This window comes from Methylobacterium currus (assembly GCF_003058325.1).
GTDB classification, from domain to species: Bacteria; Pseudomonadota; Alphaproteobacteria; order Rhizobiales; family Beijerinckiaceae; genus Methylobacterium; species Methylobacterium currus.
The window spans coordinates 4,031,220-4,088,890 of the sequence record NZ_CP028843.1 but is presented as its reverse complement, the minus strand read 5'-3'; the positions used below and the strand labels follow the sequence as shown (position 1 = coordinate 4,088,890).

Sequence of the window (57,671 nt, the reverse complement as noted above, 5' to 3'; positions counted from 1 at the left end):
CTCCTACGACGGGCGCAGGCCGATGAGGGGCGACCGGCTCAAGGCGGCGGAGTCCGAGAAGGCGGAAGCCTATGCGAGCTTCCTGGCCTATGCGGGGACGTTCCGCGTCGAGGGCGACAAGGTCATCCACCACGTCGAGGCCTCGGCCTACCAGAACGACGTCGGGTCGGAGCAGGTCCGCTTCTTCCGGCGCGACGGGGACACGCTCCACCTCGAGAGCGTCCCGCTGATGCGGGACGGCAAGCCGCAGGTCTACAAGCTGATCTGGGACCGCCTGCCCGACCGCTGAGCCGACGCGCACTCAGGCAAACCTTCACCCGACAGAGCCAGAACGGACACGAGACCATGACGAGAACGGTGGCGATCGCGGCGGGCGTCCGTACGGCGATCGGAGGCTTCGGCGGCTCCCTGGCGGGGCACACGCCGGGCGAACTCGGCGCTCTGGTCGTCGCAGAGGCACTGAAGCGGTCCGGGATCGGCGGTGAGGCCGTCGGGCACGTCGTCTTCGGCAACGTCGTCCTGACGGAGTCGAAGGATGCCTACCTCGCCCGCGTCGCGGCCCTGAACGGCGGCATCCCGCAGGAGGTGCCGTGCATGACGCTGAACCGCCTCTGCGGCAGCGGCGTCCAGGCCATCGTGTCGGCCGCGCAGTCGATCATGCTGGGCGACACGGATGTGGCCGTCGCGGGCGGGGCCGAGAGCATGAGCCGCGCTCCCCACCTGATCCAGGCCGCGCGCTTCGGCCAGAAGATGGGCGACGTCGCGGCGACCGACCACCTGACCGGCATCCTGACCGACCCCTTCGGCCACGGCATCATGGGGATCACCGCCGAGAACGTGGCGGAACGCTACGGCGTGAGCCGGACCGACCAGGACGCGCTCGCCCTCGAGAGCCAGCGCCGCGCCCAGGCCGCCATCGCGGCGGGACGCTTCGACGAGCAGATCCTGCCCATCGAGGTCCGCAAGGGCCGCGAGACCATCGCGTTCCGGACCGACGAGCATCCCAAGCGCGACGCGACGGCGGAAGGCCTGGCGGCCCTGCGTCCGACATTCAAGCGGGACGGCACAGTCACGGCCGGCAATTCCTCCGGCATCAACGACGGGGCGGCAGCGCTCGTTCTGGTCGAGGAGGCGAGAGCCGAGGCCGACGGCCTGCCGATCCTCGCGCGGATCGTCGGCTACGCGCATGCCGGCGTCGATCCGTCCGAGATGGGAATGGGGCCGGTTCCGGCCGTGCAGCGCCTCCTCGACCGGACGGGCCTCTCGATGGCCGATTTCGACGTCATCGAGTCCAATGAAGCCTTCGCCGCCCAGGCCTGCGCGGTGTCGCGGGCGCTCGGCTTCGACGCGGCGAAGCTGAACCCGAACGGGGGCGCCGTCGCGCTCGGCCACCCGGTCGGGGCGACAGGAGCGATCCTCGCCGTGAAAGCAGCCTACGAGCTCAAGCGTCTCGGCGGCGGCTTGGCGCTCGTGACCATGTGCATCGGTGGCGGTCAGGGCATTGCGCTCGCCATTCGGCGGTGAGCCACCTCGAAGTCGGCCTGTCGCGATGGACCGTCGATTCGTGCCCGAGAAGGCTGACCATCCGGTCGTTGCTCGCTCATCGCGCATCGAGCGTGAAATCGAGTGTTCCACGCTATAGTCGATCGTCGTGGCTCTTGACGTCCACGAACAGGTCCGCTGGGCCCGCGCGCCAGCATCGCGCGGTCGTGACCCCCGGCGCGAGGCGCTGGCGAGGGGGTCGGTGATAGCGCCCGTGGTCCGGCGCATCGGCCGTTGCTGCCGCCTCAATTCGGCGGCACTTGATTCCCGGAGCGTGACGGCAATCCTGAAGGCGCGCTGCGCCCGGGCTGGGCTCGAGCCGGTGCTGGTCTCCGCCACACGACCTGCAATCCGGGTTCATGACCGAGGCTGGCCGGCAGGGCGTGCGGCTGACCGAAGCGATATCGCTGTCACAGCACCGCTCAGTGCAGAAGGCCGCTCGTCGGCGAACCATACGCTCGACAAGCGGAGTTATGCTAGAGTTGCGAGTCTCTGCTTTGCGCCGCTTCCGGACGTTCGACGAGCGCTGGCGGAGTGACCGCTTCTCATTCAGCATCCGACCTCATGATAGCAGACGCGTCGCGGCTCCAGCCCTCGAACAGCGACCGTGATGCGGAGCCTGCGGTCGAGTGCGAGCTGACCACACGGATCGATGCGGGGCGGCTTTCAAGGATCCAAGAACAAGCCGAGCGGCAGGCGACGGAGGCTGCAGCGTGGCGTTAACACGACGACGTTCAATGTGCTGCCGACTCGCAGGCGCAGGTCGACACCGAGAGCTCAGCTCTCCTCAGGCGAGAGGACGAAGCGCCTCTGACGCACGCCTCGTTCAACCCATTCGATGCACCACAGCAATCGATGATGGAGACAATTCGATTAAAATCGCGCCAATGAATTGTTACAATCTGATTTATTTGAATTTTCGGGGCACAAATCTTTATAAACGGATTTTGATAAGTGTTTTTATCTGATAATAGGTGAGATTGAACCATTATCTCTTATTAATTAATGCAGTACAGTATAAAAAATGCTTAAGGTGCGGCCGTGTGGTGGACTGGGTTGAGGTAGCGCCATCGAACGGGTCCGTTCGATGGCGCTGTGGATTCGATCAAGCCGCAAGCTCGCTTCATGACCGACTGCCTGATCGAATTAGAGACTGCTAGGCGCTGGGCGAGCGGCCTTTATTTTGAAGGACGACTGAGATTTCAGTCGGTACCTAAATACCCTGATTGATCTCGCTCAATCGGCGCTCCTGACGTGAGATCAGCGCATCGATCTCGGCGATGTCGGCATTCGACAGCGCGGAAGCTGGCTTCCGGGCGGCAGCAGACGCGATGGCGCCCCGCTTGGCCAAGATATGCTTCCTGATTGCCAGACCGTGCCCCGGTTGCTGCTCGTACCTGGCAAGAGGGAGATACGCATCGAAGATGTCTCGTGCCCTTTCCGCATCACCCGCCGCGAAATTCCTGCAGACCTCGATCATCATCTCCGGATAACCGAAGCCCGTCATCGCGCCGTCGGCGCCTCGCGCGAGTTCTTCCGTGAGGAAGAGGCCGCCGTTCCCGACGAGGATCGAGATGCGGCGGGATCCGGCTGCGCTCGCCTTGCGCAAGGCCGTGATCTTCGCGAGCCCCGGCCAATCCTCGTGCTTCAGCATCACACAGGTGGGGTGATTCTCGACGATCCTCAGAATGACGTCGGGCGAGATCTGCACCGTGGTTGAGAGAGGAAAGTCCTGGAGAACGAACGGTGTGTCGGGTCCGAGCGTGTCCGCGACCATGCCGTAATAGGAGACGATCTGATCGTCCGTCCGCACCGTCGACGGGGGGGCCACCATCACGCCGGACGCGCCGTCGCCCATGACGCTCGCACTCAGCTCCCTCATCGCGGCAAATCCCGGGGCGGAGACACCGACGACGACCGGCACGCGGCCGTCGACGCGGGCCAGCACCCTGCGGACGAAGGTGCGCGATTCCTCCGCCGTCAACTTCGGCGCCTCACCCATCATCCCGAGGATGGTCAGCCCCGACGCCCCCTTCTCGAGATAGAAGTCCACCATCCGATCGGTGCTGGACAAGTCGAGTTCGCCGTTGTCCTTGAACGGGGTCACCGCGATGACATAGACGCCCTTGGCGGCTTCGGTCAGAAGCGACATCAGTTTGCTCCTCTTGCAAGATCGTTGGTCGTGCGGCTGCCTGGCAGCAATTTGCCGGGATTCAATCGTCCGCGCGGGTCGAGCAGGGCCTTGATCGACGTCATGAGGTCGAGCTCGACCGGGGATTTGCAGCGCTCCATCTCGGAGACGCGAAGCTGACCGATGCCGTGCTCCGCGCTGATCGAGCCGCGCTGGCGGCGTGTCTCGTCATGGACTAGGGCCTGTTGTCGCTTGAACTCTCTGCGAGGATGAGCGTTTCCCCGCTTTGAGCGAGGAGACACGATGCTGACGGACGCTCAGTGGGCCGAACTGGAACCGCTGGTGGAAGCCTGCCGGCCCAAAGGCAAGACGCCGCCCCAAGAGCTGCGCCGCACGATCTCAGCCATCCTCTGGCGGCATCACAACGGCGCCTCTTGGAGGGCCATTCCAGCCGAGTTGGGTCCCTGGTGGCAGGCCGCCCAGATCTTCATCCGCTGGGCGCGCGCCGGCGTCTGGGAGCGGCTGCTCGACCTCGTGCAGAGCCGCGGCGTCGCGCTGGGCATGGTGTTTCTCGACGGCACGAACATTCGAGCCCACCAGAAGGCGGCGGGCGCGGCCAAAAGGGGGGATCTGGAGCCGAGCGAGACCATCGTGAAGCTCTTGGCCGCTCGCGTGGCGGCTATGGCACCAAGGCCTGCGTGATCGCCGATGGACGGGGCCGCCCCGTCGGTTTCCGCCTCGCGCCCGGTCAGGCGCATGAACTGCCCCACGCCCTTCCGCTGCTCGATCAACTGCCCGGGGTGCCGAAGTGGGTGGTGGCCGACCGTGGCTTCTCCAGCCACGGCTTTCGCGAGGCGATCTGGACCGCCGGGGCCCGGCCCGCGATCCCGACCAAGAGCAACGAGGCCCCGCTCGCCTGTCCTGACTGGATCTACACCAATCGCAACATCGTCGAGCGACTGTGGGCGCGCCTCAAGGAATGGCGGGCCGTTGCCACACGCTACGAGAAGACTGCCGTCAGCTTCATGGGCGTCCTCTGCCTCGCCGCTACGCTCCTCTGGATCAAGTGACGACAGGCCCTAGCCGGGTGAGGGCCGGCATCTCGGCCGTCCACCGTCCCTGATCGAGGCCGACGGGGGGCAGCAGATTGTAGTGAAGGTTGCCGTCGCCGAGATGCCCGAACACGATCGGGCGCACCCCGGGCAGCGCGGCCTTCACCCCAGCATCGGCGAGCGCCACGAACGCGCCCAAGGCCGCGGTCGGCACCGACACATCGTGTTTCGCGGCCATCCCCTCCCGGACGAGGGCCTCGGACACGCCTTCGCGGATCCGCCAGAAAGCTTTGGACTGCGTGCCGTCCTGCGCGAGGGCGCCATCCAGTACGAGGCCCGACTCGATCGTACTCGCGAGAACCTCTTCCAGGCGCCCGATCAAGGCCACCTCGTCGTCGGTGTCGGACAGTTCCATCAGGACGGCTGCGGGTGGCAGGGTTTCGAGCGGAAGGCGTGTGCCCGACACGTGCTTGAGGATCAGGGCGATCGTGTCCCCGGTCATGAACTCGAACGCCGTTAGGCGGTCGCCGCCTCTGGCTCTCACGATGGAGAGAAGGGCGAGAGCGGCATTGACGTCCTGCACCGCGACGAAGGCGGTCGCGCGCGCGCGCGGCACCGGAAACAGCTTCAGCACGGCGCCCGTGATGACGCCGAGGGTGCCTTCCGACCCGATAAAAAGGTCGCGCAACGCGTAGCCCGTGTTGTCCTTGCGCAGAGCCGTCAATCCGTCCCAAACTCGTCCGTCGGACAGCACTACCTCCAGCCCCAGCGTCAGCTCGCGCATGGTCCCGTAGCGCAGGACGGCGACGCCACCGGCATTGGCAGCCAGGTTGCCGCCGATCGTGCAGCTCCCCTCGGCGCCGAGGCTGAGGGGAAAGAAGCGGTCTGCGGTGCTCGCGGCGGTGTGAACGTTGGCAAGGACGACGCCTGCATCGACAGTGATGGTGTTTCCGACGGGATCGACCGCCCTCACGCGGTTCATCCGGGCCAGGGACAGCAGCACGGCCTCGCCCGTCCGGTCCGGGGTCGCGCCTCCCGAGAGGCTGGTGTTGCCCCCCTGGGGTACGACCGGGACATTCCATTCGGCGCACAGTGCCATGACGGCCGACACCTCGTCGACGGATCCCGGCCGCACGACGGCGAGGGCGCGCCCCCGATACTTGCCGAGCCAATCGGTCAGGAAAGGTGTCTGCTCCTCCCCGAGTATGACGTTGTGCTCGCCGACGATGGCAGCGAGTTGTGCGATCACATCGCTCACGGATTGTCTCCCTTGAACTATGTTTCGCGACAGCAGACACAGGAAGACGAAGGCAATTCTGCCGTCAGCCGTCCCTGCGTGCAATGTCGCTCCGTCAGACGAATTTTATCTCGAGCCGGGCATCGACTCAGGTGCAGTACGAGATCGGTCTCGACCAAGGCGCAAACTCGCCGAACATCCCGGGCGAGCCGCTCGGTGGATTTGCGTTGGCGGACCAACAATGATTTCGCCGAAATTCTGACTGTACCGAAGATTTTTTAACGCGGATCCGGCATTAATTTTAGCGATACTTCTTAAGTCTCACGATGTACGAGGGCTGTCACAGCAGCTCGGCACCGAAATTTCGACGAGGGTCCATGTCGGCGACGAGCCTGCCGGTCGGCTCGGCCGCCCAGCCGCCCTGGCGACCGAGCCATCGTCCGGATCCGGGGATGGCCTTGCATGCGCCGTCGGCGATGATCTCCTCGCCACGGCGCAGGACCCGCTCCGGCCAGCCGCGAACGACCGTGCCGGCGAAGGGGGTGAACCCCGTGCGGTCGTGCATGAGGTCATCGCTGATCGTGACGGTCCGCTCCGGATCCCAGATGGCGATATCCGCATCGTAGCCCGGGAGCAGGGCGCCCTTTCCCGGCAGGTTGTAGATGGCCGCCGGCGCGGTGGCGGTCAGCCGGACGAAGCTTTCGAGCCCCCTCCCCTCGAATTCGGGCCGGCCGCGGGACACGAGTGCATCGAAGAGCAGCGGCAGGCGCGTCTCGAGCCCGGGCATCCCGTTCGCGATCTGCTTGAAGGTCGGATTGGGGCCTGCCGCGAGCTTTCCGGTCTCGTCGAGGCGGTAGGGCGCATGGTCGGAGGTGACGGTCTGAAGGTCGCCAAGCGCCAGCGCCTGCCAGAGCGCGGTCTGGTCGGCCACCTCGCGCGTCGGCGGCGAGCACATCCACTTCGCCCCCTCGACGCCGGGCCGGTCGAGATCGTCCTTTGTCATGAACAGGTATTGCGGGCAGGTCTCGGCGAAGACCTTCAACCCGCGCCCGCGGGCCTGGCGTATGACGGCGGCTCCTTCCGCCGTCGAGACGTGGAAGACCATGATCGGCTGATCGAGCAGCTCGGCCGCGGTAATGAGCCGGTTGATGGCCTCCGCCTCCGATCCGCGAGGATGGCTGATCGCATGGTACTTCGGTGCGGAATAACCCTTCTCGACCAGCCGTTTCCCCATCCAGGCGATCATCCCGTGGTTCTCGGCGTGGACGCAGACCAGGGCACGGTTCTGCCGCGCGGTGAGAAGTAGGTCGAGCAACGGCTCGTCGTCGACCTTGATGAGATCGTAGGTCATGAAAACCTTGATCGACGCATGCCCCTCCCGGATCAGGGCCGGCAGGTCGGTCTCGATGGTCTTGCGGTCGGGATTGGCGACGATCAGGTGGAATGCGTAGTCGATCAGGGCGCCGCGCCGTCCCAACGCCGCGTAGTCGTCGACGACCTTGCGCAGGTCGAGGCCCCGGTGCTGCGCGGCGAACGCGATCAGCGTCGTGTTGCCGCCGAAGGCGGCCGAGGTCGTGGCGCTCTCGAAGGTGTCCGCATTCATCAAGCCGTTGGCGGAGACCTGCTCGACATGGGCATGGGTATCGATGCCGCCGGGCAGGACGAACTTGCCGGTGGCGTCGATCTCGCGCGCTCCGGCCGGCAACCCGAGGCCGACCGCCGCGATCCTGCCGTCCTTGACGGCGACGTCGGCCGGGAAGGAGGCGGTCGCGGTACCGACGGTCCCGCCGCGAATGACAAGGTCGTAATCGGACATCGTTGTTCCCCCCTCGTCAGGAGACCGACACGGTACCGACGGCCATGGCGACGGCGGCCTGGGTCGGGTCGATCACCGGCACGCCGAGCGCGTCCTCCAGCGGACGGCGGTGGCGGGCCATTCCGGCGCACCCCATGACGATGACGCCAGCGCCATCGAGCGCCTTCAGCTGGGCGCCGACCTCGATCATCCGAGCCAGCGTCCCCTCGCCGGACGCGCTCTCCGCGACCGACATCTCGAGCGGACGTTCTCCGGCCAGGCGTTCGAGCAGACCCATCTGGCGCAAGTAGCGGATGTGGCGCGGGATCGAGGCCGACTTGATCGCGATCACGCCGAACCGATCGGCGCGGGTCAAGGCGGTCAGCACGCCGCATTCGGCGATGCCGAAGACGGGCTTGGCCGTTCCCTCGCGCGCCACATGCAATCCGGGATCGGAGTAGCACGCGATCACGAAGGCATCGGCGTCGGTGGCGGCCTCGATCCGGCGGCGTAACGGCAGTGCGACGCCGTCGACATGCGCTTGCGTCTCGATTCCGGGCGGGCCCTCCGGGAGGCTCTCGCACACGATCTCCGGTCCTTCCGCGAAGGACAGCGGCAGCAGGGCCTGACGGAGCCCCTCGGTCACGACCTCGTTGGAATTCGGGTTGATCACCAGGATCCTGCGACGGCTGGACATCGTCACTCCCTTGAGTGAAATGCGTTCAGGGATGGAGGAAGCGGGCAATCAGCCGATCTCGCGGGACACCCAGTCCGCGAGGATCGTGCAGGCCGCGAGGAAGTCGTCGGTCTCCATGGCCTCGTTCGGATTGTGGCTGCCGTGCTCGTTGCGCACGAACAGCATTGCGATCGGGACGCCGGCCGCCGCGAAGGCCGCGGCATCGTGCGATGCCGGGCTGCCGAGGGGTATCGTGCGGATCCCGAGGCGCTCGGCACCGGCCGCGAGGGCCGAGGAGATGGCGGGATCGACCGCTCCGACGGCCGCGCTCGCCCGCGTCCCCAGTTCGAAGCGCACGGTCCGACGCGCCTCGATCTCGCCGATCCGGGCCAGCATGGCCGCCTCGAGCCGCGCGAGGATTCCGGGATCGTATGCGCGCATGTCGAGGCTGAAGCAGAAGCTGCCGGGCACGGTGGTGAGCCCGTGCATGGTCGGGTCGGTGTGAAAGCGACCGAAGGTGATCGCCATCGGGATGCCGGCTGCCTCCTCGCGCGCCCAAAGGTCGTCGAGCGCCGCGGCGAGGTCGACGGCCGCCATGGACGCATCGCGCCTGAAGCGGCGGGGCGTACCGACGTGATCGTGGCGGCCCACGACGCGCGCGTCGGGGTAGCGGACGTTGCCCGGCACGCCGGTGCAGACGGCGACCGGAACACCGGATTCGACCAGGGTGGCGGCCTGCTCGATATGGACCTCGAGGAAGGCCCGGAGGGTTGCGGGATCGAGATGGCGTGCACCGGCTCGGATCGCCTCCGGATCGCCTCCCGCCTCCGCGATGTGAGCGGCGAGGGTCCGGTCGCCGTCGATGCGCCGCGCCTCGAGCGCTGCGGCCGGAAGCGTGCCGAGGGCCGAGCGGCTGCCGATGTAGGAGACCTGGAACCAGACGCTCTCTTCCGCCCGGATGCCCATCACGGTGACGTCGCAGCGCGGCGTGACGCCCAGCCGGCACAAGGCTTCGATGGCGACGAGACCCGCCACGACCCCGGCAGCCCCGTCGTAGTTCCCGCCGTGCGGGACGCTGTCGAGATGGGAGCCGATCACCAGGCGCGGTGCCGTTCGGTCGCGACCCGGCAGCGTGACGTAGGTGTTCGCGGCGGCGTCCCGCTCCACCAGGAGGCCACGGGCACGACCATGCTCGGCCAGCAGGCGATGGGCGAAGTCCTCGCCGGGACCGTACGTGTCGCGCGTGATCCCGGGATTGCCGTTGGTGGCCAAGGCGAGGGCCTTGAAGAAATCTCCGACGAGCCCTCTCTGCGCCTGGACCGCAGCGATGAGGTCCGATTCGGCAGGGGCAGCCCGGGGAATCGATGATCGGGTGGGTAGCATCACGAATTCCAGGTTGCGGCCGGAGCGCTCCGACCCATCGTTGCGAACGGCGCGAAGTCGACGTCTCGGCCGTGACCGCGCCGACGAAGGATGGCTGCGCGGACAGGGCGTGTTCGCGGCCGATGACGCCGCCTCCCGGCCTTCCTTCACCGGCGCCGCTCGCCTGCGCCTCTCGAAACCGGCAGGCCGCGCGTGGATTGCGACGGTCATCTTGCCGACGCATTCTCCAGACGGCTCACGATCCGCACGACCGGCCACAGCATGACGAAGTAAATGATGGCGGCCAGGACGAGGGGAGAATTGTTGAACGTCAGGGATCTCGCCATGTCGGCCGAGTAGAGCGTTTCCTGCAAGGAAACAACGCTCGCGAGCGATGTCAACTTCACGACCTCGACCGTGTTGGAGATCAAGTCCGGCAGGACGTTTCTCAACGCCTGCGGAAGAACGACCCAAGCGAACGTCTGATCGGCGCGAAGCCCGGTCGATCTCGCCGCCTCCCACTGCGCGTTGGGGACGCTCTCGATCCCGGCCCTGATGACCTCGCCGTAATACGCGGCATTGTTGAGGAAGAACGCGATCGAGACGGCAACCAGGGGTGACAACCGGAGCCCGAGGAACGGCAAGCCGGAGTAGATCAGGATCAGCAGAACGAGGGGCGGAAGCGCACGCATGAGGTCGACGAGGAGCGCTAGCCCACGGCGCAGGATGGCGCTCCTGGCCATGCTGCCGGCCGCGACCAGGATCCCGCCCAGGATCCCGAGCGGGATGACCAGCACGCAGATCAGCAGCGTAGTCTTCAAGCCCTCCAGGATCAGGGGCAGGGCCTTCGACATGATGTCGAGGTTGAAGAATTGCTGCGAGAGGATGTCCATCAGTGACGCCTCCAGGCGAACCGCCCCTCGACCCACCGGCCGAAGCCGATGATCGGGATGAAGAGGACAAGATAAGCGAAGGCGCCCATCATAAGCGGCGTCGCGTTCCCCGAGAACGAGACGGCCGTCGTGGCCTGATTGATGATCTCGGGTACGCCGATGACGGTTCCGAGTGCGGTGTTCTTGGTGATCGATATGGTTCTGTTGGTCAGCGGCGGAATGGCGAGGCGCAAGGCCTGGGGCAGGACCACGTAGACCAGAGCCTGGATTTCAGTCAGCCCGGTTGATCGGGCGGCCTCGCGTTGTCCCTTCTTGACGGAGATGAGGCCGGCCCAGACGATCTCCTCGACGAAGGCTGCCAGCACCGCGGACAGCACGAGCCAAATGACGGCGAAGCCCGGTATGTCGATGCCGACACTCGGCAGGCCGAAATAGACCAGCAGGACGAGGACGAGGGGCGGCACGGCCCGGGCGATGTCAACGAAGAACAGCAGCGGCCATTTCAGCCACCGGCCGAAGATCCAGCGGAGGACCGCGAGCCCGATCCCCGCGGTGATCCCCGTGAGGACGACGAGCGCCGCGATCTCCAGCGTGACCACCGCGCCCATGAGAACCGCAGGCCACGTCGCCAGGATCTGCTGGGGGTTGAAGAAGGTGTCGATGAAATGATCCATCGGCGATCTTTCAGCGATCTTCGTTCGAGACGAACGCGCGCGTCCGCGGCTGGGCGTCCGGCCCGAAGATCTGCGCCGGAGGACCCTGCTCGACGACGACCCCGCCCTCCATGAAGACCACCCGATCGGCCGCCTCCCGGGCGAACCGCATCTCGTGGCTCACGACCAGCATGGTCATTCCCGCTTCCCGCATGCTGCGCATCGTCGCCAGCACGCTGCCCACCAGCTCCGGATCGAGCGCGGAGGTCGGCTCGTCGAAGAGCATCATCTTCGGCTCCAGCGCCAACCCCCGCGCGATCGCGACGCGCTGCTGCTGCCCGCCGGAGAGCTCGGCGGGATAGGCGTCAGCCTTGTGCGCCAGACCCACCCGCTCGAGCGCCGCCATCGCGATCGCCTTCGATTCCAGCCGCGACTTTCCCAGCACCTTGCGCAGGGCGAGCGTCACGTTCGAAAGCGCGGTCATGTGGGGGTAGAGATTGAAGGACTGGAACACCATCCCGATGCGCCGCCTCAGGGCGTTCACGTCGAGCGTGCGGTCCAGCACCTCCGCCCCGTCGAACCGGATCGAGCCGCTCGTCGCCTCCTCGAGGCGATTGCAGCAGCGCAGCAGCGTGCTCTTGCCGGAGCCGGACGGGCCGATCAAGAAAACGAGCTCGCCCGGAGACACGTCGACATTGATGCTCCTGAGAACCTCGAGGCTCCCGAACTTCTTCGACACGTCGCGAATCTGCAGGAGAGGCTCGACGCGCGAAAGCTCGGCTGCAGTACCGGGATCGCGGATCGGACGGAACAGCTCGACGCTCGGCATGTCAGCCTCGGCACGCCGCAGCGTGGGGAGTCGGATCGTAGTTCGGCATGCCCGGAACGCCGTAGCCCGTGTCGACCGTGACGGACACCGCGCCCGCCGCAGGCTTGACGCCGAACCACTTCTCGTGAAGCGCCGCGATGGTGCCGTCCGCCTTCAGGCACTCGATGGCCTGGTCGAGATCCTTGCGAAGTGCGACTGCGTCCTTCCGCAAGGCGATCGCCCAGACGAAACCGGTCGAATGAAGCAACGAGAGCTGGATCTGAGGGTTGTTCTTCGCGGCCCATTGCAGGACGGTGCTGCCGGCGACGTTGGCGAATGCCCGGTTCGCCAGCACGGCCTGGACGGCATCCGTCTGGGTTCCGTACGATTCGACCTTCCAGCCGATCTTGTCGGCCATCTCGCGGGCCCAGCTATCGTACGACGATCCCTTGTTCACCGCGACGACCTTGCCGCGAAGGTCCTCGAGCTTCGTGATCAGGGGCGCGCCCTTCTTCGTCACGAACTGGAAATCGCTGTTCAGGTAGCCTTCGGTGAACAGGAGATTCTCGGCACGTTCCTTGTTCACCGTGACGGGGGCGACGAGAAAGTCGTAGGTCCCGGCCTGGAGCGCCGGGATGAGACCGGAAAACTGGGCGGTGTCGACCGTGACCGGCCGTCCCAGCTTCTTGCCCAGGGCCTCCGCCAGATCGACGTTGAAGCCCTCGATCCCGCCCGACAGCTTCGGCATCGCATGCGGCGCGAACGTCCCGTCGACGGCCGTTCTCAGAGGGGTCTGGGCCACCGCAGCCTGAGCGGCCAGCATCGCGAAACCGGCGGCCGCCAGCATGCTTCTCATCGCAACTCTCCGTGCTGTCTCTCACGATGATTGAGCCGCGACCCGAGTTCGTGCAACCGCCTCACTATAAAGAAACTTGCGTTTCTATAGCCCTTGGCTATAGTCGGATAAATTTGAGGCACGTGCCAATAAAATGCTCAATCTGCGACAGCTCCAAATTTTTCGTGAGTTGATACAGTGTCAGACGACTGTATCCGTTGCGCAAAGTCTTGGATTATCCCAGCCAACGGTCAGCAATGCGATCAAGCACATGGAGAGCCAGCTCGGATTCACGCTTTTCGAGCGGAGCGGCAACCGGCTGGCTCCGACGCAGGAGGCGATGGATATCTACAGGGACAGCGAGCCGATATTCAAGATGATGCTGTCGTTCTCCAAAAGACTTGCCGATGTCCGCGATACTCGTGTCGGATCCTTGCGCCTGCTGGCGACGCCTCCGATCGCGAACGCCGTCGTTCCTTCGGCGCTGAGAAGCTTCAAGAGCACGCGCCCGGATGTCAGCGTGACGTTCGACGTCCATCGCACCGAGGGGGTGATCGACGGCGTCGAGAGCGGTCGTGCCGATCTCGGGGTTTCACTCGAGCCCTATGTGCGGCCCGGCCTGGAATTCGAGCTGATCGGGACCGGGCAGATGGTCTGCGCCTTCCAGCCCGGGCATCCCATCGGAGCAAATCACGAAATATCCGAGGACCTGATCAGGGCGTACCCGCTCATCTGCTACGAGACGGACACCCGATTTGGCTCTCTTCTTCGGAGAGAGTTTTTCAACAAGCCTCCTTCAGAGGGCTCGATCGAGGTTCAATACTCGTATACGGCTTGCCTGCTCGCGGAGGCCGGGCTTGGAGTCGCGTTGGTCGACTCGTTCACGAGCATCCATGGCAGCCGGTACAAGATCGAAGTCCGGCCGCTGCGACCCAGCGTCAGTGTCGATGCCTATGCAATCTATCAGAAGTCGCGTGCTCCGAAGCGGCTGGTCCGCGCCTTCATCGATCAACTCAAACTGGCCATCGCCGAACAGTCGTGAGGTGGTGAGCGAGATGTGCGGCGGCGAGCACGCATCCGGATCGCTTACGACGACGATCACGCACCGACGCGATCGGCGCAAGCCGGGCCTGGCTGCCATCGCCGATCGGTCCCGGGCGTCGTCCCGCCAGGCCGGACACCCTGAATGCCGTGGCGCGCACGACGAACGGCCCAACGGAACCGCGGGCCCAGCTCGTGCGTGAGGCGCGCTGCGCCTCCCGGAAGGCGGACGCAGCCTCTCCGGCTGCCCCACGGAGGACCGGCTGAGGGAGCGTTGAGCCAAACTTGGATGGCGGTTCGCTTCTGCGAAAGCCGGCATGAGGGTCGCGGAGGCTGATCCGGTGCCTCAGACCCGATGGCGCGCCGATGAAGGCGGCTGCACTCTCGCCGCCTTCAACCGACAGCCCAGGCCCCTCCCCTTCCGCACTGGAGGTAGGCCCGCAATCAAATGGAACAGCATGACGGTGTCTCCGCGGACCAGAATCATGCACCGCTTGCGGACATGTGGACGGCAATGACCGAAATCTTGACAGTTCTATCAGCCTACATGCCGCCTATTCAGTAGTGCGCCACTTTCGGACCTTCAGCCATAGCCGCTGGAATGACCGCTTTCCTGCCGCAAGCTACCACTGCAGGAAATGGTCAAGCCGGGAGGCCACAAGATCCTCAACAACGAACGGCCGTCAGAGGTACTCGTGGACAGACGCTCCGTCGCGACCGGCTGCGATCACGTCCGCAACTGGCTGGCTGCCGCCGGTGCCGCAAACATCCTGCCCTGCGCGAGGAATGCGGCGGTCATGATCGCGAGACCAAGAACGAGGCCGTTCGCGGCGACGAACAACGCCGGGGCGAGGACGGCGAGCGCGCCGGCATCGCCGTGGGCGACCAGGCGAACCGGGGCCGTGGCTATGGCCGTCGCCCCGAAGCTGAACGCCCACAGTCCCGGCACGGCGCCCGCCTTCGTGATCCAGGATGAGAGCCGGACCAGGACCAGAACCTGGAGCAGGCCGTAGCCGATCAGGGCGTGCACGAGGAGGTCCGGCGCCCCACTGCCGACCGAGAGGTCCGCCATTGCCCCGACCGGCGCGGGGGCCAACTGGATGCCCAGGGTTGGCCGCAGCGCGACGGGCGTCTCGGCCCCCGTCAGCAGGCGGTGAAGCAATACCGATTCCATGGCGAGCCAGGAGAACAGGCCGGCGCCGAACGCGAGCTGACCCCAGTCCTGGTAGCCCAGTGTCGCTGCACCGGCCGCCGAGACGAAGCTTCCCGCGACGGTCGGGAGGTATAGAACCGCCGTCGTCGCGGCAGGGCTCCGCACTCCCTGCCACAGCCCACCCGTCCGCCAGTAAGCGGCTGGCGTGTTTGCCGCGACCTCTCTCAGTCGGTGAACGAAAGGGTGGCTTGAACCGGCGGCGAGCGAGATCGTGCTCATGATCCACCTCCTGCGAAGTCGGGATGTCGTCGCGCGGATGCGCCACCGACCACGTCTCGGCCAGGATGATAATGGACGGGGATCCCGCCTTTTATTCCGCTTTCGACAATGGAGAGCTTCGTCCCGTGACGCTTGAGGGCGGTCGTTCGGCCATCGATCTCGGCCTCGTCGAGGCATGACCAAGCGGTGGTGGAGATGGATAGGACCTGGTTCGTCACGGGCTCGTCACGCCGGGTGAGCGGCTCTGCGCAACGGCGCGCGACCCTGCCGCGCTCGCCGACCTCGTCGAGACCGGCGGTGAGCGCGTGCTCGCGTTGCCCCTCGACACCGGGCGATGCGCAACGGAACATGAGGCGGGAGTAATCTGGATCGGGATCATCGGGCGGCCCATCCGTGCGGCGAGGTGACCTGCACCATCTCGCCGAGGCGATCGTGGGTCCGCCACGCCGGCCAGCGCTTCCCGACGATAGATGGTCGTCGACACCGACTGTCTGGCGCAAGCACAAATTGACAGGCTATGCCTTTGCGGTCGTTCAAGAGCGACACGTTAGCCGGACGTCGCTTGGGAATGCGTGCATCATTCGCGATCGACGTCGGCTCTCCCGCGGACGAATCGTCCTCGCTCTGCCTCCAGCATTCGCGAAAATCTGCCGGAACACCGATGCCGGCAGGCACGCTGCGGAATCGACGGCGTCGGGCCGGTCGCGCGGGCTCCGCGGGGGTCGCTCGACACGGTTCCGTGCATTCCGATTCACCGATCCGGAGGGTTTGCCTGGCTAACGTCCCGGCACGATCGCGTCCCAGGTGCTCCCATGATCCTCGGTTTCTGGCTCGACCTGCCAGTCTGGCTGGTGTTCTCCCTGCTCGCGGCCTACGTCTTCGGGGTCTGCGCGGTCATCAGCCTCGTGACGAACCTGCCCTGGACCCGGCCCTGGATCGGCAGGATCGGCATCGGGATCGCGCCGACCTATATCGGCGTCCTCGCGGTGCTGCTCGCGCTCCTGACCGGGTTCGTCGCCAACGACGCCTGGGAGCGCCAGCGGGCGGCCTCGCGCGTGGTCCAGGCCGAGCGTGCGCACGCGCTGGCCGTCTACGATCTCAGCCATGCCGCGGCTCCGGACATGAGCGACCTGCGCAAGGCGCTCACCGGCTACCTGGACGCGGTGATCGACGCCGAATGGCCGGCCATGGCCGAGACCGGCCGCGGCGTTCCGCAGGCCGGCGAGGCGCTGGCCCGCCTTCTCCAGGCAGCGGCCGACCCGCGGACCGGCGCGGAAGCGGGCCAGCCCGCGCAGTCGGCGCTCCTGGCCGCGGTGATGGGGCTGCGCTCGGCGCGCGGAGAGCGGCTCGCGCTGGTCGCGTCGGAGCAAGACGAGACGAAGTGGCTGACACTGATGGTGCTGGCGGGCTTGACGATGGTCTCGATCGGCCTGGTGCACTGGGAGCGGCCGATCGCCCAGGCCGTCACCCTGCTGCTCTTCGCCGCCGCGATGGTCACCACCTTGGGCGTGATCGCCCTGCACGAGAGGCCCTTCGACGGACCGATGGCCCTGAAACCGGAACCCTTGCGGCTGGCGCGCAGCGTGGTGGCGGCGGGCGCCCTCTGATCGCGCCGACGGTCCGTCCCTCGTCCGCGAGCTGCCCCCGGGGTCGCGCTGACGAAGGTGCGGGGGGGGTGTTGCCCCCCCGCACCTCCTCAGAACCGCACCTGCATCCGGGCGGTGCCGGTTTGCGACAGGTAGCGGTCGCCGACATTGGCCTGGTACTCGCCGGTCAGCTCGATGCCGTTGCCGAGACCGATCTGGAACCCCAGTCCGGCCTCGCCGAGCCGGTCGGGGATGCGGGAGGTCGTCGCGAAGGCGCCGAGGCCGCCGTCGCCCCGGAAGCTGGCGACCCCGGTGAAGTGGTCGTCCGACAACAGCATCACCCCGAGCGTGGCGTAGGGCCGGATCCAGCGGCCGGCATCGAGGTCGATGCGCCCGCCGATCTCGACGGTCGGGCTGAACGCGATCAGCGTCTTGTCGAGCTTGCGGACGTCGAGGTCGAAGGCCGGGGCGCCGGTCTCGGAATAGGCCGGGCTGTGGGTGTAGAGCACGTCGAGGTCGGCGTAGGGTTTGACGTACCAGCCGTCGAAGAGGAACTGGTAGCTCGCCCGCAGGCGGCCGCCGGCGGTCAGGACCTCGGACTTGCTGCGGGTCAGCCAGGTGTCGCCGCCGATGCCGATCGCCCGCACGTTGCTCTGCCAGGAATATCCGAGGTTGGCCGAGGCCGCGAGGAGCCAGGGTCCGACCTGATGCTTGAGCGCCAGCGAGAGGTCGCCGGCATCGCTCACATTGCCGGTGATGCGGTCCGACCCGCTCTGGCCGGCGCGGGTATAGGCACCCGAGAGGCCGAAGAACCAGTCCGGGCTGAACTCGGTCTGGAGGCCGCCCTGGTAGCTCAGGGCGGTCTGGCGGTAGCCGCTCTCCTCGGCGGACGAGAACAGGCTGGTGCGGGTGCCGGTGATCCGGCCCCACACGCACTCGCCCTCGCGCAGCAGCGTGCCGGTGCCGACGAAGGCCGGGCAGCTCATCGCCCGCTTCAGCCCGGCGCGCGTGTCGAGCGTGCGGTCGGTCAGCACGTACTGGTTCGCTTCCGGGGTGATCTCGTCGAGCGCGTCGGCGTAGCTCGCCGTGCTGCCGACCTTGAGGAACTGGGCGAACCGCCCCTGGGCCCCGGCCGCGCTGATCGCCCAGTCGTTCTGCAGCGACTGGGCGACCGCCCGCTGATCGCTGGTCAGGAGCATGTCACGGGGGGCGGTGAAGTTGGCCTGCGGGCTCAGGGCGAGGCTGTTGCCGGCCTGCACGATCGTCCAGCTGATCGGGATCGATCCGGGCTGGATCACCGTGCCGGAGGCCGCCGCACTGGTCTCGCCGAGGCGTCCCGCCGTCAGGAAGGTGTACTGACCCGGCAGCAGCCCGCCGATCACGTTCGGCTGGACCGTGCCGCCGAGCGCGGCGGCGCCGCTGACGACGAGGAGGTCGCTGCGCAAGGCACCGTCCCTTGCCGTCGGCGCGACATCGACCAGCAGGCGACCGCCGGCGAGCTGCTGGAAGTCGCCAGTGATGGTGGCGCGGGCGACGGTGCCGACGCCGCCGATGTCGAGGATGGCATGGTTGAAGACCCCGCCATTCGCCCCGACGTTGATGATGCCGTCCGGACGCGTGCGGAGGATAGCGCCGTGCCGGTCACTCGCGCCGTTCTCGATCCGGTCGCCCGCCAGCGCCGTGCCCCCCTGGAGATCGATGTCGCCCAGAATCGTGCCCCGGTTGACGACCCGATCGTCGGCGAAGGAGCCGACGATCGCCCGGCCCGAGGCCGCGGCGACCACCGCCCGCTCGTCGAGGGTGATCACGTTGCCGGCGCCGCCATCGATGCGGATCGCCGCCCCGGTGCCGCTGCCGCCGGTGACGAGGCCCTTGGCCGTGACGGCGATCGTCCTGCCCGACCGGGTGGGATCCAGGCTGCCGTCGCTGCGCTGGACGCCGCTCTGCGCGAAGATCGCGTAGGCATCCTTGCCCAGCGCCTCGATCGCGCCCGTGGCCGTGATGGTGATGCCCCCGCCCTCGCCCTTCGACCGGGTCCGGCCCTTCGGCGGCTCCGGCGCCGCGGAAGTCAGGCCCGAGAGGTCGACGACGACCCCGCCGCCGCCGCCGAGGCTCTGCGCGTAAATGCCGTGCGCCTTCGCGCCGGTGGTGCGGATCGCGGCGCCCTGCTCCACGGTCGCGGTGATCGCGCCGCCATTGCCGCTCGACCCCTCCCGCAGCAGGAACGGGACCGTGTAGCCCATCACCTGGTGGGCGCCGGCATAGCCGCCGCCGCCGCCGATCGATTGCAGCATCACCGCCGTCGCGGCGTCGCCGGAGGTCGTCACCTGCGCGCCCTGCTTCAGGGTCACCGTGACCGCGCCGCCGTCGCCGGAGGTGCCGCCCGCGCCGCCGAAGCCGAACGTGTACTTGGACCCACCGGAACTGGCCGCGGCATCCACGGTTCCGCCGCCACCGCCGATGCTCTGCGCGAACAGGCCGAGGGCGCCGAAGCCGGTCGTGGTGACGATGCCGCCCTGCGTCACCGTCACGTCGCCGCCCTTGCCGGAGGCGCCGCCGGAGCCGCCCAGCGTGATGCCGTAGGACGTCTTGAGTGCCGCGCCGCTCCCCTCGGGCTCCGCGAGCGTCTCGATGCCGAGCGCCGACATCAGCGCCGTCACCAGGGCCGCGGAATCGGAGGTCTCACCGGCCCCCGTCCTGCCGTCGCCCTTGCCCTCGTTCTTGCCCTTGCCCTCGTTCTTGCCCTTGCCCTCGTTCTTGCCCTCGCCTCCGCTCGCCGGAGCGGCCTTCGCGGCCGGGGTCGAGAAGGCGCCGCCGCCGCCGACGCTCTGGGCGACGATGGCATGGGCGGCGACCCCGGCGGTCGCGATCCTGCCGGTATTCCCGACCTTGACGTCGCCGCCGTCGCCGCCGTCGCCGCCATTGCCGCCGACGGTGAGGGAGTAGCTGCGCACCTCGTCCTTGCCGCCATCCTTGCCGTCACCGCCGGTCTTGGCGCCCCCCGCCAGCGTCGCGGCGACCCCGCGGCCGCCGCCGCCGCCGACGCTCTGGGCCGAGAGGCCGTAGGACATGTCGTCCTCCGTCACGACGGTGCCGCTGTTCTCGACCACGACCGCGCCGCCGACGTTGCCCGAGCCGCCCGTGCCCCCGACCATGCCGGAGAGGTTGGTCTTGTTGCCGGCCGCCGCGAAGGCGAGGCCGCCCTGGCCACCGCCGCCGCCGACGCTCTGGGCGTCGACCCCGTGGGACAGGATCCCGTGCGTCACGATGGTCCCGGCATTGGTGACCGTGACCGAGCCGCCGACACCGCCCGCGCCGCCATCGCCGCCGATGCTCAGGGTCGCCGCGACGTCGGGCAGCTTCACGCTGCCGGCCTTCTGCTCCTTTAGGTAGTCCGATGCGCTCTTGCCGTAGGATTGCAGCGCCTTGCCAAAATCGGAGTTCTTGATCTTGTCGGCGAGGTTCTTGTACGCGTCGCTTTCCTTGATGTCCTTGATAAACTGATCGAGATTATCCTTGTCTTCCTTGTTTTTCTTGTCCTTCGCCCAGTCCTCGTAGGCCGCGACGCCGATCGACTGCTTGATCTGGCCCCAGATCGCCCCAACGGCGTCGGGCGTGGAGTCCTTGCGGGCCGAGACGCTGCCGCCGCTGCCGCCGCCACCGCCGATGCTGCGGGCGACGATGCCGTGCGCGCCGTCGCCGGACGTCTCGATCCGGCTGCCCGCCAGGGTCTCGACCGTGACCGTCCCGCCCCCGTTGCCGACGCCGCCGAAGCCCCCGAGCGTGAGCTTCAGGTCGAGCTTGCCCTTGGCGGCGCCCTGTACCTCGCCGCCGGTGCCGCCGCCGCCGCCGACGCTCTGGGCCACGATCCCGGCGGCAGCGGTGCCGGCGGTGCGGATCGTGCCCCCGTTCGTCACCGAGACGTCGCCGCCCGCCCCGCCCCGGCCGCCCCGGCCGCCGACCGTCATGCTCACGGCGGCGTTGTCGGCGAGCGGCAGCTTTTGGAGCAGGGAATCGAGGGTCTTGTCGAAGGCGAAGCCCGCGCCGCCCAGCGTCGTGGCGTTGCCGCCATTGCCGCCGCCGCCGCCGATGCTCTGGGCCAGGATGCCGGTGGCGAGGGCGCCCCCGGTCTCGACCCGCCCCTCGTTGACGACCGTCACCCGGCCGCCGTTGCCGCCGCCCTGGTCCTTGTTGTCGATCGGCGGCTCCAGCTTGACGGCGCCGAACTCGTCGAGCTGGATGCGGCCCTCCTTGTCGAGGAGCGGCTTGAGCTGCGGGCCGCCGCCGATCGCCGACGTGAGGGTGATGTTCTGGCGCAGGCTGAGCGCGTTGCCGACCGCCGTCGCGCCGCCGCCATCGCCGCCGCCGCCGCCGGTGCTCTGCGCCTGGAGGCCGTAGGCCGCCTCGCCCGAGCTCCGCACGGCGCCCCGGTTGGTGATCGTGGCCGTGCCGCCGTCGCCGCCGCTGCCGCCGGTGCCGCCCAGCGCCGAGACCGCGGCCACCGCCTGCTGGCCGGGCGGGGCGACCGCGAGGGCGTAGCCCGCCGCATCGCCGCCGATGCCGCCGCCGCCGCCGATGCTGAGCGCCCGCACGCCGACGGCCCGGTCGCCGTAGGTCGCGATGCGGCCGTCGTTGATCGCGATCGCTTCCGCGCCCTTGCCACCCTGGCCGCCGCTCCCGCCGATCGCCGTCGAGATCGCGATGCTCGGCAGCGCCTGGCCGTTCGGCAGGACCAGGGGGATCGTGACGGCCTTGGCGTTGCCCTGGCCGCCGATGCCGCCGCCGCCGCCGATGCTCGTGGCGCTGAGGCCCGCCGCCGCGACGCCGGCCGTGGTCACGGCCATGCGGTTCTCGACGCGCGCCTCGCCGCCGTCGCCGCCCTGGCCGCCGGCGCCGCCGATCGACAGGACGAAGGAGAGCCCGAGCCCGCCGGCGACGCCCCGGGCCTCGCCGCCCACACCACCGCCGCCGCCGATGCTCTGGGCCTGCACAGCGGTCGCGCCGGCCCCGAGCGTGTCGATCCGGCCCGCCAGGCCGGAGATCGATGCCTTGCCGCCGTTGCCGCCGCCACCGCCCGCCCCCCCGAGGGCGACCGACAGGAAGAGGCCCGCGATCGAGGTGGCCCCGCCGGCGCCGCCGCTGCCGCCGACGCTCTGGGCGAGCAGGCCGTAGGCGTCGGCGCCCTCGGTCAGGACCGTTCCACCGTCGTTGACGATACGGGCGAGCCCGCCCGAGGCCCCCCGCCCGCCGGTGCCGCCATTGCCGAAGAACAGCCCGAACGATCCCCCGCTCTCGCCGCCGCCGCTCGCGCTCCCGGTGACGTCCAGGGCGGCCAGCGGCAGGGCCGAGAGGGCGTTCCCGCCGCCGATGCTCTGCGCGACGATCGCCGTCGCGCCCGTGCCGCGGGTCATCACGAGGCCCCGGTTGGTGACCGTGACGTCGCCGCCCGGAGCCGCCTCCCCGCCCGTGCCCCCGGTGCCGAAGGCCTTGCCGCCGCCCTTGCCGCCCGGCCCACCGACCGACTGCGCCACGATCCCGAGGCTGTAGGCGCCGGTCGTGCTCACGCTGCCGTCGTTGGACACCTCCACCAGGCCGCCATCGCCGCCCCTGGCGCCCGGATAGCCGCCGCCCGTCGTGTCCTGGATGCCGCCATTGCCGCCGACGCTCTGGACCAGCGCCCCGAGGGCGAAGTCGCCGCGGGTGGCGATCCGGCCGGCATTGTCCAGGCCGGCCTTGCCCGCCGGCCCGCCCGGCGTGGCGAAGTGGCCGTTGAAGGCGTCGTTCCCCTTGCGCGAGCCCGCGCGCCCGAGGGACTCGACGACCAGGCCGGTCGCCCGGTCGCCGGCGGTCTCGACTTCCCCGGTCCGCGGCAGCCGCAGCGAGGCCTCGCCGCCCAGCCCGCCGCGCCGGCGCTCCAGCTCGTCGGTATCGCTGCGGCCTCCGTGGCCGGCATCGCCGCCGGCGGAGGTGACGCGAACGGCCTGGAACGCGGTGCCCTGCGTGGATACCCGCGACGCCAGGATCAGGACGGCGGATCCGGCATCGCCGCCGCCGCCCGGCGTCATCTGCCCGTCGCCGCCGGTGCCGCCGCGGGAATAGACCCAGAACCGGGGCAGCTGTGCCGACCGGTCGCCCGCTCCCGTCACGGTCTCGGTCAGCGTCACGAAGACCGTGCCGCCGCGCCCGCCGGCGCTCGCGGGCCGCCAGTTCCATCCCCGCTCGTACCCGGCGCCGCCCGTCCCGCCGGTCGAGCCGACCGCGATCGACACGGCAGGGTTCTTCGCCGCGGCCCGCGGATCGACGTCGATCAGGCTGAGGCTGCCGCCATCCTTGCCCGGCGTGCTGTTGCGAGCCAGCGTGCCGAAGACGTCGATGAGAAAATCGTCGGCCTTCTGACCGTCGTCGCCGCGCACCACGACCGGGACCGGCCGCTCCGCCGCGGCCGCGCCCGACAGCGCCGAGCCCATCGTCAGCGCCGCGCCGCTGACACCGGTCAGGAGCGAAAGGGCGCGCCTGCGCCGCATCGTGCCGGGTCGGTTCGCAGCGGGCGAGGCGTGAGCGGACGACATCGGGGACGTTCCATGGCGTGCGGGAAGCCGTCCGGGCGCACCGATCATGCACCGAGCGGACGAGCCGGGACGCAACGTGTCGCTGCCCGGCAGCCCGACACGATCGCGAAACTCGTCCGTTGGAATTCCGACAATATGGTTAATAATTTTTTAATCTCGCCGAATCGGACGCTTCCACATCGGCGCGGATACGCACAACATCGCGACTTCGATTATCATAAAACGTCGGACGATGTGTATTCCGCCAAGGCGATACGAATCTACCGATCGATGCTTTGTATTGTCATGGACGTGCTGCCGTCGGCCTCGGGGCGGCCATCCGGGGACGATGTCGATCGGCACGGCGGCCGCGTGAGGACCGTAGATCCGACCTGCATCCGGCGCGGCCCGGCTCACGGATGCATGACGCCGATGAGATGGAGCAGGTAATCGACGTCGAGCGGTTTCCAGCCGAGTCGGCGCCTGACCAGCGCGTAGCCCGCGCAGAGCAGGGCAGCGCAGCCGACGAGGGCCAGCACGAAGGACAGGAACTTTCCGGTCACGAGCCCGACCGCGCCGGCGACGACCACGGTGGTCACGAAGATGATCCGGCTCGGATGCTGCGGGCCGGTTCCGACGCGGTCTGACGTGGCGGCTTCCATGGCGGCTTCTCCTCATGACGATCGGCGGCGAGGCGGATCGAGCCCGGTCACGGCCCCCACCATCGGAGCCGCCCTCGGGCGCCCGCCCGTGGATGGGTGAGACGCCGTCGTCCCGTTACGCGGCGGCTGCCGATGCCGGCGGATGGCGGTGGTTGGAACCGGGATGCCTCGCTCCTCGCACCGCGCCAGCATCTCTCCGGCGCACGAAGAAGACACGTACCCGATCGCGACAATTGTCGCGATCTCCGGGTTGTGCGGACGGATTCTCTCCTCCTGTCCGAGCGGCTGGGGAGCGACCGGCACCCGTTAACAAAGTCATCACGCAAGTGGTGAATCGTGCGCTCCGCTCACCATCAGCTCGAAGACGCCCGGTCATGTCCGAACTGCCGCCGTCCCTGCCCGGCCCTCCCCTCCCCGGGGCGGCCGTCCGAACTCCCCGCGGAGTGAGCGGCGCGCGGAACACCTCGCTCTGGCTGCTGCTCGTGGGACGTGCCGAGGTGGGCCGGCGCGCCCATCTGTTTCTCGTCGCGGGCCTCGTCTCCGCGGCGCTCGGCGTCCTGATCGTGATCGACTCCCTGGACGGGGCGGTCCACGTCCCGGATCGCTGGTTCGGCCTCCTGCTCCTGGCGGAAGGCGCGGCATCGCTCGTCGCCGGGGTGACCGCCCTCGGCGCCGCGCGCCGGCTGCGCCTCCTCAAGGGCGGGGTGCTGCTGGTCCTGGCCGTGCTGATCGTGGCGGCCACGCGCCACAGCACCTTCCTGCTCGCCATGTTCTTCGGTACGGCCTTCCTGGTCGACGGCGCCGTCCGGATCGTCATCGCGAGCCTGCTCAAGTTCTCCGGGTGGCGAAGCTCGGCCGCCCTCGGGGCCCTGGGCGTCGCGTTCGGCCTGTTCCACCTCCAGCCCTGGCCGACCTGGTACGCCGGAACGCTGGGCTACTGCCTCGGCATGTTCCTGATCCTCAACGGCGCGCGGTTCGCGCTGGCCGGCCGGCGCGCGAAGCGCATTGCCGCAAATCAATTGGCCACTCCGCAGATGGCCACGGAACATCCGGCGACGGAGCCGGTCTCGGCGCCCGCCTCAACGGGATCCGACAGCCTGACTGTCTACGTCTGGACCCCGACCGGGCACGCCACCACGCCGGCCCGGCAGCGGCTGATCCGACGCTACATCGCCGCCGTGAACGCGCGCGGGATCGTCTCCACCGGGCATGCCGCCCTCGCGCAGGGCACGGACCTCTACATCAGCCACTATCCCGCCGTGGAGCTCGACCGCTCGACCGCGAACTTGCGCTCCAGCCTGCGGGCCGGCCCGGAGAACGACGTGTCGGGGCGGTTCCTTCCGTCCTACGCCGAGGAGGCCGCGGATTGGTGCGACGCCACGGTCGCCGTCACGCTCGACGGCGTCGACGCCGCCGGGCTCCGCGCGTTCTGGGATGCCTATCGCCGCGACGCCACCTACAACTTCATCAGCCGCAACTGCTCGACCACGGTGGCGAGCGCGCTCGATGCCGCGGTGGAGGGCGCCTTCGCGCGGACCGGGAGGCCCTGGCGACGCCTCGCCCGGGCGCTCACCACGCCGGAATACTGGGCCGCGGCCCTGCTGCGGAACGGCGCCGCCGGGATGACGTGGACGCCGGGGCTGGTCCTCGACTACAGCCGCGCCCTGAGCGCCCTCCTGGATCCCGTCTCGCCGGTGCGGGAAATCGCCTGGAAGGGGGTCGGTCGCCGCCTCGTCCGCAACCTGCAGGCCGGACCGATGGCCGATCTCTACCGGATCGTGCGGCGCCGGCCCGCACCGAGCGCGGGGCCGACCGAGGCGTGAAGGCGGGGGCCGCCCCAGGGGTTCGGCTCAGGGCCGCCCGGCTTCGAGATCGGCGGCAATGGCCTGCATCACCGCGAGGGTGTCGGTTTCGTCCTGCTCGGCGCCGTGGTCGCTGAGCTTCACGATGACCGTGCCCGTGCGGCGATTGACGTAGACGTACTGCCCGTAGACGCCGATCGCCGAGATGTCGCCGTCATCGCCGCCGGGTGCGTGCCACCATTGGGCGGAGTATTGCCAGCCATCCACCGCGCGGCGGGCCGGCGTCCCGATCCGGTCGATCCAGCGCGCGGGGATGATCCGGGTGCCGCCCGCGCGTCCCTGATCGGTCACGAGGAGCCCGAGGCGGGCGAAATCCCGCGCCGTCGCGTTAATGCAGCAGAACGCCTTCTCGAGGCCGCCGGACCGGTCGAGGTTCCAGGTCGCCTCGGCCTCGGCGCCCATCGGCTTCCAAATCCGCTCCGAGAGCAGATCCGCCAGGGGCTTGCCCTCGACGCGAGCCAGGATCAGGCCGAGCACCTCGGTGTCGATGCTGCGGTAGCGGCCCCGGCTGCCCGGCTTGAACGCGAGTTGCGCGTGATCCTTCACGAAGGCCGCAATGTCCCGGGTCAGGTACATCCCGGCCGTGCCGGTGAGGGGATGACGCGGATCGTAGTTCTCCGGCACGGCGAGCCCGCTCGCCATGTCGAGGAGGTCGCGCACGGTGATCTTCCCGAAGACCGCGGCGGAGCGCAGCTCGGGCAGGAGGTCCGAGACCCGGTCGGTCTCGGAGAGCTTGCCCCGCGCGATGGCGGTCCCGGCCATGAGCGAGACCACGGACTTCGCCACCGACCACGACGGGAACAGCGTCGTCGGTCCGGTTCCGGGGCGGTACCACTCGTGAACCAGCACGTCGTCCTGCACCACCAGGAAGGCGTTGGTGTGCGTCGCCGCCAGCATCGTGGCGAGCGGCACCTCCTGCCCTTTCCAGTCGACGCGGTCGAGGATCCGGCGCGGCTTGAACGGCAGGGCACGGGCCTCCGCCGGCGCCGGCACGACGCGGCTCGGGAACCACGCGCCGACCGCCGACGGCTCGACGACGGCGAGGGCCGCGAGGGTGACGGGATCGGGAACGCCGATCAGCGCGGTCGCGCCCCAGGCGCAGCCCGCCGCCAGGACGGCGCCGATCGCGGTGTGCGTGCGCCACCGACGAGCGGGGCTCTTGCGGGTCGAAGGCTCGGGCATCGTGGGCGACACAGACATACTGAACTGATGTCGCTCCGGACCCTGAAGATTGTCTTGATGCGGCGACCGATGCGGAGACGGACGGACGCGCCGTCGATGCAGGATCAGGTCTTCGGGGCACCGGCCGAAACCTGTGGACCGGGGATCCGGGCCCGGCCCGCCGTACGGAAAACGTTCACGACTTGCGCGGGAAAACCGCTGGGGAAGCGTGCGCCGGCCGGGCGCCCCCGCGCCACAAGGAAGTCCAGGCTGTCATGAACGCTTTCCTCATCCTCGGTCTCGCGATCTGCGCCGAGGTGACGGCAACCCTCGCCCTCAAGGCCGCAGACGGTCTCACGCGACCGGTTCCGACCGTGATCGTGGCCCTCGGCTACGGCACCGCCCTGTGGCTGATGTCGACCAGCATGAACATGCTGCCGATCGGCGTCGTCTACGCGATCTGGGCCGGCATCGGCATGGTGGGCGCCGCGCTCGGCGGGGCCTGGCTGTACGGCGAGCCTCTCAACGCGACCCTGCTGGTCGGCATCGGGGTGGTGGCCCTGGGTGTCACGATCCTGGCCGTCGGGCAGGGCCAGCATTAGGCGGATTGTGGCGGGCGCCGGGCCGTCCCCTCGTCCACTGCGCGGATCAACGCCTGGTCCCGCCCTTCCACACCGAGAGTGCGGATGAACCCCGAACGGGCCCCGAGGATACTTCATCCAGGCCGCCTCCCTGTGCTCTGGACGGGGAGGCTCGCGGAGGAGGTCGGTCGTGGAGAGCCGGTCGCGTTTGCGACAGGCCGCGCCAGCCTGATCGCGGCTGACGCCCTCGACGCTCCCGCCTGACATCAAGACCTCGAACGAGCTCTTACGAAAGAGCGTTCTTGATGGTCTCGGCGATGCCGCCAATCAACGCGCCGCTGCCGGCCCCCACGACTCCGCCTCCGATGGCACCGATCGAGGCGGTAGCCACCACTTCGAAGGCTGCGCCGGCAAGTGCGAGACCAACGCCGCCTGTCAGCGCCCCGAGGGCAAGCCCCGCGACCGCGCCGATCGCGACCCAGCCCCATCCCCCACCGACCACGTCGTTCAGTTCATTGTCTCCGAGCGGCCGCTCTTCCGAGTGCGCTTGATTCGACTGCGTCGCGGCGAGATCGCGCAGTGCTCCATAAACCGTATCTGCTTCGCTGGTGTTGACGACGATTCCCTTGTTGGAAAGATAGGAAGCGAACGTCTTTGAATCATTGACTGTTGACGCAAATTTCTTTGCCTCTTCCGGATCGGAGGCGAGCTTGGAAAGAACGCCCTGGAACTGGACGAAGCGCTCGCTGTTGGTATTTTCTTGCTGGATCGTCATGTTAGATTAGTCTTTCATATGAGCAGCCGATGTCCTGGCGGCGAACTCTCGTCGACATACCAAGAACCCGACATCAGTCGCTTGACGCACAGCGACGGTACGACATCATGTCTTTCGAGATCTCAAGGCGAGCGGCTCACGCCCTGACGGCGTCGACGACCTTGTCGACAACGAAGCCGGCGCCACCGCAGACCACGGCACCGGACGCTGCCGTCGCAACGGCTGACGTTGCCACGCCGGCAATCGCGCCACCCCACGTCGTGACACCGTAAGCCACCGCCGTGGCCATCGCCGCGGTCCCGACGCCTGCCGTCAGAACCGTGATGGCCGCGATGCCGATCGCCGCCCCGATGCCGGCGCCGATGGCGGCGAAGCTGATGCCACCGACCACCATGTCCAAATCATCGTCACTCAGTTGGCTTTGCATTTGGCTATAGGCGGCCTGCCCTTTCTCGAACAGGGCCTCGGCCTCGCCCTTCTCGAGCGGACAGCCTGCGTCCGCGGCATAGATGACGAGATCATCGGCTGTTTTCACCCGCGTGAAAAAAGCTTCCAGCTTCGGCTGATCGCCGGCGATCGAGCGGATATGGTCCTGGAATTTATCGACAGATTCAGTCATTGCCGACCTCGGTTGCAAGTTTGGCATTGGAAGAGCGATGGAGCGGATCACGTACGGCGTATCTGCGCGCCTGACCGGCGCCCTCACCGCCGCCTCCGGAACGTCGTCGGACAGCGTCATATCCTTGCGCTGTTCGTCGATCCTGGCCTTCTCGGTATCCACGACCGTCTCTATCGAGCGATCGGCGCCACCGACTCAGCTCCTGCGGACGGCCGGGGCTTCGCAATTGTTGATCCGGTCCCAGCGGATGTAGCCGCCATGGCCGTCCGGGCGGACGGAGCTTCTGTTCTCGGCCGGCTTGAAGAGACCGTGGGCGTCTCCCGGCACGCTCGTCACCCACATCGAAGCCTTGCCGCTATGGTCCCAATGCCCGTCGGCCCCTGCGCCGTACACGTGGTCGAGTTCGGCATCGTCGAGCTTGCGGTTGCTGTCAGTCATGTCAGGTCCTTTCCTTCGCTTTGTCAGACATCAATCGCCCCTGTATTCACCAAGCAGCGATCAGCGCCTGAAAAGACAATTAGCGGTCTTTCATTTCGTAAATGTTACTTCCGGCGCCGAGCCAAGAACATTGCCCATCTGCGCCGGGAGACAGTTAATGAACCGCAGTTTTTATCGCTCGAATTGAGTAAAATTGAGCGCGGCTATACGGCGAAAGCTGCCGTTTCATGCTCTGGGACGCGATCCGGATGATCCAAAGGGAATCGGATTTTCGGCAGCCGGGACGCGGCAACCCTGGAAAGAGGCTTTCGTGGCAACCCGCTCCCCGCGTGCCGTCTGACGGCGTTCGCCCGCCGGATGTTGCCGGCGACGGTCGGGGTCTCCCAGGGCCTGTTTGATTGGTCTTGACGGATTTCTTGCCCACGGTGTCGTTCCGGGGCCGCGCAGCGGAGCCCGGAATGACGAGGAGGGTGTGAAGACGGTCGATGAGGTCAAACAGCCTCTGATCCGTTTTCCGGAAGATTCCTTCCGGAAATCGGATCGCCAGCCCGCGCGGCGCCTGAGCGAAGCCGATCTCCGCATCGCGAAGCGATCAGCCGGAAATCGTATGATACCGCCGCGCCTTCGAACGGACCCGGTCGAAGGCGCTGGCTAAGCCCGAACGGGCGTCGGCGCCGATGCGCCGGACGCCTTGGCATCGACGTGTCGATGCCAAGGCGCGAGGGTATGAGTCGACGAAGTACCCCGGTTCTCGTGCCACTCCCCGCCGGAGGAGTGCTCAACGGTGGTCTCGACGCACTGCCGCCCTGAAACCGGCAACGGCCTCCCGACCGGCCCCCGGCAACAGCTTCGAGAGCATCGTCGTCGAGCGTAATATCGGCACCGTCGTGCCGCCTGTCCGTCCGGCGGATGCCGGGTTCACGCGACCTGCCTGAGCGCCAGTTGAGCGAACAATCCGCCGCGCTTGAGCAGCTCGCGATAGGTTCCCTCCTCGGCGACCCGCCCGCCCTGCAGCACATAGATGCGGTCGGCGTGCTGGATGGTGGACAGGCGATGCGCGATGACGACGCGGGTGGCGTCGAGCCATTCCAGCCCTTCGGAGACGATCTGCTGGGTGCGGTTGTCGAGGGCGCTGGTCGCTTCGTCGAAGAGCAGGATCCGCGGCCGGCGCACCACCGCGCGGGCGATCATCAGGCGCTGGCGCTGGCCGCCCGAGAGAAGCGTCCCGTCCTCGCCGACGAAGGTGTACATCCGCATCGGCATGGCGCGGATGTCGGCCTCCAGCCCGGCGAGGCGCGCAGCCTCCCAGGCATCGGCCTCGGTCAGCGCGGCGCCGTTGAGGATGTTGTCGAGCAGGGTGCCGCTCGTTGCGCGGCTCGATTGCAGGACGACGCCCATCTGGCGGCGCAACGCCCTCGGGTCGAGGCTGCCGAGGTCCTGGTCGTCGAAGAACACCGATCCGCTTTCCGGCGTCTCGAAGCCGAGCAGGACGCGCATCAAGGTGGATTTGCCGGAACCGGAGGCGCCGACGATGCCGACGAACTCACCCGGCTTGGCCTTGATCGACACGCCGTCGAGAACGGCAGGGCCGTCGCGATAGCGGAACACCACGTCGCGGACCTCGATGCCGCCGCGCAGATCGTGATGGGCGCCCTGGCGGCCGAGATTTTCCGGCGAGGCGGCGAGCAGCGGCGCGGCCCGGCCGTAAAGCGGCTTCAGCGACATCAGGGCCGGCAGGACGCTCCCGAGCGACAGGGTCGCCGAGACGAACTGGCCGTAGGCTGCGTTGAACGCGACGAAGCGGCCGATCCCGATCTCGATTCCGCCGAGGCCGACGATCCCGATCAGCAACGCGGTCGAGGCGATCCCGAACGCGGTCCCGAACGCCGAGAAGCCGGACGACAAGGCGCCCTGGCGGAAGCCGAGCGAGCGCCGCGCAATGAACAGCGGCGACCACCTGGCGAAGGCCCGCGCCTCGGCACCGGCGACCTTCAGCTTCGCGATGCCCTGGATCACCTGGAGCGCAAGCGCCTGGAGCCGGCCGTCCGTCTCGAGCGCCTGCCGCTTCCAGCCCAGCATCCGCAGATTGACCGCAACCATCACGACCAGCTGGACGACGACGAGACCGATCGCGACGAGCGCGAGGCGCCATTCGTAATAGAGGATCAGGGCGAGGCTGGAGACCGAGAACACCGCGGAGAGCAGCGAACCGACCACCGTGCCGCTCACGGCGTCCCGCATCTGATTGATCGCCGCGGCCCGTAGAGCGAGATCGCCGGCGGTGTAGTCTCGGAAAAATCCGGCGGGCAAGCGCAGAAGATGATCCCAGACGGCGCCTTCGAGGTCGGTGTTCAGGAGCGTGGACAGCCGCAGGACCAGAAAGCCGCGGACGAGTTCGAACACGATGCCGCCCAGCCCCAGCGCCGCGATTCCGGCCGTGAGCTGGAGCAGTTCGGATTGCGAGGCCGCCGGAATGACCGTCTCGAACAGGATCTCGGTCGCCATCGGCGTCACGAGCCCGAGCAGGCTTCCGGCAAGGCCGATGATGCCGATCGCCATCAAGGCAGGCCAGGCCAGCGGGGCGGCGAAACGCAGCAGGCCGCGGCCATCCCGCGCCGTCTTCGGCAAGCGGCGCTGAACGATGTAGCCATCCTGAGCCAAGGAGGCCGCCACACGAGCGTCGACCGGCCGATCGCGGCCCGCCTCCCGGATGCGATATCCACCGCGCCAGCCGGTGCCCACGATCAGCGCGACCGGACCGCCACCGTCGCGCCGGAAACCGACGATCGATTGGCCGCCGCGGCGCCACCAGCCCGGCTCCAGCCGGATGCGCCGAGCCCGCACGCCGGCCCAGTCCGAAAGCGCGCCGATCTGCCGATCGATCGGCAGGCGCTCGTGATCGTCGGATGCGGACCAGGGCGTGTCGGGCAAGGCGACCGCGGAGGCCCGGGCGACGCGGCCGAACACCGACGCCAGCGACGCGTCATGCAGCGCGCCTGCCGCGGCGGGAGCCAGAAGCGGCGCGACCGACGCAGCCAGGGCGGCGCGATCGCGCTCGCCCTTGCCGGCGATGCGCGCGACCTCCTCGTCCTCCCGGCTGGCTTCCGCGACGGCGAGCGCCTGCTTCACCCGCTCGTGATGAGCAAGGACGCCCCGCGAGAGCCCGCCTTCCGAGGCCAGCGCGACACTCGAGCGGCAGTTGATGGCCGCCGCGCGATCGACGGCCACGCCGGCCGCCGTCACCGGGACCGCGGGCATGGCCGGAAGAACCAGCGCAGCTCCCGGCAGTTCGGTCAGCAGCGCCGCATCGGCGGCCGAGGCCCAGAGTATCCCCTGCGCCGGCCGCGCCACGCGACCGGGTTCCAGCCTCGCCTCTCCGGCCTCGACGAGGAGCATCGTTCCCGCCAGCGGCCGGCCGGCGGCCTGAGAGGTGCGCTCGATCCAGCGCTCCGCCGCTTCGATTGCGGCGGGTTCGCCGGCATCGAGGCTCTTCAGGAACGGGTCGATCGCGAAGGACGACAGTCGTGAGCCGGGCGCCGGAAAGGCGAGACATCGCGCGTCCACCGGCAGTCCTGCGATGGGCTGGGTCAGCGAAAGCGGCAGGGCGACGTCGCCGGGGCCCAGAGAGGCAATGCGTCGCCGCCGTCCCGCCCGGCCAGGCCAATCGAGATACAGGTCGGCCGAGCCGACATCGACGCGCAGTCCAGCGCCCGAGACCGGGACGGCGCCGCACCGGTCGACGGGCGTCGTGCCGCTGCCGGCCATCCGCTGAGGGGCTTCATGCAGCACGGATGAGTTCTCCATAGATGCCCGGCTGGTCGTAGAGCGCCTCATGCGATCCGCGCTGAACGATGCGGCCGCGGTCCAGCACGAGGATCTCGTCGCAGTCGCGGATGGCGCTGAGGCGATGGGTGACCAGGATGATGGTGCAGCCCCGGCGGCGGAGGTTTTCGAGGATCGTCGCCTCGGTCGTGGCATCGAGAGCGGAGGTCGCCTCGTCGAGCACGAGGATGCTCGGTTCGCCCACCAGCGCCCGGGCGATCTCCAGCCGCTGGGCCTGGCCGCCCGACCAGTTGCTGCCGCCTTCGCTGACCGGGGCATCGTATCCGCCAGGACGCGCCGCGATGGTTTCGTGCAGGCCGGCGTCGCGGGCCGCTTCGACGACCTTGCGCTCGCTCACCTGCGAGTCCCACAAGGTCAGATTCTCGCGGACGGTGCCTTCCATCAGGACGACCGACTGCTCGACATAGGCGACGGAGGCCGCGAGGACGCCGGGCAGGATTTTGGCCCTCGGCTGGCCGTCGAACGCGATACTGCCGGCCCAGGGCTCGGCCAGCCCGACGAGCAGCCGCGCGATCGTGGATTTGCCGCTACCCGAAGGACCGACCAGAGCGATGCGGGAGCCCGGCGCCACCGTCAGCGAAAAGCCGTCGACCAGCGGCGGATCGAGCGGGTTGTAGCCGTAGCTCAGATCGGCCACATCGACGGCGCCGGAGAGGCGATGCGGCGGCCCGTCGGCCTCGGGCGCGGATGTCGGGTCCAGACGGCGGTCGAGCGGATAGCGCAGCACGTCGTCGACGCGCTCCATCGCCACCCGCAATTCGCGCATGCCCGACGCGACGCCGACGAGACCGCCGACCTGCGACAGGAAGCTCGAGAGGACGGTCTGGAAGGCGGCGAGCGTGCCGACGGTGATCACGCCCTCCATGACGCGCCAGCCGCCGACGCCGAGGATCGCCGCCATCGTCAGCACGCCGAGCGCGCGGGGGATGAGGTCGAGGATCTGGAGCGGCAGTTGCGAGCGATGCACCGCGTTCATGGTGCGCGCCTGGGCATTGGCCCAACGGTTCAGGAAATCGTCTTCCGTGGCCGTCGCCTTCAGGGTCTCGACCGACTGGATGCCGCTGATGGAGAGGCTGCCGAGGGCCGCCTGCTCCCGCATGACGGTGCGGGCGGCATTCTCCTGCCGGCGCGCCATGAGGCGGGCGAACACGGCATTGAAGAGGGCGAGCGCCAGGCCGATGCCCGCCAGCACCGGGTCGTAGACCGCCATCAACGCCCCATAGAACAACGCCGCAAGCCCCGTGACCAGCAGGGCGGACACCTGGCTGCCGATCAGATCGCAGGCCCGTTCCGTGGTCGCGAGCCGGCTCGCGATGTCGCCGGCGTAACGCTGGGCGAAGAAGCTGGGCGACAGCCGCAGCAGACGCCATATCAGCTTCAGGCCCAGCGACACGCCGAGCTTCCATTGCAGGCGCGCCATGAAGTAGCCCTGCAACCAGTTCAACAATCCGCCCAGCAGCGCCGCACAGACGAGACCGAACAATAACGGCCTCATCCAATCCGTGAGATGCCGCACCAGAATGTCGTCGACGAAGATCTTCGTTGCCGCCGGCACGAACACGCCCGGCGCGAGCGCGGCGAGACCGGCCAGAACCAGGAACAGGACCGCGTGGCGCGAGGGCGCGAGCTGGTCACGAACGGCCCCCCAGGCATTGGTGCGGGCCCCGGACGGCGTGAAGTCCGGCCCCGGCGCCATGGTCAGCATCACCCCGGTGAAGGCGCGGCCGAATTCGTCATGGGTGACGGTGCGGGGGCCGCTCGCGGGGTCGTTGAGATGGACGACCTTCCGGCCGACCCCTTCCAGCACCACGAAGTGATTGAACTCCCAGAACAGAATGGCGGGCAGCTGCTTGCCGGCGAGCTTGTCCGGCTCGGTGCGCCAGCCCTCCGCGACAAGGCCGTAGCGGCGCGCTGCCTGCACCACGTTCTTCGCCTTGCTGCCGTCGCGCGAGACCCCGCAGGCGACGCGCAGCTCCTCGAGCGGCACCCATTTGCCGTGATGGGCCAGAACCATGGCGAGGCAGGCGGCGCCGCATTCGACGGCTTCCATCTGCAGGATGGTGGGGACCCGCTTGCGGCCGGTCGGCGGAAAGCGCCGGGACGTCTCGGTGCTCATAGGCCGACGAACCTGCGCAGCGCCGGGACGAACAGGCCGATCGGCCGGCCGGACTTAACCGTGACCTGGCCTTCGACGAGCGTGGTCGAGGCCAGTTCGATCTCCTCGCCTCGCTTGGAGGTCCAGGCATAGCTCTCGGCGCCGCGGGACCCGGGATTGATCCGCACCACCAGCTGGAGCGGTGGGCCCCCCTTGGTGAAGACACGGGCGAGATCGGGATTGCCGAGCCGATGGGCCAGCGCCGCCTCGTTTTCCGGACTGTCGTCGACCTGGATGACCGTGCCGATCAGGGAGCCGTATTCCTCCTTCTTGGCGGTGGAGGGCGACAGGCGCACCTCCATGCCGAGCTTGATCTCCTTGCCGCTGTCGGCCGGGACGTAGAGCAGAACGTCGAGCCTCGGACCGCCCTGCTCGATCACCATCAGCTTCTGGCCGGCACTGACCAGAGCGTGGTCACCGGCCTCGTTAGTGGTGATGACCCCGTCGGCACGCGCAACGATGGTGGTCGCCAGGTTCTCGCTGAGATGAGTCTGGGCACGCAGGCCTTCGGCGTCGCGCAGCTGGCGATCGAGCGCCGCGCGCTCCTGGTCGGTCTGGTGGCGCAAGCTCTGCAAGGCGGCGTCGAGCGACAGCAGATCCGTGCGCGCTCGCGAGATCGATTCACGCGCGGCGAACAGCCGCTCGCGCGCTTCGATCATCCGGTCGGACGTCATCAAGCCTTTGGACAACAGCGACTCTCGCTGACCGAGCAGAGTTTCGAGCGCGACGACCCTGGATTCGCCGAGGTCGATGGTCTCCTGCAGCGCCTCGCGCTTGCGCTCGGACGCGATCGTCTCCTTGCGAATACGATCCTCGATCTGCGCCGCGAGGGCCGCACGCTGCTGGGTGAGCTGAGTCACGCGGCTGTCGATGTCGACGAGCCGGGCGGCATCCTCCGGTGCGCTGAGCCGGGCGATCATATCGCCCTTCTTTACCTTGTCGCCGCGCTGGCGATAACTGTCGAGCCATCCGGCCTTGGGCGCGTAAACGCTGACGAAGGCCCCGTCGGCCGGGACGAGCAGCCCATGGCCGCTGACGGTCGTGCGGTAGCTCCCGAAAATCGACCAGCCGAGACAACCGCCGACGATCACCAGCGCCGCGCCGAGCGCCGCCCAGCCATGAGGAGAGGTGACGCGCACCATCTCGTCCAGCCTGTCTGGCCCGGCGAGATGGTCGAGTGCTTCCTTGCGATAGAGGGCCGCCGTCATGTCGTGTCGTCTCTGAACGAGGGATTGTGCGGCCGCCGTCGCGAGGAAGGCGGCGGGAATGGAACGGCGCCGCTGCGTCGATCGCCGGACGGCAGGCCCTTCGCGTGGTCCTCGAGGCTCAGCTGTTCTGGATGAGCTGGTTGCCCACGGCGCCGATACCGGCGCCGATGGCGATAGCACCGGCACCCACCAGAAGCGCAGCTGTGGCACTCAGGCTGGCGATGGCCGCGGCGGCACCGGCGAGGGTCGCACCGTCTGTGAAGAGAGAGCCATGATACAGCCGACCGCGATGGTCAGCGAGGCGGCAGCGCCGAGCCCTCCGATCGCCGCGCCGATGCCGGCAAGGCGGATGCCGCCATCGACGGCATCGGGCATCTCGTCGCTCATCGGCGCCCGGCCGGACGAGGCATCCTGCATTGCCCCGGCCTTGGCGTAGACATGCTCCGTCTTTTCGGCCGACAGATCATCGCGACGTGAGGCGGTAAGGGAGCTCAGGCTGTCCGGGCCGGTCACAGTCTCGGCGCATTGCTTCAGCTTGGCTTCGTTCTGCAGCACGGCATTCATGTCGCTGCTGAAGGCGAGCGTGTGATCCTGGATAGTGCTCATAGTCCCACCATGTCTCAGTGCGAGTAAATAAATGGTGGAGATCGATCTTAGGGCCTGTCGTCACTTGATCCAGAGGAGCGTAGCGGCGAGGCAGAGGACGCCCATGAAGCTGACGGCAGTCTTCTCGTAGCGTGTGGCAACGGCCCGCCATTCCTTGAGGCGCGCCCACAGTCGCTCGACGATGTTGCGATTGGTGTAGATCCAGTCAGGACAGGCGAGCGGGGCCTCGTTGCTCTTGGTCGGGATCGCGGGCCGGGCCCCGGCGGTCCAGATCGCCTCGCGAAAGCCGTGGCTGGAGAAGCCACGGTCGGCCACCACCCACTTCGGCACCCCGGGCAGTTGATCGAGCAGCGGAAGGGCGTGGGGCAGTTCATGCGCCTGACCGGGCGCGAGGCGGAAACCGACGGGGCGGCCCCGTCCATCGGCGATCACGCAGGCCTTGGTGCCATAGCCGCCACGCGAGCGGCCAAGAGCTTCACGATGGTCTCGCTCGGCTCCAGATCCCCCCTTTTGGCCGCGCCCGCCGCCTTCTGGTGGGCTCGAATGTTCGTGCCGTCGAGAAACACCATGCCCAGCGCGACGCCGCGGCTCTGCACGAGGTCGAGCAGCCGCTCCCAGACGCCGGCGCGCGCCCAGCGGATGAAGATCTGGGCGGCCTGCCACCAGGGACCCAACTCGGCTGGAATGGCCCTCCAAGAGGCGCCGTTGTGATGCCGCCAGAGGATGGCTGAGATCGTGCGGCGCAGCTCTTGGGGCGGCGTCTTGCCTTTGGGCCGGCAGGCTTCCACCAGCGGTTCCAGTTCGGCCCACTGAGCGTCCGTCAGCATCGTGTCTCCTCGCTCAAAGCGGGGAAACGCTCATCCTCGCAGAGAGTTCAAGCGACAACAGGCCCTAGCTTGCAATTTTGCTGTGGGTCATCAGGACAGCCCCGCCGATGAGGCCGCCGGTGACGGCTCCGGAGGAAGCGGTTCCGGCGCGAGCGTCCGCCTTCCCACCGATTGTGTCGAAAAACTCCGGCACCAGCCGAAGCAGCACCGCGCACAACGCGCCACGTAGAAGAAATTTCGATGTAATCCATCTCTACTGAATGCAAACGCGAGCCCACAGCGCCCGCAGAGGATGACTGTCCTCCCAGTTGGAACATGCATTGAGGCCTCGGGTGCCGCCTCCGAGTTTGTCGACACAATCCCATCCGTTGCGATCGATCGTGTTGAAAAACTCAGCTGTTGCGGCGGCGGGTGCCGGGTGATTCACTCTCGTCGTGAGGGGAGGATTGACGCAGATGATGGGTCCGCGGCAGGTCGAGCAGGGCGCTTTGTTCTACGAGTTCTCCCTTGATACCCACGTTCCAGCCGACCATCTCCTGCACGCCATCGACCGCTTCGTCGAATTGGGCAGCCTGCGGCGGGACCCGTGACGATCCGCGCAGTGTCATCCTGCTCGACGCAACTCACCACAGCCGCGTCGCCCTCATCCAAGACTTAGAGCGCCTGCACGAGAAGCCACGCAAGCTGCCGTACTGGTGGCAACGGAGCTTCCGGTCCAGGTGGCTTCGAGGTGGAGGCCTTGGCGTAGCGGGGCTTGCGGCCTGATCGGACTGGCCTCGTCCAGCGCTTGGCGACGAAGCGATGCACTTGCCGGCTCGTCATGACGGACACCCGCCTGACCTGCGCCATGTTCGAGGACGAGATCGAAGTCATCGCACGACATGATCTTTCCATCAAGTTGCATGTATTCGACGTGCTCTAGGGGAGATCTGGACCCACAAACCCGCCAAGTATTAATTTTGCGGCCGATATACGAATTTCCGTGATGGGATCGCGAGCCGACTTGACTTTGGAAGAATATTGATGTCAACCGTTGGCGCATTTGTGACCCTTGAACGCACAACAATATACACTTGATAGTGCCGATTTCCTTAAATGTGAAGTCGATGCCCAAGATTGCAGGCGGGAATATTGGTATCTCAGTTCCAGAGATAGGGATACCGCATGCCGTCGGAGGTCCCGTTATCTTCTGTTTCCTCTATTGTCTCGAATTTTCTTGCAGAATCAGGATCTCGACAGCACGCTACGTCAGGAAGGCCTGATCCAATTGCCGCAATTCGTCCGGATCCAGCCTCAACGTCAGACCCGCTGCATCCTCGCGCACGTGATTCTCGCGCACGTGGGCGACCGAGCCGGACTCGGGAATGGTGATGACGGCTCCGGAGCGCATCGCCCACGACAGAGCCACGGCTGCCGGGCTTTCACCCCGCGACGCGGCGATGCGCTGGACAGTCGGGTTCCGCAAGACGGTCGAGCCTTCGCCGCCGAGCGGGGAATGGGCCATGATCGGCATGCGGTGCTGCACGCATTACGGCAGAACCTCGCGCTCGACCTTCCGGTCAGCCAAGCTGTAGGGTACCCAGCGAGGGCTTTGAACACGACGGAGGTAGCCGGATCGCCTCGGCAACGACGCAGGGAACGACGGCGACGCCATGGCCCAGCGAGACCTGGGGCAGCACGGCCGCCAAGTTCCCCGGCGATGCCACGCCCTGGGCTGAGAACCTCCCGCGACGCGCCACCTCGTCCGTCCCGGACGTATGCTCCGGAACGACGAAGGGCTCTGCCCTCAACCGGCTCGGCCGGACCGGCCCAACGGGGCCGGCCTCCGGATGATCGGCCGGGAGCGCCAGGCAGTAATCGTCCTCGGCGAGCGCGTGACGTCGCAGGCTCGTCGGCAGATCCATCGGGAGCCGGACGAACCCGACGTCTAGGGAGCCCGCCTCCAGCATCCCGGGCACCTCCGCTATCGGCAGCGACCGCACGACCACCTCGACATCCGGGTGGGATCTCCGGAAGCGGCCGATCTGGTCCTGCAGGACTCCGGCATACACGGCGGAGCCGACATAGCCGACCTCGATCCGGCCGACCTCCCCGCGTCCCGCCCGGCGCCCGGCGCCCGTCCGGGCTTAGTGCACCTCACAAAGCTCCCGCTGCACCGGCGCCGCCACAGCGAGCGACAAAAGGGACCGGGAGTTTTGTGAGAGACACTTAGCCAGTGCCATGAACGTGTCCGTTCGACGGCGCGGCGGGTTTTGTTGCTGGCGCAACGAGTACGCTGCCCGAACCGCCGTCGAGAGTGATCCGGCAACGTGTGCGGGTCACGCCGTCTGCGAGGCGGCGTACAAGCTTCTTGGCTTCTCCCGCCTTAAAAAGAGCAGGATGATCGCAGCGATGCTTGCGATTGCCGAGAGGACGAGGTAGCCGGCACCTGGATCGCTGAAAGCCTGATCGGCGAAAGTCTTGATTTGCGGCGAGAAGAACGCCCCGAGATTGCCGAGAGAGACGATGAACGCGATGCCGCTCGCCGCACCGACCCCGCTCAGGTACTCCGTCGGCAGGCTCCAGAACACCGGCTGCGAGGCCGTCAGTCCCGGCACGGCGATGCAGAACGCGATGATCAGCAGGATCGGGTTGTTGGTGAAGGAGACCGCGGCCGACGCGAGGACGCCGGCGACGATCAGCGCGACCGCGACGTCGCGGTGGTTCTGGTGCTGGTCGGCATAGACCGTGGCGAGGCGCGTCGTGATGGCGGAGCAGAGCCAGGGCAGGGCGAGCAGGAGGCCGACAGTGGCGTCGACCTTGCCGCCCATCACCCCCGCCAGCTTCGAGGGGAAGTAGAACGAGAACGGCGACGTGCCGACCTGGAAGCAGAAGTAGATCGCGATGAAGGCGATTACCCGCGGGTCCCTGACGACGCTCAGCGCCGAGTGCTGCACCTGCTGGGCCTTGGCCTGCTCCTCGCGCGCGATCTCCGCCGTCAGGGCGTCGCGCTCCTCAGGCGTCAGCCACGGGGCCGTGGCCGGGCGGTCGACCAGGTAGAAGAAGGCGACGGCGCCGACCACAACGGCCGCGAGGCCCTCGACCAACAGGACGAACTGCCATCCCTTCAGCCCGAGGACGCCGTCGTGCTGCAACAGCCAGCCGCTCAGCGGGCTTCCGAAGACCAGGGATAGCGGCACGCCGAGATAGAACAGGCCCGTCGCCCGGGCCCGCTGCTTGGCGGGAAACCAGTAGGTGAGATAGTAAAGGACGCCCGGGTAGAACCCGGCCTCGGCGACGCCGAGCAGGAAGCGCAGGATGCAGAAGATGGTCTCGGTATGGGCGAACATGATCGCCGCCGAGATCAGGCCCCAGCTCACCATGATCCGGGCGAGCCAGGTCCGCGCGCCAACCCGCTTCAACACAAGGTTGCTCGGCACCTCGAATAGTGCGTAGCCGAGGAAAAACACGCCGGCTCCGAACGCGTAGGCTGCCTCGCTCAAGCCAGTATCGGCCTGATAGGCGCTCTTGACGAAGCCGATATTGACTCGGTCGAGGAAGGCTAGGATCAGCATCAGCGTCAGGAATGGCAGCAACCGCCACGCCGACTTGTGGATCGCCCGCTCGAGCACCAGAGCCTGTGTCTGCTCCGTCATCGTTCCGTCCTCCCCGCTTCGTTGTCTGATCGTGCGTTCGGCCGGGGTGGTGCTCCTCGGCGCGATCGGTTCAGGCGTCACGCTCCGGCCGTCTGTCGACGAGGTAGAGATGCTCGCACACGAGCACGGTCTCGTCGGCCTGGTTGAGGATCTCGACGGCCTCGACGACGATGCCGACCCCGGATCGCTTGGCGTGCGGTCGCGTCTCCGAGATCGTCGTCACGACGCGGATCGTGTCACCGATGAAGACCGGGCGGACGAAGCGCAGGCGGTCGTAGCCGTAGGACATCGCGTACGGGTTTATCGTCGAGGCAGTCATCCCAATGCCGACGCTGAAGACCAGCGTGCCATGGGCAATGCGGCGTCCGAAGTCCTGCGTCGCGCACCATTGCGCGTCCATGTGGTGCGGAAAATTGTCCCCGGTCTGCCCGGCATGGATGACGATGTCGGCTTCGGTGATCGTCCGGCCGAGGGTCCGGCGACGGGACCCGATGGCGTAATCCTCGAAATACTGCTCGGCCACGATCATGCGGCTGCCTCCCGACGCGGCTTGCGCGGTTCGGGAGCATCGGCAGGGGCCTTCGGGCCGACCTGACCGACGACGCACTCCCCGTACCCGCCCCGCTGTTCCTCCCGGCGCCCGCGTCGCGGCGGACGTCATTTCATCAGTGAGATGAAACTTCATATTTGCGATTGTCAAGTTGCCAGACCCAGGGAAGGAGCGCGGCCCGGGCACGCGCCCAACCCGAACTACGCGCCGTCACGTCCGCAGCGCCGGCCGTGCTATGGGCGTATCGCTGCAACAAAAGCGGAAGGTCCCATGGCGGTCGGGAACGACGATGCGGATGAGCGCTACAAGGCGCCCGCCCTCGACAAGGGGCTCGACATCCTCGAACTCTTGTCCGAGACGGAGGAGGGCTTGTCGCTGGCGGAGATCGCCAAGGCCCTCGATCGATCCCCGAACGAGATCTACCGGATGCTCGGGCGCCTGGTGCGGCGCAACTACGTCGTGCGCACGACGGCGGACCGCTACGAGATCTCGCTCAAGCTCTTCGGTCTCGCCCACCGCCACCCGCCGATGCGGCGGCTTGTCGGCCTGGCGCTGGCCCCGATGCGCCGCTTCGCCCGCGAGGCCGAGCAGTCCTGCCACATGGTGGTCTATGACCGCGGCAGCGGGGTGGTGCTCGCCCAAATCGATGCCCCGAGCTACTGGGGCCTCTCGATCCGCGTCGGTGCGCATATCAGCCTGCTGAACACCGGGTCTGGCCACGTCCTCCTCGCTTTCGTCTCCGACGCGGAGCGGGCGATGATGATCGAGGAGCGCGTCGCGGTTCCCAACGAGACCTGGCCTGAGCGGTTCGAGGATCTCCTCGCGGAGGTCCGAGAGCGCGGGTACGAGATCCGGCCAAGCCAGCAGACCGCGGGCGTGACGAACATCGCGGTGCCGGTCCTCGATGCCGGCGGTCGCCCCCTGGCGGCCCTCACTTGTCCCCAACTCGACCGCCTCGACGGCGGGCCCTCGCCGTCGCGGGAGGCGATCCTGTCCCTCCTCCTCACGGCCGCCCGGGACATCTCCGCGGCTGCCGGCGTGGAGTGAGCCGCCCCTCCGCACCGGGGGCGCGTGATCGCCCCGCACCAGGTTGCGCGATCCTTCCATATGTGAAAACATCATTCAAATAAGAGATATGGGCGGTAGCGCTGCGGGTTGGCGGCGCCCGCAGCGATCCGAGCGCAAGGAGACGTGCATGACCCCGGGATCTGCGACCGACCTGGAATCATGCCTTCCGCAGCAAGCCGCCGGAGGTAATGCGGTGATCGATCATGCACTCCCCCTCGACGGGCTCGTTGTCGTCGATCTGAGCCAGTTCCTCTCGGGGCCCTACTGCGCGCTGCGGCTCCTCGACTTCGGCGCGCGGGTGATCAAGGTCGAGCGACCGGACGGCGGCGACCTGTCGCGACGGCTCTATCTCAGCGACACGGAGATCGGCGGCGACTCGACGCTCTTCCACGCAATTAACCGGGGCAAGGAGAGCCTTGCTATCGACCTGAAGGACGAGGCGGACATGGCGAGCCTGCGCCGGCTGCTCGCCCGGGCCGACGTGATGATCCAGAACTTCCGCCCCGGTGTGATCGAGCGGCTCGGCCTCGATTACGAGAGCGTGCGTGTCATCAACCCGCGCCTCGTCTATGCCTCCATCTCAGGCTACGGCGACGGGCCTTGGGTAAAGCGTCCCGGCCAGGATCTCCTGGCGCAGGCGCGCTCCGGCGTGATGTGGCTCAACGGCGACGAGGCGCAGGGACCGGTCCCGTTCGGGCTCGCCGTGGCCGACATGCTGGCCGGCGCGGCGGTGGCGCAGGGCATCCTCGCTGCGCTGGTTCGGCGCGGGGTGACGGGCCGCGGCAGCCACGTCGAGACCAGCCTGCTCGAGGCCCTGATTGACTTCCAGTTCGAGGTCCTGACGACGCATCTGAACGATGGCGGCCGCCTACCGCGGCGCTCCGCCTTCCGCAGCGCGCACGCCTATCTGGCGGCGCCCTACGGCGTCTACCCGACACAGGACGGGTTCCTGGCCATCGCGATGACGCCGATTCCGATCCTCGCCGATCTCCTCGGCATCGAGGCGCTCGCACCCTACCGCGACGATCCCGCGAGCTGGTTCGGCGCACGCGACGCGATCAAGGCCATCATCGCGCAGCGGCTCGCGGAGGAGACGAGCGAGCACTGGCTCGCGCTCCTTGAGCCGGCGGACATCTGGTGCGCCAAGGTGCTCGACTGGACCGAACTCCTGGAGAGCGACGGGTTCCGGAAACTCGACATGCTCCAGACGGTGCGCCGGGCCGACGATGTCGCGATCCGCACCACCCGCGCTCCGGTCCGGTTCGACGGCACGAGGCCGGGGGGCGCGGAGGCGGCACCGCGCATTGGCGAGCATTCCGCCGCGATCCGCCGGGAATTCGAGCTGTGAGCGCGGTGCTGAAGGGAATGACCTGGAGCCATCCGCGCGGCTACGATCCGATGGTGGCCTGCTCCGCCCTCTGGGCCGAGCGGACGGGGGTGCGCATCGCCTGGGAGCGGCGCTCGCTCCAGGATTTCGAGAGCTTTCCGGTGGAGGAGCTGGCGCGGCTCTACGACCTGATCGTCATCGACCATCCGCATGTCGGGCAGATCACCGCTGAGGGTTGTCTCCTTCCCCTCGACGGGCCAGGACGGGAGGCGGAACTTGCCGCGCTGGAGGAGGGCACCGTCGGCCCGTCCTACCGCTCCTACGCGTGGGAGGGGCGGCAATGGGCCTTCCCGATCGATGCCGCCACACAGGTTCAGGCCACCGTGCCGGAGCGCCTGGGCGCGCCGCCGACGACCTTCGAGGCGGTGATCGATCTCGCCCGGCGCGGCCACGTCGCGCTCCCGCTGCGGCCGCCCCACTCGCTGATGGTCTTCTACACCCTGGCGGCCCATCTCGGGCAGCCTTGCGGCGAGCTCGGCCGGCCGTTCGTCGAGGCGGAAGCGGGCCGCGAGGCCTGGGAACGGCTGCGCGAACTCGCGTCCCTGATCGATCCTGGCGACCGCGGCCGCGATCCGATCGCGGTCTTCGAGCGGATGGCCGAGGGCGGATCGCCGATCGCCTGTGCGCCCTACATCTACGGCTACGTCTCCTATGCCCGAAAGGGCTTCCGACCCCACGCCATCCGCTTCACTGACATCCCGGCGATCGGCGACCGGGGCTCGGTCGGCGCCGCGCTCGGCGGGACCGGCATCGCCGTCTCGGCCCGCACCACCCATCCAACCGAGGCGGTGGCCTTCGCCTGCTGGATCGCCAGCGCCGAGGCGCAGCGGGGTCCCTACGCGGCAGCGGGCGGCCAGCCCGGCCACGCGGCAGCCTGGGCGGATTCCACCGTGAACGACGCGGCAGCGAACTTCTACCGCGACACCCGCGCGACCCTCGAAGGATCCTACCTGCGCCCGCGCCACGACGGCTACATGGCGTTCCAGGCGGCGGCTGCGGAGCGGATCAATGCCGGTCTCGAGGCGTGCGAGGGTGCGGCCACCCTCGTCGATGCCCTTCAGAACCTCTGGAGCGCCTCGCTGAGGGCGCAGACCCGCTCCTGAGGCGTCATTCCGCCGGTCGGCTGTGTATCAGCACTGAAGCGGACCCCGTCGCGAAATCATCCTAGATCTTTGATTATAGACTACAAAATGAACTATGGATCGGGTTCCGCTCGGCGCCGATCGGGACCCCGGCTTAACGACGATTTCCAACGTCACATCAACCGGGTCGTGCTCACGCGGCCTGGGGTGCCACTTCTAAGTCGATCCACACTATGATACCAACAGCCCAGGATGTTGACGTATCGGGCCGTTAGCCTTTTCGAATTTTCGATTTCGAGCCAAATAATTGCGGAAAACTTGGGAACGGTAGCGCAGATCATAAATAATGAACGATTATATATCTGGCGGCCCAGGTAGAGCGATCGAGGCGGCGATCGACGGCCTTCCTCGGCACAATCCCGGCGCCTGCGTCTCGGCTCTGCCCGTCCCTCCCGCGGTTCAGGCGTCTTCAGCGAAAGCCGCCCGGACCTCCGGCAGGTTCCAGACCCGCTCTATCGCGGCGGCGCCCTCGCGAACGATCTTGCCCTCGTCGCCTGCCCGGTAGCGGCCTTCGTTGATGAGGACCCGGCCATCGACGAGAACCTGGGCGATGTCGGCCCGGTTGGCCAGCGCGATCAGAGCGCGCAAGGGATCGTGCAGCGGTTGCAGGTGCGGGTGCGTCATGTCCACTACCGTCAGGTCGGCGGTGGCGCCCGGCGCGATCACGCCGAGATCCGGGCGCCGGATCACCGCGGCGGCCTGGCCCGTCACGGCGTCGATCAGGGCGGCGGAATCCGCGACCTCGGCTCGGCCGGCGGCGACCTTCGAGATCAGCGAGGCGGCATTCAGCTCGCCCAAGAGGTCCATGTTGTAGCCGTCGGTTCCCACCAGGGTGCGGATGCCGTGGGCGGCGAAGCGAGAGAAGGCGGCGGTGCGGCCGGCCCGGGCGAAGACCCGCGGGCAGTTCAGCACCGTGGCGCCCCGCGCCGCCATCAAGCGCAGGTCGTCGTCGCTGCTGGCGATGCAGTGGGCGGCGAGCAGGTCGGGCGCCAGCAGGCCGAGCCAGTCGAGGTACTCCGCGGGGCTGCGCCCGTCGTGGCGCGCCCGGATGGTCGCGACTTCGTCGTCGCTCTGGGCGAGGTGGGTGGTGATCGGCACGCCGAGCTCGCGCGCCCGGGCGGCGCAGGCGCGAAGCAAGTCTGGGCCGCAGGTGTCGGTGGCGTGCGGGCTCATGGCCAGCCGGATGCGGCCCTGGCCCCGGCCCTCCCATCGGGCGTGGAGCGCGTTCCAGGCGGCGAGATCGGCGTCGCCATCGTCGCCCCGGTAGGCGACGCGTCCGTCGGGGCCGGCCTTCGCGTCGGCGGTGGAGAACAGGTAGGGCGCGCCGTAGAAGCGCAGGCCCATCTCCTCGGCCGCCTCGAACATCTCGGGCAAGCCGTTGCGGAACGGCTCCATCACCGTGGTCGCGCCGCCCTTGAGGAGTTGCAGGATGCCGAGCCGCGCGGCGGCCAGGCGCTCCTGCGGCGACAGGACGTGGAGCGCAGTCTTCGAGAGCGGCAGCAGCACCGTGTAGACGATGCTCTTGCCTCCCTTGCGTCCCCGCCCGTCCTCGGTGTGCGAGCGGGCGATCGCCTCACTGAAGCAGTGATTGTGCAGGTTGAGGAGGCCCGGCAGCACGAAGCGGCCCGGCCGGTCGTAGGTCTCGTCCGCCGCAGGCCGGTCCGGCGTGACCGCGGCGATGCGGCCGCCCTCGACCAGCACCCAGCGGTCGCGCTCGATGCGCGGCGCGCCGTCTTGGCGGGTGAGGACGTAGGAGCCGAAGATCGCGATCGACGTCACGCCGCCCTCTCGTGATTCAAGAAGTTCTCCGCGATCGCCTCGCCGGTAGTGATCCAGAGATCCGGGCAGCCTTGAGCGTAGGTCAGGAACTCGCGCAGCAGGCGCAGGCGCATCGGCCGGCCGCTGCACTGGGGATGCAGCACCGTCGTCACCATCGCGCCCCAGTCGCGCACCTCGTCGAGTTCGTCCTTCCACAGCGACAGCACATGCTCCTTGGGGAAGATCGAGCGCGGGCTGAACCGGGTCGAGAGGCCGTGCATCCAGTCGTCGTAGCTCGCCGTCACCGGCAATTCGATCGGACCGGGCGTACGATCGCGCAGCACGTGGCGGTAGGGCCGCACGTCGTCGCGGAAGGACGAGGTGTAGACGATGCCATGCTTGACCAATGTCCGGCGCAACTCATCCGTGAATTCGCCATAGGGCGCGCGGTAGCCCGTCGGCACCACACCGAGGCGGCGCTTCAGGGTCTCGAAGCCGCGCTCGATCTCCTCCTCCATGAAGGGCGCGCCGGGATCGGGCATCAGGTGGTGGTAGCCGTGATGGCCGATCTCGTGGCCGCCGCGCACGATCGCCTCGGCCATCGCCGGATAGGCGTCGACCGCCCAGCCGGTGATGAAGAACGTGCCCTTGAGGCCGAGCTGGTCGAGGAGTTCGAGGAGTTTCGGCGTGCCGACCCGGGCCTCGTAGGCGCCGTAGCTCATGGTGACCAAGCGCTCGGCGTGGCTCGCATCCTTGCTGGTCCAGGCGCTCTCGGCATCGACGTCGAAGGAGAGGAACATTGCTGAGCGGTACGGGGCCGGCCAGGGGTAGTCCGGGGCCGGGGGTGCGAGGTTGGCGGGGGTGAGCGGGATGCTGTCGAGGGCGGCGCGGTTCATGGGGGTCTCGTGTGGGTGGCTTGCTTAGCGGATTCCGGGAACCCCGGCGTCGAGCGGTTCGCGCTGTCACTCTCTCCCGTATGGCAGCGGTGTCCGGGGATAGATGAAGCGCAGGATTTCTCCTCCCCCGGCCGGCGGGGAGAGGAGAATTTGCGCTCTATTCTGCAAAGAACATCAGACGATTGTCGGATATTTACTTCGCCCCGTTGATCAGCGCCTTGTCGACGCCGTTCTCGGTCAGCTTCCACTTCTCCAGGAGCGCCTTGTAGGTCCCGTCGGCGATCAGCGCGTCGAGGGCGCCGGCCACAGCCTGCTGCAGGCCGGCCTCCTTCACGGGAATCGCGATGCCGGTATATTGCAGGGCGATCGGGGTGCCGAGCGCGAGATAGGTGTCGGGCTCCAGCCCCATCACGTAGGGCAGCGTCTCGTTGCCCTGCACGGCGGCGTCGATGCGGCCTTGCTTGAGCTGGATGCGGGCATCGGCCGAGCCTTCGGTGCCGACGAACACCACCGGATTGTCCTTGCAGTTCTGCTCGCTCCAGGCCGCGATCTCGCGCGGGAACGAGGTGCGCCGGCTCGCCCCGGCCTTCTTGCCGCAGAGCGAGGCCATGCCGGTGAACTCGTCCTGGCGGGCCTTGCGGATGAAGAATTGCGGGCCGCTGCGCAGGTAATCGACGAAGGTCGCGGTGTCATGCCGGGTCGCGAGGTCGGTCATGCCGGACAGGATCGCGTCGACCCGGCCGGTCGAGAGCGCCGGCATCATCTGGTCGAAGCTCGTCTCCTGCCACGCGAGCCTCACGCCGAGCTTCTTCGCCAGCGCGTCGCCGAGATCGACGTCGAAGCCGGTGAGCTGGCCGGTCTCGGGGTTCTTGAACTCCATCGGCGGATAGTTCGGCACGATCGCGACCTTGAGCGTGCCGCTCTTGACCACGTCCGGCGGCAGGGCGGCCTTCGGCGCGTCCTGCGCCGCGGCGATCGTGGTGGACAGGCTCATGAGACCGATCGCGATCAGGCGCTTCACCAAAACCTCCTCGTACACTCTCGAAACAGGATCTAGCCGATGACCGCCGAGAGGAAGCTGCGGGTGCGGGCCTCGCGCGGCCCGCCCAGAACCTCGGCGGGCGTGCCCGCCTCGACGATGCCGCCCTGGTCCATGTAGACCACGGTTTCGGCGACCTCGCGGGCGAAGCCGAGCTCGTGGGTGACGACCATCATGGTCATGCCGGAGCGCGCGAGCTCGCGCATCACCACCAGCACCTCGCCGACGAGTTCGGGGTCGAGGGCCGAGGTCGGCTCGTCGAACAGCATCAGCTGCGGCTTCATGGCGAGCGCCCGCGCGATGGCGACGCGCTGTTGCTGCCCACCAGAGAGCTGAGCGGGATAGTTGCCCGCCTTGGCGGCGAGGCCGACCCGGGCGAGCAACGCCACCGCCTCGTCCCGCACCTCCGCCGGCCGGCGGCCCTGGACGTGCACGGGGCCTTCGGTGACGTTCTCGAGCGCGGTCTTGTGCGGGAAGAGGTTGAAGCGCTGGAACACCATGCCGGTCTTGAGGCGCTGGCGCGCCACCTCGCTCTCGCTCAACGCGTGGAGCCGCCCGCCGGACTCGCGCATGCCCAAGAGTTCGCCGTCGAGCCAGATGCCGCCGGCATCGATCCGGGTGAGCTGGTTGACGCAGCGCAGCAGCGTGGTCTTGCCCGAGCCCGAGGCGCCGATCAGGCACATCACCTCGCCGGCCCGCACGTCGAGGGAGACGTCGTCGAGGGCCTTGAAGGTGCCGAAGCTCTTCGAGACGCGGCGGAAGGCGACGAGGGGCTGCGCGCTCATCGGGTGATCCTCGCGGTGCCGCGGGCGAAGCGCCGCTCGAGCAGCATCTGCAGGGGCGTCAGGATCGACACCACCAGCAGGTACCACAGGCCGGCGACGATCAGGAGTTCGATGACCCGGGAATTGGCGTAGTAGATGTTCTCGGCGGCGTGCAGCACCTCCGGAAACTGGATCACGCTGGCGAGCGAGGTCGCCTTGACCATGCCGATGAACTCGTTGCCGAGCGGCGGCAGCACCACCCGCATCGCCTGGGGCAGGATGATGCGATAGAGCGCCTTCAGGCGGCCCATGCCGATTGCCTGCGCGGCCTCGTACTGCCCGGTATCGACCGAGAGCAGGCCGGCTCGCATCACCTCCGAGGTGTAGGCGCCCTGGTTGATGCCCAAGCCGAGCAGCGCCGCGAGGAACGGGGTCATCACCTCGACCGACTTCGCCGACCACAGGCCCGGGATGCCGATGACGGGGAAGACCAGCGCCAGGTTGAACCACAGCAGCAATTGCAGGATCAGCGGCGTGCCGCGGAACAGCCAGGTATAGCCGGCGGCCACCCCCTTCAGCACCGGGTTGGGCGAGAGCCGCATCACCGCGACGACGAGGCCGAGCACGATGCCGAGGCTCATCGCCAGTACCGCCATCGTCAGGGTGTTGACGATGCCGTGCAGGATCACCGGCATGGTGAGGAAGCGACCGACGTAAGCCCACTCGATCTGTCCTTGCGCGAAGGCGCGCCCGATCAGCGCCAGGACGACAACGATCAGGCCGGCGGCGATCCAGCGGCCCCAATGGGTGCGCCGCGCAGTCGGTAGGCCGGTAAGATCGGGGAAACCCTCGGCGAGGGCGCGTCCGCTGCTCATTGGTCGCTCGCGTTCAGGAAGGGCTCGGGCACCGCATTGGCCGACAGGCCGTATCTCGCCAGAATCGTGCCGTAGGCTCCGTCGGCAATCATCAAACGCAAAGTCGCGGTCAAGGTCTCACGCAGGGCGGCGTCCTCCTTGCGCACCATGATCCCCTGGTAACCCCTGGTGAAAGGCGCGCCGACGACGCGGTAGCGGCCCGCCTCCAGACTTTGGGCGTAGGGCAGCGTCTCGCTGCCCTGGACCGCGGCGTCGATGCGGCCCTGCTTGAGCTGGTTGCGCACGTCGATGCTGTTCTCGCCCGACGCGACGATGGCCGGTGGCTTGCCCGCAGCCGCGCAGGCCGCCTTGCTCCATTCCTCGATCTGGGCCGGGAAGGAAGTGCTGCGGGTGGTGCCGATCCGCTTGCCGCAGAGATCCGCCTTAGTCTTGGCCGGGCTGCCGGCGAGGACGAAGAACTGGGCACCGGTCGTCAGGTAGTCGATGAAGTCGGCCTTGTCCCGGCGCGAGGCGCGGTCCGAGATTCCGCTGATGACGAAGTCGGACCGGCCGGTTTGCAGCGACAGGACCAGCTCGGCGAACGGCACCTCGCTCCAGGCGATGCCGACCCCGAGGCGCTTCGCCATCTCGGCCGCGAGGTCGATGTCGAGCCCCTTGAGCGTGCTGGTCTCGGGGTCGCGGTACTCCATCGGCGCGTAGGTGGCGTTGACGGAGAGCCGAAGAGTGCCGCGCTGGCGGATCTCGTCGGGCAGGCCGGCGGCGGCGGCGTGGCCCACCGCGAAGGCAGCAAGGATCGCGGGGACGAGGTCGAGCCGCATCTCTGTCACTCCGCCGCGACCGGCGCCGGCTCGATCACGCCGGCCCGCTCGGTGATTGGCCCGTACGGCGCCGGCTGGCGGTGCTGGCCGAAATCGAACATCTTGTCCTTGCCCTTGCGGCAACGGTCGAGGTCGCACTCGGCCACCACCACCTCGTCGCCGAGGGTCTGGGCCTGGGCGACGATGCGCTCGTCGGGATCGACGATGCAGGAGTCGCGCCGCGGCCCGCCGCCTCCTCAAGCAGGCGGATCAGCCGGTCGAGGGTGTGGGTGCGGGAATCGGCGCGCCGGGTCGGCCCCATCTGAGCCTCCGCGACGGTAAGGATACGAGACATCATGACCTCTGAGTAAGCACTATGCTCAAAACACAAGCATTACGCTGTGCCAGCCCACATCCATGCCCCGATCATGCACATTCGCTATGCCATCACAATCCAGCGCATTATGATAAATTCCGCTCGACTATAATGTGGAGTGATGATGAACCTGCGGCAGCTGGAGATTCTGCGGGCGGTGATCCGGCACCGCACCACCCTGGCGGCGGCCGAGGAGCTGGCGGTGTCGCAGCCGGCGGTGAGCAATGCCCTCAAGGCGATGGAGGCGCAGGTCGGCTTCCCGCTCTTCGACCGCATCAACAACCGGCTGTTTCCCACCGCCGAGGCGATGACGCTCTATCGAGAGAGCGAGGTGATCTTCGCGCTCCACGCCAAGCTCGAAGGGCGCCTGCGCGACCTTCGCGAGAACCGGCACGGGCACCTCGCCATCATGGCGACGCCTCCGCTGGCCTACGGCCTGCTGCCCCGCGCGCTCGCCGCCTTCGTACGCTCGCGGCCGCAGACGCGGCTGTTCTTCGACGTGCGCCGCTACGAGGGGGTGATCGAGGGCGTGTCCGGCCGGGTGGCGGAGCTCGGCTTCGCCCTCGGCCTGTCGAACCATGTCGGCATCGCCCACGAGGTGGTGCACCGAGGCGAGATGGTCTGCGTCATGGCTCCCGACCATCCGTTGAGCCTGAAGGCCAGCGTCACGCCGGCGGACCTCGCTCGCCACCCGTTCATCGGGCTGGAGCGCGGCACCCGCCTCGGCGAGGCCCTGCGGGACGCCTTCTCGCGGGCCGGCGTGCCGTTCGACGCCGCCGTGGAGGTGCGCTACTGCAACACCGCCTGCGTGCTGGCCGGGGCCGGTGTCGGCGTCGCGGTGGTAGACCCGTTCTCGCCCTCGCAAGGAGGCGCGCATCCGGTCACCGTGCACCGCTGGTTCCTGCGCTTGTCGAAGACCGGCGTGTGCGAGCGGCTGGCCCAAGCCCTGACGAGGGCCGATCGCGCGCGCGCCGGGCGCGACGCCAGCCCGACCGGCGCCATCCTGGATGCCCAAGCCGCTCGGTCGGGCGGGTCGGCATGGCGGGAGCACGCGGCTACGATCCGGCCCGGCGCGTCGTCGGGCGCAAGCGCCACGCGCTGACCGCCACGGATGGCCGCCTGCTGGCCGCGGCCGTCCCCCCAGCCGACCTGCACGACAGCCACGGCGGCGTCGCGTTGCTGCGCGCCTCGCGCGGCCTGTGGCCGTTCCTGGCGCACTGCTGTGCCGACCGCTCCTACCGCGGGGATCGTGTCGGTTCAGCCACCGCCATCACCGTGGATCGTCGAGCCCGAGGAGGGACAAACGGGCTTTGCCGTCCAGCCACGCCGCTGGGCGATCGAACGGACGTTCGGGTGGATCAGTCGCTGCCGTCGGCTGGCCCGCGATCATGAAGCAACCACCTCCTCCGCTCTCGCCTTCTTCGTGCTCGCCGCCGCCATGATCCTCGTCAGGCGACGCGCACAAGCCTTAGGAAACGGGGTCTCACAGCGCCGGACATCACCGCGAGCGCGCGAGCGACACCGACGGTCACCGGCCTCGCCGTCGGCCCGCACCTCTCGCGGATTACTGCGAGGCCGGAAGGCGCGCGCCGTGGACCGCGATCGGCAGGCCCTCGTAGCGGGCCTTCAGTTGCAGCGCGAGGTAACGCGAGAAATGGCGCGACTGCTGCAGGTTGCCGCCGTGGAACCAGAGCCCGGGCTGCGCGGTCGGCGTCCACATGTTGTGCAACTCGCCGTGCCAGGGGCCGGGATCGCGGGCCGTTCCCGAACCGAGGCCCCAGCACGGGCCGACCCGGCCGGCGACCTCGGGCGAGATCAGCCGCGCCGCCCAGTCGGTCATCGGGCCGTAGCCCGTGGCGGAGACGACGAGGTCGGCGGGCAGCACCGTGCCGTCGTCGAGCACCACGGCGTCCTCGGTCAGGTGGCTCACGCCCCGGCCGCTCGCCAGCCCGATCTCGCCCGAGGCAATGAGGCCAGAGGCTCCGACATCGATGTAGTAGCCCGACGCTCGACGGGGATACATCAGCCCGATGCCGGTCTCGTCCTCGCCGAAGGTCAGGAGGAAGCCGGCCTTCTCAAGGGCGGCGTAGAATGCGGCATCCTCCTCGCGGATGCGCCGCATCACGGGCCTCAACAGGCCGGGCAGCAGCGCGTAGGGGGTGGAGGCGGCGATGAGGTCCGCCCGGTCGGCGTCGATCCCGGCGGCGACCGCCGCCTCGGAATAGAGCGGGCGGCCGTGGCGCTGAAGGCTCTCGGCGCGGACGACCAGCGTAGGCGAGCGCTGCACCATCGTGACCGCAGCGCCGTGCTCCCACAGGTCGGCGGCGATGTCGTGGGCGGAGTTGTTCGCCCCCACCACGACGCATCGCTGGCCCGCGAAGGCCGCGCCGCCCGGGTGGCGGCTCGAATGGTGGTGGATGCCGCGGAAGCGCTCCGCTCCCGGATAGTCCGGCTCGTTCGGCACCCCCGACAGTCCGGTGGCGAGGACGAGATGGGTCGGGCGCAGTTCCAGGGTCTCGCCCGCCCGCTCGACCGCGACCGTCCATTCGCCGCGCCTCTCGTCGTAGGCGGCGGAGCGGCAGGCGGCGCCGTACCAGCCATCGATCTCCATGATCGACGCATAGGCCTCGAGCCAGTCGCCCATCTTGTCCTTGGGCGTGTAGACCGGCCAGTGCTCGGGGAAGGGTAGGTACGGCATGTGGTCGTACCAGACTGGATCGTGCAGGCAGAGCGAGCGGTAGCGCCGCCGCCAGGCATCGCCCGGCCGTGGCAGGCTGTCGATCACGAGCGTCGGCACGCCGAGGCGCTTGAGCCGGGCGGCGAGCCCGAGCCCGCCCTGGCCGCCGCCGACGATCAGGCAATAGGGCTGGCGATCGAGGCCGAGGCGCGCGTCGTCGGCGCGCCTGTCGGCCCAGGTGTGGCGGTTGCGAATCGCGCCGTGCTCCGTGCCGGCCTCCCGGGTCGGCCCGCTCCTCTCCTCGAAGCCCTTCAGCTCGCGCAGGGTGGTCAACAGCGTGCGGGCGAGCTCGCCGACCAGCCGGACCTGGCCGATGCCGCGGCCGAGGGCGGTCTCGAAGCGGAACCACGCCTCCACCGTCCCGCCTTTCGCGACCGCCGGGCGGTCGAGGGTGAAGCCGGAGGCTCGCGTCGCGGACGCGGTCACCGCTGCCCGGGCGCGGATCGCCGGCCGGTCCTCGGCCGTGGCGATGGTCCAGGTGAAGGCGACGAAGTCGCGCCACCAGCATTCGGGGGCGAACAGGGCCTCAACAGCGGGAGCGTCGCCCGAAGACAGGGCCTGCGCGAAACGGTCGAGCCAGGCTTGCGCGAGGGCGTCTGGGTCGGTGTCGTCCTGCATCGGAGCGTCCTGCGCCATCGGCTCAAGCCTCCGCCTTGCCAGAGAACCGGTCGAGGGCGTTGCGGGTGACGCGCTGGGTGAAAGGGTCGTGACGGGTAAGGCCCATGATCCACTCGCAGGAGCCGGCGGTCAGCACCTCGCCCTTGCCGCGCGGCATGCCGACCAGCATGCCCGACCCGTACTGGAACTTGCGCCGCGCGACTGGATACTCGTCGGCCGCGAGTTCGGCGAGACCGTTGAGGTCGCCGTCGCGCACGTAGTAGCGCGTGCCCTCGCCCTCATGCTCGTACTCGAACAACACCGCCGGGCTCATTGCCAGGATCTCGATGTTATCGGGCACGCCCGGCGCCGGCACCGGATAGGGCAGGCCCTGGCGGAAGGTGTAGTCGAGCCCATCGACCTCGTAGCCGAAGATGCCAGCTTCGGCCCCGAATACGTCGGCGTAGCGCAGGTCGGTCCCGGCGAAGGCCCAGTGCTCCGGGCGGTAGACCGTGAAGCCGCGCGAGCCGCGGGGCGCGAACCCGCCCCAGCTGCCATACATCCCATGGCAGCCATTGACGCCGACCGTCGAGGCGCCGGGCCAGGCGACGCCGCCGCTCTCCCACGACGCCGTCAGGAGGTGCTTCCTCGCCGGATCGTCGCGCACCGGGTCCATGGTCGGCGCTTTGAACTTCCAGCAGACCTGCCGGGCACCCTCCTCCTCGAGCCGGATCTGCCACAGGAAGTTGCCGCCGAACCGGGCAAAGCCCCCTCCCCGCTCGACGAAATCCTCCACGCTCCGGCGCATCTCCCACGACCAGTACTCGTCGTGGCCGCAGGTCACGAGGCAGGAATAGTCGTCGAGGATCTCGGGTCGGAGATGCAGGTCGGTCTGGGTAACGATGTCGAAGGCGTAGCCCTCGCTCTCGGCCCAGACGGCGAAGTGGCGGTCGAACTGGGCCCAGCCGGCGGCGGCGTAGTACTGGCCCCAGCCGCCGGAATAGCCCCACTCCTTCGAGGGATAGCGGGTGACGTCGTTCATATCCGGCAGCGGCGAGACGGTAATGCGGGCCGCGCCCTTGGGCAGCCAGAGCATGCCGCGGGTCCAGGGCCGCTTCAGGCTCAGGATCGGCGAGCCCTCGTTCCGATTCGGGCCCCAGGTGCCGAAGTAATGGTTGGCGCCGCCCCAGTCGTTGTAGGCGGTCCAGGTGCCGGTCGCGAGCATCAGGAGGATGCGGCCCGAGCGCGTCTGCTTCGTCGGTCGCACGACCACGAAATGGTGCTGGACGAAGCGCTCCCCGTCCCGGCGCCGGCAGGTCGAGACCACGCGGTAGAGGCCGGACCGGGTGCCGTCGGGGATCGTCCAGGCATGGACCACCGGCCAGTCGCAGCCGTCCCGGTAGGCGGTCTCGGAGGTCTTGGTGAAGGTGCCGGGCAGGTCGAAGGCCTCGTGCACCATCTCGGGCTCGAAGCCGTCGCGGTAGATCTGAATCGACCAGGTCTCCGCGGTGGTCGAGCCGTAGAACTCCACCGTCTCGCCCGGATCGAACGACATCCGGTCGGTGCAGACGAAGACCTCGGCGAGGTCCGGATCCTCGCGCGGGAACTGGAAACGGTAATCCGACAAGAAATGCTCGTCGGCATAGCCTTTGCGCACCGCCCAGGGCTTGACCGCGTGGGACCCGTTCTCCGGATGGGCGAAGGGGGGCTTTGTCATTTCCT

General features: G+C 68.3%; 44 protein-coding genes and 5 pseudogenes (1 of these 49 only partly in view). 13 read left to right on the top strand and 36 right to left on the bottom strand.

Going from position 1 to position 57,671, the window contains the following annotated elements; genetic code table 11:
• Positions 1 to 289 carry the 3' portion of a lipocalin-like domain-containing protein gene (locus DA075_RS19065; RefSeq protein WP_164712397.1) on the top strand. 221 nt of this gene lie to the left of the window's left edge, so 289 of the gene's 510 nt are visible here — the last part of the coding sequence; its start codon lies off the left edge, out of view; its stop codon occupies positions 287 to 289.
• Positions 290 to 345: 56 nt separating this feature from the next.
• Positions 346 to 1,524 (top strand): beta-ketothiolase BktB, encoded by a 1,179-nt coding sequence (gene bktB / locus DA075_RS19060; RefSeq protein WP_099954544.1) that lies wholly within the window; start codon positions 346 to 348, stop codon positions 1,522 to 1,524.
• 1,231 nt (positions 1,525 to 2,755) lie between these two features.
• On the opposite strand, the gene DA075_RS19055 is transcribed toward bktB, so the two are convergent.
• The 3 genes and pseudogenes from DA075_RS19055 to DA075_RS38575 form a co-directional block, all read right to left on the bottom strand.
• Entirely contained in the window at positions 2,756 to 3,694 is a 939-nt protein-coding gene (locus tag DA075_RS19055; RefSeq protein WP_099954543.1) for a dihydrodipicolinate synthase family protein, read from the bottom strand.
• Positions 3,694 to 3,798 (bottom strand): FAD-linked oxidase C-terminal domain-containing protein, encoded by a 105-nt coding sequence (locus DA075_RS38580; RefSeq protein WP_420813164.1) that lies wholly within the window; start codon positions 3,796 to 3,798, stop codon positions 3,694 to 3,696. The genes DA075_RS19055 and DA075_RS38580 overlap by 1 nt, the downstream gene beginning before the upstream one ends.
• Before the next feature lie 3 nt (positions 3,799 to 3,801).
• A pseudogene (locus DA075_RS38575) lies at positions 3,802 to 3,975 on the bottom strand (FAD-linked oxidase C-terminal domain-containing protein); the annotation flags it as partial.
• 1 nt (position 3,976) lies between these two features.
• Here DA075_RS38575 and DA075_RS19045 point away from each other — a divergent pair.
• Positions 3,977 to 4,743, top strand: a protein-coding gene (locus DA075_RS19045) for an IS5 family transposase (protein WP_099952440.1) whose coding sequence is annotated in 2 segments (ribosomal slippage) — positions 3,977 to 4,292 and positions 4,292 to 4,743 — 768 coding nt in all. Because the reading frame shifts where the segments join, the coding sequence is not laid out codon by codon here.
• Here the strand turns inward: DA075_RS19045 and DA075_RS19040 are convergent.
• The 8 genes from DA075_RS19040 to DA075_RS19005 form a co-directional block, all read right to left on the bottom strand.
• Entirely contained in the window at positions 4,736 to 5,983 is a 1,248-nt protein-coding gene (locus tag DA075_RS19040; RefSeq protein ID WP_099954541.1) for an FAD-binding oxidoreductase, read from the bottom strand. The genes DA075_RS19045 and DA075_RS19040 overlap by 8 nt on opposite strands.
• Positions 5,984 to 6,302: 319 nt before the next feature.
• On the bottom strand, positions 6,303 to 7,778 hold the full coding sequence (hydA, locus tag DA075_RS19035; protein ID WP_099954540.1) for a dihydropyrimidinase: 1,476 nt from the start codon (positions 7,776 to 7,778) through the stop codon (positions 6,303 to 6,305).
• 16 nt (positions 7,779 to 7,794) lie between these two features.
• Positions 7,795 to 8,454: an aspartate/glutamate racemase family protein gene (locus DA075_RS19030; RefSeq protein ID WP_174800101.1), complete on the bottom strand. Its 660-nt coding sequence runs from the start codon at positions 8,452 to 8,454 to the stop codon at positions 7,795 to 7,797.
• A 48-nt stretch (positions 8,455 to 8,502) separates the two neighbouring features.
• Positions 8,503 to 9,705, bottom strand: coding sequence for a hydantoinase/carbamoylase family amidase (locus DA075_RS19025; RefSeq protein ID WP_244936214.1), 1,203 nt, complete (start codon positions 9,703 to 9,705; stop codon positions 8,503 to 8,505).
• A gap of 317 nt (positions 9,706 to 10,022) precedes the next feature.
• A complete protein-coding gene (locus DA075_RS19020) occupies positions 10,023 to 10,688 on the bottom strand; it encodes an amino acid ABC transporter permease (protein ID WP_099954537.1) in 666 nt (221 codons plus the stop codon).
• Positions 10,688 to 11,362: an amino acid ABC transporter permease gene (locus DA075_RS19015; RefSeq protein ID WP_099954536.1), complete on the bottom strand. Its 675-nt coding sequence runs from the start codon at positions 11,360 to 11,362 to the stop codon at positions 10,688 to 10,690. Before DA075_RS19015 ends, DA075_RS19020 begins: the two co-directional genes overlap by 1 nt.
• Positions 11,363 to 11,372: 10 nt before the next feature.
• On the bottom strand, positions 11,373 to 12,170 hold the full coding sequence (locus DA075_RS19010; protein WP_099954535.1) for an amino acid ABC transporter ATP-binding protein: 798 nt from the start codon (positions 12,168 to 12,170) through the stop codon (positions 11,373 to 11,375).
• Between the two features lies 1 nt (position 12,171).
• Entirely contained in the window at positions 12,172 to 12,996 is an 825-nt protein-coding gene (locus DA075_RS19005; protein WP_210206990.1) for a transporter substrate-binding domain-containing protein, read from the bottom strand.
• Between the two features lie 142 nt (positions 12,997 to 13,138).
• Between DA075_RS19005 and DA075_RS19000 the strand changes: the two genes are divergently transcribed.
• Entirely contained in the window at positions 13,139 to 14,026 is an 888-nt protein-coding gene (locus DA075_RS19000; RefSeq protein WP_099954533.1) for a LysR family transcriptional regulator, read from the top strand.
• Between the two features lie 726 nt (positions 14,027 to 14,752).
• Here DA075_RS19000 and DA075_RS18995 read toward each other — a convergent pair.
• Positions 14,753 to 15,457 carry an SLAC1 family transporter gene (locus DA075_RS18995; protein WP_099954532.1) on the bottom strand — a complete coding sequence of 235 codons (705 nt, stop codon included), beginning with the start codon at positions 15,455 to 15,457 and terminating at the stop codon, positions 14,753 to 14,755.
• Positions 15,458 to 16,269: 812 nt separating this feature from the next.
• Here DA075_RS18995 and DA075_RS18985 point away from each other — a divergent pair.
• Complete coding sequence (locus DA075_RS18985; RefSeq protein ID WP_099954531.1) at positions 16,270 to 17,064, top strand: bestrophin-like domain; 795 nt, start codon at positions 16,270 to 16,272, stop codon at positions 17,062 to 17,064.
• 89 nt (positions 17,065 to 17,153) lie between these two features.
• On the opposite strand, the gene DA075_RS18980 is transcribed toward DA075_RS18985, so the two are convergent.
• Positions 17,154 to 23,567 (bottom strand): autotransporter outer membrane beta-barrel domain-containing protein, encoded by a 6,414-nt coding sequence (locus DA075_RS18980; protein WP_099954530.1) that lies wholly within the window; start codon positions 23,565 to 23,567, stop codon positions 17,154 to 17,156.
• Between the two features lie 437 nt (positions 23,568 to 24,004).
• The gene (locus DA075_RS18975; protein WP_099954529.1) at positions 24,005 to 24,253 is read right to left on the bottom strand and encodes a hypothetical protein; all 249 of its coding nucleotides are present in this window, start codon (positions 24,251 to 24,253) and stop codon (positions 24,005 to 24,007) included.
• A 443-nt stretch (positions 24,254 to 24,696) separates the two neighbouring features.
• Between DA075_RS18975 and DA075_RS18970 the strand changes: the two genes are divergently transcribed.
• A complete protein-coding gene (locus DA075_RS18970; RefSeq protein WP_232387801.1) occupies positions 24,697 to 26,076 on the top strand; it encodes a lipoprotein N-acyltransferase Lnb domain-containing protein in 1,380 nt (459 codons plus the stop codon).
• A gap of 27 nt (positions 26,077 to 26,103) precedes the next feature.
• Here DA075_RS18970 and DA075_RS18965 read toward each other — a convergent pair whose 3' ends face one another.
• The gene (locus tag DA075_RS18965) at positions 26,104 to 27,297 is read right to left on the bottom strand and encodes a serine hydrolase domain-containing protein (protein ID WP_244936211.1); all 1,194 of its coding nucleotides are present in this window, start codon (positions 27,295 to 27,297) and stop codon (positions 26,104 to 26,106) included.
• Between the two features lie 254 nt (positions 27,298 to 27,551).
• Here DA075_RS18965 and DA075_RS18960 point away from each other — a divergent pair, with 254 nt between their 5' ends.
• Positions 27,552 to 27,878: a DMT family transporter gene (locus DA075_RS18960; RefSeq protein ID WP_099954527.1), complete on the top strand. Its 327-nt coding sequence runs from the start codon at positions 27,552 to 27,554 to the stop codon at positions 27,876 to 27,878.
• A 265-nt stretch (positions 27,879 to 28,143) separates the two neighbouring features.
• On the opposite strand, the gene DA075_RS36045 is transcribed toward DA075_RS18960, so the two are convergent.
• The 8 genes from DA075_RS36045 to DA075_RS18915 all read right to left on the bottom strand — a co-directional run bounded on the left by DA075_RS36045 (position 28,144) and on the right by DA075_RS18915 (position 38,328).
• On the bottom strand, positions 28,144 to 28,632 hold the full coding sequence (locus tag DA075_RS36045; protein WP_123834363.1) for a hypothetical protein: 489 nt from the start codon (positions 28,630 to 28,632) through the stop codon (positions 28,144 to 28,146).
• A gap of 136 nt (positions 28,633 to 28,768) precedes the next feature.
• Positions 28,769 to 29,413: a hypothetical protein gene (locus tag DA075_RS18950; RefSeq protein ID WP_099954525.1), complete on the bottom strand. Its 645-nt coding sequence runs from the start codon at positions 29,411 to 29,413 to the stop codon at positions 28,769 to 28,771.
• A 33-nt stretch (positions 29,414 to 29,446) separates the two neighbouring features.
• On the bottom strand, positions 29,447 to 29,689 hold the full coding sequence (locus tag DA075_RS18945) for a hypothetical protein (protein WP_099954524.1): 243 nt from the start codon (positions 29,687 to 29,689) through the stop codon (positions 29,447 to 29,449).
• A gap of 918 nt (positions 29,690 to 30,607) precedes the next feature.
• On the bottom strand, positions 30,608 to 33,478 hold the full coding sequence (locus DA075_RS18935) for an NHLP bacteriocin export ABC transporter permease/ATPase subunit (RefSeq protein WP_123834361.1): 2,871 nt from the start codon (positions 33,476 to 33,478) through the stop codon (positions 30,608 to 30,610).
• Positions 33,468 to 35,648: an NHLP family bacteriocin export ABC transporter peptidase/permease/ATPase subunit gene (locus DA075_RS18930; protein ID WP_099954521.1), complete on the bottom strand. Its 2,181-nt coding sequence runs from the start codon at positions 35,646 to 35,648 to the stop codon at positions 33,468 to 33,470. The genes DA075_RS18935 and DA075_RS18930 overlap by 11 nt, the downstream gene beginning before the upstream one ends.
• Positions 35,645 to 36,895, bottom strand: a complete 1,251-nt coding sequence (locus tag DA075_RS18925; protein ID WP_099954520.1) for an NHLP bacteriocin system secretion protein — start codon at positions 36,893 to 36,895, stop codon at positions 35,645 to 35,647. The genes DA075_RS18930 and DA075_RS18925 overlap by 4 nt, the downstream gene beginning before the upstream one ends.
• Before the next feature lie 210 nt (positions 36,896 to 37,105).
• Positions 37,106 to 37,501 carry a hypothetical protein gene (locus DA075_RS18920; protein WP_099954519.1) on the bottom strand — a complete coding sequence of 132 codons (396 nt, stop codon included), beginning with the start codon at positions 37,499 to 37,501 and terminating at the stop codon, positions 37,106 to 37,108.
• Positions 37,502 to 37,561: 60 nt separating this feature from the next.
• Positions 37,562 to 38,328 (bottom strand): IS5 family transposase gene (locus tag DA075_RS18915; RefSeq protein ID WP_099952440.1). Its coding sequence is split into 2 segments (ribosomal slippage): positions 37,562 to 38,013 and positions 38,013 to 38,328, totalling 768 coding nucleotides; the frame shifts between segments, so codons are not numbered across the junction.
• Positions 38,329 to 38,783: 455 nt separating this feature from the next.
• Between DA075_RS18915 and DA075_RS38180 the strand changes: the two genes are divergently transcribed.
• A complete protein-coding gene (locus DA075_RS38180; RefSeq protein ID WP_269153983.1) occupies positions 38,784 to 38,918 on the top strand; it encodes a hypothetical protein in 135 nt (44 codons plus the stop codon).
• A 653-nt stretch (positions 38,919 to 39,571) separates the two neighbouring features.
• Here the strand turns inward: DA075_RS38180 and DA075_RS18910 are convergent.
• From DA075_RS18910 to DA075_RS18895, 4 genes and pseudogenes are all read right to left on the bottom strand, one after another.
• Positions 39,572 to 39,841: an aldo/keto reductase gene (locus tag DA075_RS18910; RefSeq protein ID WP_099954518.1), complete on the bottom strand. Its 270-nt coding sequence runs from the start codon at positions 39,839 to 39,841 to the stop codon at positions 39,572 to 39,574.
• Between the two features lie 46 nt (positions 39,842 to 39,887).
• A pseudogene (locus DA075_RS38570) lies at positions 39,888 to 40,412 on the bottom strand (LysR family substrate-binding domain-containing protein); the annotation flags it as partial.
• A gap of 234 nt (positions 40,413 to 40,646) precedes the next feature.
• Positions 40,647 to 41,963, bottom strand: a complete 1,317-nt coding sequence (locus DA075_RS18900) for an MFS transporter (RefSeq protein ID WP_099954516.1) — start codon at positions 41,961 to 41,963, stop codon at positions 40,647 to 40,649.
• Positions 41,964 to 42,033: 70 nt separating this feature from the next.
• The gene (locus DA075_RS18895) at positions 42,034 to 42,492 is read right to left on the bottom strand and encodes a MaoC family dehydratase (protein WP_099954515.1); all 459 of its coding nucleotides are present in this window, start codon (positions 42,490 to 42,492) and stop codon (positions 42,034 to 42,036) included.
• Between the two features lie 291 nt (positions 42,493 to 42,783).
• Here DA075_RS18895 and DA075_RS18890 point away from each other — a divergent pair, with 291 nt between their 5' ends.
• The 3 genes from DA075_RS18890 (at position 42,784) to DA075_RS18880 (ending at position 46,071) form a co-directional block, all read left to right on the top strand.
• On the top strand, positions 42,784 to 43,560 hold the full coding sequence (locus DA075_RS18890; protein WP_099954514.1) for an IclR family transcriptional regulator: 777 nt from the start codon (positions 42,784 to 42,786) through the stop codon (positions 43,558 to 43,560).
• A gap of 214 nt (positions 43,561 to 43,774) precedes the next feature.
• Complete coding sequence (locus DA075_RS18885; protein WP_232387808.1) at positions 43,775 to 44,929, top strand: CaiB/BaiF CoA transferase family protein; 1,155 nt, start codon at positions 43,775 to 43,777, stop codon at positions 44,927 to 44,929.
• The gene (locus DA075_RS18880; protein ID WP_099954512.1) at positions 44,926 to 46,071 is read left to right on the top strand and encodes an extracellular solute-binding protein; all 1,146 of its coding nucleotides are present in this window, start codon (positions 44,926 to 44,928) and stop codon (positions 46,069 to 46,071) included. Before DA075_RS18885 ends, DA075_RS18880 begins: the two co-directional genes overlap by 4 nt.
• A gap of 438 nt (positions 46,072 to 46,509) precedes the next feature.
• Here the strand turns inward: DA075_RS18880 and DA075_RS18875 are convergent, their stop codons facing one another.
• The 7 genes and pseudogenes from DA075_RS18875 to DA075_RS18845 all read right to left on the bottom strand — a co-directional run.
• On the bottom strand, positions 46,510 to 47,889 hold the full coding sequence (locus DA075_RS18875) for an amidohydrolase family protein (protein ID WP_099954511.1): 1,380 nt from the start codon (positions 47,887 to 47,889) through the stop codon (positions 46,510 to 46,512).
• On the bottom strand, positions 47,886 to 48,764 hold the full coding sequence (locus DA075_RS18870) for a polysaccharide deacetylase family protein (protein WP_099954510.1): 879 nt from the start codon (positions 48,762 to 48,764) through the stop codon (positions 47,886 to 47,888). Before DA075_RS18870 ends, DA075_RS18875 begins: the two co-directional genes overlap by 4 nt.
• Before the next feature lie 193 nt (positions 48,765 to 48,957).
• A complete protein-coding gene (locus tag DA075_RS18865) occupies positions 48,958 to 49,788 on the bottom strand; it encodes an ABC transporter substrate-binding protein (RefSeq protein WP_414468114.1) in 831 nt (276 codons plus the stop codon).
• A gap of 29 nt (positions 49,789 to 49,817) precedes the next feature.
• Positions 49,818 to 50,588, bottom strand: a complete 771-nt coding sequence (locus DA075_RS18860; RefSeq protein ID WP_099954509.1) for an amino acid ABC transporter ATP-binding protein — start codon at positions 50,586 to 50,588, stop codon at positions 49,818 to 49,820.
• Entirely contained in the window at positions 50,585 to 51,442 is an 858-nt protein-coding gene (locus tag DA075_RS18855) for an amino acid ABC transporter permease (protein WP_099954508.1), read from the bottom strand. The genes DA075_RS18860 and DA075_RS18855 overlap by 4 nt, the downstream gene beginning before the upstream one ends.
• The gene (locus DA075_RS18850) at positions 51,439 to 52,260 is read right to left on the bottom strand and encodes an ABC transporter substrate-binding protein (RefSeq protein ID WP_099954507.1); all 822 of its coding nucleotides are present in this window, start codon (positions 52,258 to 52,260) and stop codon (positions 51,439 to 51,441) included. Before DA075_RS18850 ends, DA075_RS18855 begins: the two co-directional genes overlap by 4 nt.
• 5 nt (positions 52,261 to 52,265) lie before the next feature.
• Positions 52,266 to 52,478, bottom strand: a pseudogene (locus DA075_RS18845) (N-carbamoyl-D-amino-acid hydrolase); the annotation flags it as partial.
• Positions 52,479 to 52,739: 261 nt separating this feature from the next.
• On the opposite strand from DA075_RS18845, the pseudogene DA075_RS18840 reads away from it, so the two are divergent.
• Positions 52,740 to 53,504: pseudogene (locus DA075_RS18840) on the top strand (LysR family transcriptional regulator); the annotation flags it as partial.
• Positions 53,499 to 54,086 (top strand): annotated as a pseudogene (locus DA075_RS36665) (IS5 family transposase); the annotation flags it as partial. The pseudogenes DA075_RS18840 and DA075_RS36665, both read left to right, overlap by 6 nt.
• A 93-nt stretch (positions 54,087 to 54,179) precedes the next feature.
• On the opposite strand, the gene DA075_RS18835 reads toward DA075_RS36665, so the two are convergent.
• Both DA075_RS18835 and DA075_RS18830 read right to left on the bottom strand, forming a co-directional pair.
• Positions 54,180 to 55,988 carry a flavin-containing monooxygenase gene (locus DA075_RS18835; RefSeq protein ID WP_244936209.1) on the bottom strand — a complete coding sequence of 603 codons (1,809 nt, stop codon included), beginning with the start codon at positions 55,986 to 55,988 and terminating at the stop codon, positions 54,180 to 54,182.
• A gap of 4 nt (positions 55,989 to 55,992) precedes the next feature.
• Positions 55,993 to 57,666 (bottom strand): N,N-dimethylformamidase beta subunit family domain-containing protein, encoded by a 1,674-nt coding sequence (locus tag DA075_RS18830; RefSeq protein ID WP_099954506.1) that lies wholly within the window; start codon positions 57,664 to 57,666, stop codon positions 55,993 to 55,995.
• Between the last annotated feature and the right edge of the window lie 5 nt (positions 57,667 to 57,671).

Coding starts and splice junctions, on each gene's coding strand:
- bktB (WP_099954544.1), top strand. CDS start 346: ATGACGAGAACGGTGGCGATCGCGGCGGGCGTCCGTACGGCGATCGGA.
- DA075_RS19055 (WP_099954543.1), bottom strand. CDS start 3,694: ATGTCGCTTCTGACCGAAGCCGCCAAGGGCGTCTATGTCATCGCGGTG.
- DA075_RS38580 (WP_420813164.1), bottom strand. CDS start 3,798: ATGACGTCGATCAAGGCCCTGCTCGACCCGCGCGGACGATTGAATCCC.
- hydA (WP_099954540.1), bottom strand. CDS start 7,778: ATGTCCGATTACGACCTTGTCATTCGCGGCGGGACCGTCGGTACCGCG.
- DA075_RS19030 (WP_174800101.1), bottom strand. CDS start 8,454: ATGTCCAGCCGTCGCAGGATCCTGGTGATCAACCCGAATTCCAACGAG.
- DA075_RS19020 (WP_099954537.1), bottom strand. CDS start 10,688: ATGGACATCCTCTCGCAGCAATTCTTCAACCTCGACATCATGTCGAAG.
- DA075_RS19015 (WP_099954536.1), bottom strand. CDS start 11,362: ATGGATCATTTCATCGACACCTTCTTCAACCCCCAGCAGATCCTGGCG.
- DA075_RS19010 (WP_099954535.1), bottom strand. CDS start 12,170: ATGCCGAGCGTCGAGCTGTTCCGTCCGATCCGCGATCCCGGTACTGCA.
- DA075_RS19005 (WP_210206990.1), bottom strand. CDS start 12,996: ATGCTGGCGGCCGCCGGTTTCGCGATGCTGGCCGCTCAGGCTGCGGTG.
- DA075_RS19000 (WP_099954533.1), top strand. CDS start 13,139: ATGCTCAATCTGCGACAGCTCCAAATTTTTCGTGAGTTGATACAGTGT.
- DA075_RS18995 (WP_099954532.1), bottom strand. CDS start 15,457: ATGAGCACGATCTCGCTCGCCGCCGGTTCAAGCCACCCTTTCGTTCAC.
- DA075_RS18985 (WP_099954531.1), top strand. CDS start 16,270: ATGATCCTCGGTTTCTGGCTCGACCTGCCAGTCTGGCTGGTGTTCTCC.
- DA075_RS18980 (WP_099954530.1), bottom strand. CDS start 23,567: ATGCGGCGCAGGCGCGCCCTTTCGCTCCTGACCGGTGTCAGCGGCGCG.
- DA075_RS18975 (WP_099954529.1), bottom strand. CDS start 24,253: ATGGAAGCCGCCACGTCAGACCGCGTCGGAACCGGCCCGCAGCATCCG.
- DA075_RS18965 (WP_244936211.1), bottom strand. CDS start 27,297: ATGCCCGAGCCTTCGACCCGCAAGAGCCCCGCTCGTCGGTGGCGCACG.
- DA075_RS18960 (WP_099954527.1), top strand. CDS start 27,552: ATGAACGCTTTCCTCATCCTCGGTCTCGCGATCTGCGCCGAGGTGACG.
- DA075_RS36045 (WP_123834363.1), bottom strand. CDS start 28,632: ATGACGATCCAGCAAGAAAATACCAACAGCGAGCGCTTCGTCCAGTTC.
- DA075_RS18945 (WP_099954524.1), bottom strand. CDS start 29,689: ATGACTGACAGCAACCGCAAGCTCGACGATGCCGAACTCGACCACGTG.
- DA075_RS18930 (WP_099954521.1), bottom strand. CDS start 35,648: ATGAGCACCGAGACGTCCCGGCGCTTTCCGCCGACCGGCCGCAAGCGG.
- DA075_RS18925 (WP_099954520.1), bottom strand. CDS start 36,895: ATGACGGCGGCCCTCTATCGCAAGGAAGCACTCGACCATCTCGCCGGG.
- DA075_RS18920 (WP_099954519.1), bottom strand. CDS start 37,501: ATGAGCACTATCCAGGATCACACGCTCGCCTTCAGCAGCGACATGAAT.
- DA075_RS38180 (WP_269153983.1), top strand. CDS start 38,784: ATGATGGGTCCGCGGCAGGTCGAGCAGGGCGCTTTGTTCTACGAGTTC.
- DA075_RS18910 (WP_099954518.1), bottom strand. CDS start 39,841: ATGCCGATCATGGCCCATTCCCCGCTCGGCGGCGAAGGCTCGACCGTC.
- DA075_RS18900 (WP_099954516.1), bottom strand. CDS start 41,963: ATGACGGAGCAGACACAGGCTCTGGTGCTCGAGCGGGCGATCCACAAG.
- DA075_RS18895 (WP_099954515.1), bottom strand. CDS start 42,492: ATGATCGTGGCCGAGCAGTATTTCGAGGATTACGCCATCGGGTCCCGT.
- DA075_RS18890 (WP_099954514.1), top strand. CDS start 42,784: ATGGCGGTCGGGAACGACGATGCGGATGAGCGCTACAAGGCGCCCGCC.
- DA075_RS18870 (WP_099954510.1), bottom strand. CDS start 48,764: ATGAACCGCGCCGCCCTCGACAGCATCCCGCTCACCCCCGCCAACCTC.
- DA075_RS18860 (WP_099954509.1), bottom strand. CDS start 50,588: ATGAGCGCGCAGCCCCTCGTCGCCTTCCGCCGCGTCTCGAAGAGCTTC.
- DA075_RS18855 (WP_099954508.1), bottom strand. CDS start 51,442: ATGAGCAGCGGACGCGCCCTCGCCGAGGGTTTCCCCGATCTTACCGGC.
- DA075_RS18850 (WP_099954507.1), bottom strand. CDS start 52,260: ATGCGGCTCGACCTCGTCCCCGCGATCCTTGCTGCCTTCGCGGTGGGC.
- DA075_RS18835 (WP_244936209.1), bottom strand. CDS start 55,988: ATGGCGCAGGACGCTCCGATGCAGGACGACACCGACCCAGACGCCCTC.
- DA075_RS18830 (WP_099954506.1), bottom strand. CDS start 57,666: ATGACAAAGCCCCCCTTCGCCCATCCGGAGAACGGGTCCCACGCGGTC.